The following is a 55250-nucleotide window of genomic DNA, read 5'->3' on the forward strand; positions in this document are numbered from 1 at the left end:
GGACGCGGTCTCGACGATGGCGGAGGTGCGGGACGTGTCGACCGTTTCCGCCGGCAGCGAGGGCGTAGGCACATCGGTGGCCACCGCAACGGGCGTCGCCTCGGGCGTCTCGGCGGCCGGCGCCGCCGTCGACGGCGCGCTCGGCGGCTCGGACGCTGCCGGGGGAGCATCGGCCACGACCGGCGGCGGCGTCACCGGCGGTGTCGGAATCGAATCCACCCGCAGCACCGCGAGCACCGGCGTGGGTTCGGCCGGCGGCAGGAACGTGGTGAAGCCGGAGGCCTGAGTCGTGCGCCAGGACGCGTTGCTGACGAACTGCTCGTGGGCCGCGCGCAACAGGGCCGCAGCGCCCATGCCGAAGATGGTGAGAGAGATGGAACAGACGATCGCGGCGACCAGAAAACGAAAGCCGGGAAGCATTGACGGTAACTCTCGCCACGGCAGCGTGACTGCCGAGACCTTAGAGCCAGTAGGGAACGCGGTGATCACAGGGAATGCCGCGTTCGCGACGAGGCCGGCTTCTGCCGTGCATCGCGAATCAGGCTCAGGTCAGAATACCGGAAGTGTTCCCGCCCGCTCGGCAAATCACGGCATCCATGGGGCCTGCGGGGGCTCCGCCGCACTTTTTCAGCGGCGTGAGACTTCCGTGCAACGACGGAGACATGATCACAAATTGCCGAAGTCGGGCCGCTCAGGCCGGAATTGTCTTGAATGCGCCGCTATCTTCGGCCATCTGGCACAGCAAAGGTCCCAATCGGCGGCTTGGGGATACTGCAAGGGCGATGATGATCAGACAAATCCTGACGGTTTGCGCGGTCGCGGCAGCGGGCGTGACGGCAACTTCGTTTGCCGAGGCACAGCAGGTCTATCAGACCGCGCCTGGAGCGTACTCACCGGCGCCGACGCCTTACCCGGCCGATGCGCGCGGGCAGGGGCAGGATTTTGACGCGCTCGACGATGAGAATGCGCCTGGCAATTCCGCGGCGTTGCCGCCGCCCGGCCCGGTGATCTCGCCGGACGATCCGCGGTACGGTCGTCCAGCCAATGCGCCGGTTTATGGTGCTGCGGCTCCGACCGGTCCCATCCTTTCTCCCGACGATCCTCGTTATGGACGTCCGGCCGGTGCGACGGTCTACGGAGCCGCTCCGACCGGCCCGGTGATGTCCCCGGATGATCCGCGCTATGGCCGCCCGGCTGGTCCGCCCCCGGTGATCTACGGTGATCGTCCCGCCTCCAGCCAGCAGGCCTATGGTGGCGCCAGCGCGCCCGGTGGCGACGCAGGCGCGCCGCGGCCGCCCGGCGCCGTCGGTGGTGCTCCGGCCGTCGCGGGCGCGGCACAGGCCCCGGCCGCCGGAGATCGGCCGATGACGGTGGCAGCTCTGCCGCCCGAGGAACAACCCGATGCGGCGCCGGCGCCGCTGCCGCCGAACCTGCGCCGCCAGGAGGTCGACTTCGTCACCAAGGAGCCGCCGGGAACGATCGTCGTCGATACGCCCAACACCTACCTCTATCTGGTGCTCGGCAACGGCCGGGCGATGCGCTACGGCGTCCGTGTCGGCCGCGAAGGCTTCACCTGGACCGGCGTGCAGAAGATCACCAAGAAGACCGAGTGGCCGGACTGGTATCCGCCGAGCGAGATGATCGAGCGGCAGCCCTATCTGCCGCGCTTCATGGCCGGCGGTCCCGGCAATCCGCTCGGTGCCCGCGCGATGTATCTCGGCTCGACCGTGTACCGCATCCACGGCACCAACCAGCCGTCGACGATTGGCAAGTTCGTGTCGTCGGGCTGCATCGGCATGCTGAACGACGACGTCGCCGACCTGTTCGACCGGGTCAAGGTCGGCACCCGTGTGGTCGTGATGCCGGGCGGTGCGCCTCCAGGTTCCAGCAAGAACATGGCTGCTGCCGCGGCCCCGGCCCAGGCGCCCGTCCAGGCCCAGGCGACCGTGCCGGCGGCTGGCCAGCCCGCCAACATGCAGCCGCTGCCGCCGCCGGTGACGATCCGCTGAGGCGGGCGCGTGCGAGCTGATCACGTTGAAAACACCCTCCTCGGAGGGTGTTTTGCTGTGAGGGCCGCTCTCGTCTGCTTTTAAGCCAGCCGGCGCGGCGGCTCGGCCCCTGCGAGCCAGGTGGCGATGCAATCGACCATCTGGCCGTAATGGGCGCGAAAACTCTCATCGGTGACGTAGCCGAGATGTGGTGTGAGCACGACGTTGCCGAGCCCGCGCAGCGGATGGGTGACCGGCAGCGGTTCCACCGAGAACACGTCGAGCCCGGCACCGGCGATGCGCTGATCGCGGAGCGCCTGCAGCAGCGCGGCCTCGTCGACGATCGGCGCGCGCGAGGTGTTGACGAGATAGGCGGTCGGCTTCATGCGCGCGATGTCGGCCGCGCCCACCAGCCCGCGTGAGCGATCGCTGAGCACGACGTGGACGGTGATGACATCGGCGGCGGTGAACAGCTTCTCCTTGGTCGCGTAGCCTACTCCCGCCGCCTCGCAGCGTTCGGGCGTCAAATTGGGACTCCAGGCGATCACGTTCATGCCGAACGCCTTGCCGAGCTCTGCGACCTTGGTGCCGAGCTTGCCCAGCCCGATTACGCCCAGCGTCTTGCCCTCGATCTCCACGCCGCCCAGCGCCTGCCAGGGCTCCCCGGCGTGCATGCGCGCGTTCTCCTGGCCGATCCTGCGCGTCAGCTCCAGGATCAGGCCCATGGTGAGCGGTGCGGTGGGGTCACGGCCATATTGCGTGCCGCAGACGACGACGCTGCGTGCCTTGGCGGCCTCCATGTCGATGGCGGCGTTGCGCATGCCCGAGGTGATCAGGAGCTTCAGCTTCGGCAATCGCTCGATCAGGGAGCGGGGCAATAGCGTCCGCTCGCGCATCGCGCAGATGATGTCGGCATCGGCGAGCGCGCTGGCGGCCGCTTCCTCGTTGCCGAACGGCTGTGTGAAAGCCGTCACATCCACCCTGTCGGCCAGCCGGGGCCAGTCGGCCAATGAGAGGGCTGTATCGTAATAGTCGTCGAGGATCGCACAGCGCAGCCGTGTCATCGGCAGGGTCCATTCATCGGGGGACGGCGGCAATGGTGAATGCCGTCAGGAATGGAGCCATGCTTGCGCGCAACGGGCTGGTTGCGCAAGGCATCGTGACGCTCTTACGCGGACCCAGGCGACGTCAATCGAGGCGGGACTTCAGCCGGAACGCGGCGTCATGGCCGTACTTGGCGCGCCAGGCGGGGCCGGGGCCGCGCATGTAGTGCAATTCTGGCCGGTACGGGTTGAAGGCGCGCGCGACGAATTCGCGCCAGAAGCCGCGGATGTCGTCCGCGATCCCGGATCGGTCTTTGCGGTGTGCCGCCGAAGCGGGCAGGGAGGCTGATGTGAAGGCTGCCATGACGGGCTCTCGCTGTTGTCGGTCGCGGCTTTTGCCGCTTGGGCACGCGGGTCTTGCGGGCCGAGACCGAGTGTCCCGCCGAATTAATTAAAAGATGGTTGCAATTGTCGTGATCGGCCGCACACAAGGTGCCGGACCCGTAATCGTCCGTGGACGGCAGGCCGGGCCGGCGCGAAGTTTGACCGGGATTCTCCCGGCATTTGTTCCGGCCGAGACCGGCTCGCCGGTTGCCCTTTGGGGACCGCGCGGTTACATCAGCGGCAACCATTTTCCGAAAATTCCGGCAGGCTTCAAGGGACACGCGATGGCGCGCCAGTTCGTCTACTTCATGCAGGGTCTGTCCAAGACCTACCCGACCCGCAAGGTGCTCGATAACATTCACCTGTCGTTCTATCCGGACGCCAAGATCGGTGTGCTCGGCGTCAACGGCTCGGGCAAATCGACCCTGCTCAAGATCATGGCCGGCATCGACAAGGACTATACCGGCGAGGCCTGGGTGGCCGAGGGTGCCCGCGTCGGCTATCTCGAGCAGGAGCCGCAGCTCGATCCGAAGCTCACGGTGCGCGAGAACGTCATGCTCGGCGTCGGCAAGCAGAAGGCGATCCTCGATCGGTACAACGAGCTGGCGATGAACTACTCGGAAGAGACCGCCGACGAGATGACCAAGCTGCAGGACGAGATCGAGGCGCAGGGCCTTTGGGATCTCGACAGCAAGGTCGACCAGGCGATGGATGCGCTGCGCTGTCCGCCCGACGATGCCGACGTCACCAAGCTGTCCGGCGGCGAGCGTCGCCGCGTCGCCTTGTGCAAGCTGCTGCTCGACCAGCCCGAGCTGCTGCTGCTGGACGAACCGACCAACCATCTCGACGCTGAATCGGTGTCCTGGCTCGAAGGTCACCTGCGCAATTATCCGGGCGCGATCCTGATCGTGACCCACGATCGCTACTTCCTCGACAACGTCACCAGCTGGATCCTGGAGCTCGATCGCGGCAGGGGCATCCCCTACGAGGGCAACTATTCGTCCTGGCTGCAGCAGAAGCAGAAGCGGCTGGAGCAGGAGGGCCGCGAGGATGCCGCGCATCAGCGCACTTTGGCGCGTGAGCAGGAGTGGATCGCGGCGTCGCCGAAGGCCCGCCAGGCGAAGTCCAAGGCGCGCTACCAGCGCTATGAGGAGCTGCTCAAGAAGGCCAGCGAGAAGCAGACCCAGACCGCGCAGATCATCATTCCCGTCGCCGAGCGGCTCGGACAGAATGTGGTCGATTTCGACGGGCTGTCCAAGAGCTTCGGCGATCGCGTGCTGATCGACAACCTCACCTTCAAACTGCCGCCGGGCGGCATCGTCGGCGTGATCGGTCCGAACGGCGCCGGCAAGACCACGTTGTTCCGCATGATCACGGGACAAGAGAAGCCGGATGCCGGCACCATCACCATCGGTGAGACCGTGCATCTCGGCTATGTCGACCAGTCGCGCGACGCTCTCGACGGCAACAAGACGGTATGGGAGGAGATCTCCGGCGGCAACGAGCTGATCCTGCTCGGCAAGAAGGAAGTCAACTCGCGCGGCTATTGCTCGGCGTTCAACTTCAAGGGCGCCGACCAGCAGAAGAAGGTCGGGGCGCTCTCGGGCGGTGAGCGCAATCGCGTGCATCTCGCCAAGATGCTGAAGTCGGGCGCCAACGTGCTGCTGCTCGACGAGCCGACCAACGATCTCGACGTCGACACCTTGCGCGCCCTCGAAGAGGCCTTGGAGGATTTCGCCGGCTGCGCCGTCATCATCAGCCACGACCGCTGGTTCCTCGACCGTATCGCGACCCACATGCTGGCCTTCGAGGGCGACAGCCACGTCGAATGGTTCGAAGGCAATTTCCAGGACTACGAGAAGGACAAGATGCGCCGTCTCGGCCAGGACAGCGTGATCCCGCACCGGGTCAAGTACAAGAAGCTGACGCGCTGATCTCAGGACATCGCGAGGCGCGACGCTGTCTTCGTTCCGGGACAAAGCGTCGCGCCCAGGCTGCGGCCAGTTGTCGCTTCCATGTGCGACGTGATTGCGTAGATAGTCGTTCCGCAATCCCATCCAGCCGCGAGAAAATCCCATCATGTCTTCCCCCGACGCGACCCTGTCCTCCAAGGGCGGAGCGCTGCGCCCCATACCCATGCTGATCTTCGGCTCGCGCTGGCTGCAGCTGCCGCTCTATGTCGGGCTGATCATCGCGCAGGGCGTCTATGTCGTGCTCTTCCTCAAAGAGCTCTGGCACCTGTTCGCCCACGCCTTCGATTTCTCAGAGCAGCAGATCATGCTCGCGGTGCTCGGCCTGATCGACGTGGTCATGATCTCGAACCTGCTCGTGATGGTGATCGTCGGCGGCTACGAGACCTTCGTGTCGCGGCTCAATCTGCAGGGCCATCCGGACGAGCCGGAATGGCTCAGCCACGTCAATGCCAGCGTGCTGAAGATCAAGCTCGCCATGGCGATCATCGGCATCTCGTCGATCCATCTGCTGCGCACCTTCATCGAAGCCGGCGCGCTGTCGTCAGGCAAGTCGAACTACACCGAGACCGGCGTGATGTGGCAGACCATCATTCACACGGTCTTCATTCTCTCCGCCATCGGAATCGCCGTCGTCGACAAATTGTCGAATGCCGCGATCGAGGAGGCGAAGCAGGCGGCGGGGCATTGAGCGGAAGAGTCGAGTTCCGGCGCATGGCCTGCTGACGTTCACAAGCGCCGCGAGCCATGCTAACCCTATTGCATGGCTCGGCAGTTGCTCTTCGGTTTGCGCAGGCTCGTCCTGATTGGTGTGGCGCTCTGCATCCTCGGCGATGGCCAGGCGAGCGCCGCCGACGGCGACTTCACGCAATTCGTGGCTTCGCTCTGGCCCGAGGCCAAGGAGCAGGGCGTTTCGCGCGCGACGTTCGATGCCGAGACGCGCGAGCTCGAGCCCGACTACAAGCTTCCCGACCTGCTGCTGCCAGGCCGTCCGGCAACAGGCGCTCCGGCGCAGGCCGAGTTCGTGCAGGTGCCGGCCGACTACATCAAGGAAGCCTCGATCGCGCGGCTCGCCGCGTATGGCCAGAAGCTGATCCAGCAATATCGTCCCGCGCTCGCCGAGATCGAGCGCCGCTTCGGCGTTCCGGGACCTGTCGTGCTCGCCATCTGGGGCCGCGAGACCGATTTCGGCCGCTACGCGCTGCCCTACGACGCGCTGCGCGTGCTGGCGACCCAGGCCTATGTCGGTCGCCGCAAGGACCAGTACCGCACCGAATTCATCATGGCGCTGAAGATGCTGAGCGACGGCGTGGTGTCGCGCCGCGATCTCAGGGCGTCATGGGGCGGGGCGGTCGGGCTCACACAGTTCCTGCCGTCGGAGTACTACAAGCACGGTGTCGATCTCGATGGCGACGGCAAGGTCGATCTCTGGCATTCGGTGCCGGACGCGCTGGGCTCGGCGGCGCTGCAGCTTGCGAACAAGGGCTGGCAGCGCGGCGTGCGCTGGGCCTACGAGGTCAAGCCGCCGGCAAATGTGGACTGCGCGATCGGCGTGCCGGAGGTGAAGAAGCCGATCGGCGAATGGCTGCGCGCGGGCTTCGTGCCGGTGCGCGGCCAGCGGTTGAGTGCTGCCGAGCAGCAGCAGCCGGCGTCGCTGCTGCAGCCCGAGGGCATCTATGGTCCGGCGTTCCTGACGACGGCGAACTACTTCGTCATCAAGGAATACAATTTCTCCGATCTCTACGTGCTGTTCGTCGGTCACCTCGCGGATCGCATGACGAGCCCGGCCCCGTTCGCGACACCATGGTCGGCGTCGAAGCAGCTTCGGAGCAAGGACGTCGAGGCGATGCAGAAGGGCCTGATGCGGCTCGGTCTCTACGGCGATAAGCTGGACGGCAAGGCCGGCATGCAGACCCGTGCCGCACTCGGCGTATTTCAGAAGAAGGCGGGCCTGAAGGTCGACTGCTGGCCGAGCGAATCAGTGCTGCAGGCGATCGACGCCGCGCGCTGATCGAGTGAAATCAGCCGAGCAGGCGGGCAGCAAAAAGCCCGGCCGCAGGGCCGGGCTTGTTGCGAGCTATGCGTCGTCGGGATCAGTAGCAGACGCGAACCGGGCGGGACACCCAGCCATAACCGTCCCAATAGCGCTCACGACGCCACACGCACGGCGGCGGGCCCGGCGGAGGGGCTTCGACGTAGACCGGACCGCCATAGGCCGGACGGCTGGACGCGATCGCGCCGCCGAGCAGGGCGCCGCCGATCAGGCCGGCAGCCACGCCGGCACCGACGTCGCCGGCCTTGGCGGCCGGTGCCGTCATGCTCAGCGAACCGGCGATGGTCGCAACCGCAAGCACTGCGGTCAGGATCTTCTTCATGTTCCGAGATCTCCTGGAAGGCGCCCTCGCGAGCGCCGGGTTGGTGATTCACGCACGATCAGGGCCGTCAGCGTCGCGAGAAAACACGACAATCCGTCAACCCTTCGTAAACTCTGTCCGACCTGATGCGACGGAAAAACGGTTTTTTCTGGCCGTGTCAGCCGCCGTTCTCGAAATTCCGGTGCAAGGTCATGGAATTAATGAAGGTGAACGATCACTCGCAAACCCGGACGCGGCGAATCCGCCAGCCGTAGCCGTCCCAGAAGCGCTGGCGCTGCCAATAGCAGGCGTAGCCAGGATCGGCGATGTAGGCAGGCCCGCCGTAATAGGAGTAGCCCGGCCCGTAAGAATATCCGGGCCCATAATAATAGGGATTGCTGCCCGCAGCGATGGCGCCACCGATGAGGGCGCCGCCGAGCAGGCCGGCAGCGACACCAGCGGCGACACGACCATTGCGCGCTTCAGCAGGAGCAGGGGCCAGCGCTGCGGTCGACAGCGTCGCGACGGCGGCCAGAGCCGCAAGAGTCTTCTTCATGACCTTAACCTCTCTCACTCCAGGTCGGCGGATCGCGCATCAGGCGATACGGCAGGTTCACACATCCCGCTTGAATGATCAATGAACGGGCGCGTCCCATTGGACGACCCATCTCCGGGATACGTTCAATGCTGCATTGCACAAAAATCGCCGCCGGTCAGGAGCAGGCATGACCCCCGTGATGACGATCGTCGTGGCCATCGGATTGACCTCGGCCGCCTGCTACGCGCTGCTGGTTCGCGCCGGCCGCCGGCCCCACCACCGCCGCTCGTCCGCGGACAGCACGAGCGTCGATTCCGATGGGGCGTCCAGCTCCAGTCAGGGGAGCGGTGTCGCAAGTTGGTTTTCCAATACCTCGTCGGACGTGATGGGAAACCCGATCGACGGCGGAGGTGACAGTGGCGACGGTGGTGGAGGGGACGGTGGTGGGGGCGACTGAGTTGCAGCGGCTTGATCGCCGCCCGCCCATATTCGGCGGCAACTTTGATCTGCGGCAAGCTCGTATAGTTGGAGGCATTCTAGATTGATCGGGAAATTGGAATAGCTTCAAAAGCGCCGTTTTCCCTTTGCGCGGGTAGCTGCGGATGACTATCGATACCTGACCAAGGACGATTGGCCGGTTTCTCATGATTGTTTGTTCCTGCAACGTCATCAGCGATCACGACATCCGCAACGCGGTAAAGTCCGCGGACGAACTGCCGCGGAACCCGAAGCAGGTCTACGGTTGCCTGGGGTGCAGCGCGGAATGCGGCCGCTGTGCGCGCACGATCAAGACGATCATCGACGAGGCGCTGGGTCCCTGTGCCCGCGCCTGCCAGGCCGGCTGTCAGCACGGCCACCATCATGGGACGACGCCGGCGAAGGCGATCGATGACGACCTTCAGAGCCGTTTCGCGCTTGCTGCCTGCTGACAGGCATTGCACTCGGTCGCGTCGTTCTCCGCCCGAAAAATGCACATGAACGGGGGTCGTCTCCGCACTTCGAACCTGTTATTGAGCGCCTGCGGCCTCTAACTTTTTCGGAGCTTATCCATGCAGGGCGACCCCAAGGTCATCGAATATCTCAACAAGGGATTGCGCAGCGAGCTGACTGCCATCAACCAATATTGGCTGCACTATCGCCTGTTGAACAATTGGGGCCTTCTCGACATGGCGAAGGTCTGGCGCAAGGAATCCATCGAGGAGATGGAGCACGCCGACAAGTTCACCGACCGCATTCTCTTCCTCGACGGCTTCCCCAACATGCAGGTGCTCGATCCGCTGCGCATCGGCCAGAACGTCAAGGAGATCATCGAATGCGATCTCGCCGCCGAGATCGGTGCGCGGACGCTGTATCAGGAGGCCGCCACCTATTGCCACGGCGTCAAGGACTACGTGTCGCGCGACCTTTTCGAGCAACTGATGAAGGACGAGGAGCATCACATCGATTTCCTCGAGACCCAGCTCGACCTCATCAACCGCATCGGGCTCGAGCTCTACACGCAGAAGCACGTCGGCGGCCTTGAGAGCGAGCACTGACGGCGGCGGCGAGGGGGCAGTCCGCTTCGGAACGGGGCGATTCAGGGCTGGTGTTTCAAGCCTTGAATCGACCGCCTTCGACCTCGGGCGTGCCTACTGGATGATGCCGAAGGCGGTGACGGGCACGACCCAATAGACGAGCTGCGTTCCCGCAAACGCGCTCCTGAGCCGCTCCAGTAGCCGCTCGAGATCCTCTTCCGGCAACACGATCCGCACGACGACCTCGTCGGCATGTCCTTTCACCCGCTCTGCGGCGCTCCGCAGCCGGACGCGCGCGCCGTGTCCGGCCGCTTCCGAGGCGGTGAAGCCCGTCACGAGATCGGTCTGCTCGCTCAGATGGTCGAGCACCTCGCTGTGAAGCGCATCCGGCACGATCAGGGTCAGGCAGACGGCTTGGCTGCTCATGTCGCTTCCTTCGCAGCGGCGCCGTAGCGGCGATACAGGATCGGCAACAGGATCAGCGTCAGCAGCGTGGACGACAGCAGGCCGCCGATCACGACGATCGCGAGCGGACGCTGGACCTCCGATCCGGGCCCCGATGCAAACAGCAGCGGGATCAATCCCAGCGCCGTGATGCTCGCCGTCATCAGCACAGGCCGCAGCCTGCGCTTGGCGCCTTCGACCACGATGCGCTGCTCGGGGACCCCGTGAGCGCGCAACTGGTTGAAGTGAGACACCAGCACGACACCGTTGAGCACGGCGATTCCGAGCAGGGCGATGAAGCCGACCGAGGCCGGGACGGACAGGTACTCGCCACTCAAGACCAGCGCGAACACGCCGCCGATCAGCGCAAAGGGAATGTTGACGAGGACGAGCAGGGCCTGGCGCACCGAGCCGAACGTGGTGAAGAGCAGCACGAAGATCAGGCCGATCGCGACCGGCACCACGACGGACAGACGCGCGGCCGCACGCTGCTGGTTCTCGAACTGCCCGCCCCATGTCAGCCGGTAGCCGGACGGCAGCGGCAGCTCGGTTGCGACCCTTTGCTGGGCCGCCTGGACGAAGCCGACCATGTCGCGGCCGCGGACATTGCTGCGAACCACGCTCATGCGGTTGCCGTCCTCCCGGTCGATCTTCACCGGGCCGTCGACGCGCTGGATGCGTGCGACCTGAGAGAGTGCGACATGCTGGCCGGACGCAAGCGTCAGCGGCAATGCCGCCAGCATCGTGGGCGCCTGCCGCGTGGCCTCGCTGCCGCGGACCAGGATCGGCGTCCGGCGTCCCTCCTCGAGCGCGGTGCCGATCGTCCGGCCTTCGATCTGCGTGCGCAGGGAGGCCGAGATCGAGTCCACCGTGAGCCCGAGGCGGCCCGCCTCCATGCGGTTGACGGCGATCGTGTAGTACTGCGCGCCTTCGTTGAGCGTCGTGTAGACGTCCTGGGCGCCGTCGATGTCGGACATGATCGCCGACAGCTTGGCTGCGATCTCGTTGAGCTTGGTGATGTCCGGGCCGAAGATCTTCACCGCGACGTCGCCGCGCACGCCGCTGATCATCTCCTGCACGCGCATGTCGATCGGCTGCGTGAAGCTGAGCGAGACGCCGGGAAAGCCGGTCAGGACCTCGCGAAGCTTCTCGAGCAGGGCATCCCGATCGCTGGTCTGCCTCTGGTCCGCCGGCTTGAGCACCAGGAACGTGTCGGTCTGATTGGGGCCCATCGGATCGAGCCCGAGCTCGTCGGAGCCGGTGCGCGCGATGATGCCGGCGACGTCGGGCGCCTTCATCAGGGCCGCCTGCAGCCGGGCATTGATGGCGAGGGACTCGTCGAGATTGACGGACGGCAGCGTCTCCACGCTGACGATGACGTCGCCTTCGTCCATCGTCGGCATGAAGGTCTTGCCCAGCTGGGTGTAGCCATATCCTGCGGCAACGAGGCCGACCAGCGCCGCTATGATCACCTTGCGCTCGTTCCCGAGCGCCCAGTCGAGCGCGGGTGCATAGACGCGCTGCGCTGCGCGGATCAGCAATGGATCGTCATGCGACGCGGATGTGAGCACGAAGGATGTTGCGACCGGAAGCACCGTCAGCGCCAGCAGCAGCGACGCGGCCAGGGCGAAGATGATCGCCAGCGCGACCGGAATGAAGAGCTTGCCCTCCAGCCCCTGCAAGGTCAGCAGCGGAACGAACACGATGATGATGATCAGGACGCCCGAGGCGACCGGCTGCAGGACCTCGCAGACGGAGCGGTAGACGATGTGGATCAGCGGCGTAGTGCTTGCGTGATCGTGCTTGGCGAGATTGCCGACGATGTTCTCGACCACCACGACCAGCGCGTCGATCAGCATGCCGATTGCGATCGCAAGGCCGCCGAGACTCATCAGGTTGGCGGACATGCCGACAGCCCGCATCACGATCAGCGCCATTACTATCGCGAGCGGCAGGCTGAGCGCAATCACCAGCGAGGCGCGCCAATTGCCGAGGAACAGCAGCAGCAGCACGACGACGAGCACCGTGGCTTCGCCCAGCGCCCGGACCACCGTGCCGACGGCGCGGTTGACCAGCCGGCTGCGGTCGTAGAACACGTTGATGGTGACGCTGCTCGGCAGCGACGGCTTCAGCTCATCCAGCCGGGCCCGAACGTCGCGCACCAATTGTCCGGCGTTGGCGCCGCGCAAGCCGAGCACGAGCCCCTCGACCGTCTCGCCCTTGCCGTCTTTCGTGACGGCGCCATAGCGGGTGAGGGCGCCGATCTTGACCCGCGCGACGTCGCTGACCCGGATCGGGATTCCGTCGCGGGTGTCGACGATGATCGCGCGGATGTCGTCGATGCCGCGGATGCTGCCCTCGATGCGGACCAGCGCGCTGTCCTCGCCCTGGTTGACCCGCCCGGCACCGTCGTTGCGGCTGTTCGCCTCGATGGCCTTGCGAAACAGCTCGGACGAGATGCCGCGCGCCGCCAGCGCATCGTTCCGCGGCACGATTTCGAAGGCGCGAACATAGCCGCCGAGCGCGTTGACGTCGGCAACCCCGGGCACCGTGCGCAGGGCCGGGCGGATGACCCAGTCGAGCAAGGTCCGGCGCTCGGCCAGCGACAGATCCGGACTGTCGATCGTGAACATGAACATCTCGCCCAGCGGACTGGTGATCGGCGCAAGGCCGCCGCTCACGCCCTCGGGGAAGTCGCGCGAAATGTTGGAGAGGCGCTCCGACACCTGATTGCGGGCCCAGTAGATGTCGGTGCCGTCCTCGAAGTCGACGGTGATGTCGGCCAGCGCATATTTGGTCGCCGAGCGCAGGATCTTCTTGTTCGGCAATCCGAGCAGCTCCAGCTCGATCGGAACCGTGATGCGCTGCTCGACCTCTTCCGGCGTCAGGCCGGGGGCCTTCATGATGATCTTCACCTGGACCGGCGAAACGTCCGGAAAGGCATCGATCGGCAGGCTCGGCAGGACGATCGCGCCTGCGCCGATCACCAGCAGCGTGCTCAGAATGACGAAGAGCCGCTGCGACAGCGCGAATGCGACAAGCCGCGGCAGCATCTACTGCCCCAGTCGCGAGAGGATGCCGCGCAGCGCCGAGATGCCGCCGATGGCGATTTCGTCCTTGTCCGTGAGGGGGCCGGCGATGACGACGTGATCCTGATCCTCCGCGAGCAGCGTCACGGGGACGAGCCGGAAACCGCCTTCCGTGGCGACGAACACCGAGGTCTGCTCGCCGCGACGGACGAGGCCGCTATAGGGAATCTCCCATGCGCTTTCGCCTGCCGAGATGAAGCCGATGCGAGCGGCCGCCATCTGTCCGGAATGCAGCTCGCCATTGTTGGGAATCTCGGCGCGGACGAGAATGGTCTGCGTGGCGGCATCCGTGGTCTCGGACACCAGGATGACCTGGCCCGGTGTCGCATAGCCTTCGATGTCGACCTTGGCGCCGGTCTTGATGGCGCCGATGTTGGTCGCGGGAATCGCGATCTCGGCCCAGAGCGGCGACAGCCGCGCGAGCTTCACCAGGGACGCGGCCTGCTCCAGGCGCTGGCCCGGCGATACCGCGATCTCGACCACCGACGCAGCACGCGGCGCGGTGACGGTAAGCGTGGCGCTGATCGCCGCATCGCTGCTAAGCCGGGAGATCGCCTCGTCGGACAGACCGCTGATGTGCAGCATCTGCCGGCGTTCGGCGACGACGATGCTGGCCTGGCGCGCTTCCGCCTGGCTCGACTCCAGCACGCGTTGCGGGATGGCCTTGCCTTCGAACAGGTCGGCGTTGCGCTTCAGCTGCTGAGCCGCGAGGCCCTCCTGGGCCAGCGCATGCAGGTAGTCGCGCTGCAGTGAGACGAAGCTCGGGCTTTCCAACGTAAGCAGCGGCTGTCCGACGGCCACGCGATCGCCGCGGGCGACGGCGAGGTTGGTGATCATCCCCGCGACCGGCGCGCTGACGACCCACAGCTGAGGCGTGGGAATGACGATCTGCGCGGGATAAGGCAGCGTCCTGTCCATCCGGCTGGAGATCGGATGCGTCACGCGCACGCCGAGGTTCTGCGCCTGGCTCGGCGTGAGCTTCAGCTCATCATCGCCTGACGCGGCGCAAGGCCCGACGACGAGAGCCAGCGCGAGAGCTGCGCGGCACAGACGGGCCGCAGACCGGTGAAGGAATCGCTTGGGCATCTCGACTAGGAATCTTCAGGTGCATGCATGACACATTCTGTACACTATTTCGGCCGATTTCCGCGACTGTTGACTTGGGTCAATCGGAGCTGGTCACGAACCCGGGAGGTTACTTCTCGTACCGCCAACGAGTCGCATTGGTGGCATCGCACGCGCCAGCGTCTCACACGGCATCGGCTGGAACGAAACAGCTGATGATGATGTCGCCGCGGTGATGGACGTACCACACCACGGCTTCGCCGATCGGGTTGCCGCGGTCGCGGATGATGGCGCGCTCCGGTACCGCCATCCATCGGCCCTCGATCGGTACCCAATAGGTGCCGTCGCGCACGTCATAGGTCGTGCGGTGGCCGTCGGAGATATCGCAGCACGGCACGCCGTTGGGCGCGATCACGCTCTTGAACCACGCGCGAATGTCGGGCGGGACATTGTCGAACTGCCCGTTGTCGAAAGCGGCCGCCACGGTCGCGCAGGCGAGCGAGCCGATCGTGAGAGCAGCCACCACCATCCTGCGCATGCGCTGCTCCCTTTCGTCGATCTACATGCCGCGCTGCGGCGCCGTCGCCAGCAAGTCGCGCAGCGGCTCGGCGTAGAACTTCGCATTCCCGGTGGTCAGGTGGCCGCGCGTCTCGGCCGAGGTCGGGATGAGGAAGAGCTTGCCGTTGGCGACGCGCTTCATCGCGTCCACGGTCACGCCGGTCTCCGGCGGGTTGCGCTCGTCGTCGGCCGAATTGATCAGCATCACGGTCGCCTTGATCTTGTCGAGATCGGCGGACGGATTGTAGTCGTGCGAGGAATCCCACTGATAGATGAAGTCGTTGGCGTCGGCGGGGATCGGCGTGGCGAGCCGCTCCTCGACGAGCTTGTCGGCCTTGGCGGCGGTCGGCGCCGCGAGCTGATAGGCGACGGTGCCGCCGGCCGAGGCGGTGGCGTAGGCCGTGACGGCGTATTTCATCATGCGCGGCTGTGCGGTGTAGTTGCCGCCGTTGTAGTCGGGATCGTTGCGGATCGTCTCCAGCATCAGCCGGCGCAGCATCCAGTTGCGGGCCGCCATTTCGGTCGGCTGCGAGGCCATCGGCACCGCGACGTCCATGAACTCCGGATAGCGCGTGGCCCACACCCAGCTATGCATGCCGCCCATCGAATTGCCGATCACGAGCCGCAGGTGCTTGATGCCGAGCCCCTCGGTCAGCAGGCGGTGCTGCGCGTCGACCATGTCGGCATAGTCATAGGCGGGAAATTTCGTCTTCAGCCCGTCGGAGGGTTTTGACGATTTGCCGTGGCCGATGCTGTCGGGAATGATGATGTAGTATTTGCTCGCGTCGAGCGGCTGGTCCTTGCCGAACAATACGCCGGCGAAGGTCGGCCCCAGCATGCTTGCACCGGAGCCGCCGGTGCCATGCAGCACCAGCACCGGCTGTCCGGTCGGCTCGCCGACCGTCGTATAGTGCAGCTTCAGCTCCGGCAGCGTTTCGCCGGTGTGAAACTTGAAATCCTTGACGACGAAGTCGCCCTGCTTCGGGGCGGGATAGTCGGCGGCGCGGGCCGGCGCGCAAAAAACGATGACGGCGGCAAAAACGGCGGCAAGCGGTCGAAACATGGACTCCCCCTGATCAAGCGCAGCTCTTCCGGCTGCGTCGGGGGCATGATAGCACGGTCCGCGACCTGGTTCAGTACCGGATTGATGGGACCCATCATGTGCCGCAACATCAAGACGCTGTTCAATTTCGAGCCGCCGGCGACCGAGGCTGAAATCCAGGCCTCGGCCCTGCAGTTCGTGCGCAAGCTGTCCGGCTTCAATGCGCCGTCGCAGGCGAACGAGGCCGCCTTCACCCGCGCCGTCGAGGAGGTGGCCGACGCCGCGCGGCGGCTCCTGACCTCGCTGCACACCCAGGCGCCGCCGCGCGACCGCGAGATCGAGGCGGCCAAGGCGCGGGAGCGCTCGGCGGCCAGGTTCGGCCAGCGCTGAGGCCCGCCGCACCCGGACGCAAGCCGAAGCTCAGAAGCCCTCGTCGTCGTGGTCGTCGCGGCTCTCGGCGTGCTTCTCGTGCTTCTTCTTTTTCTTGCCCTTCTTCTTTTTCTTCTTCTTCGGGAGGTCGATCTCGTGCGGATCGTCGTCCTCGAAGGCCTCGTCCAGCGCATCGTCATGCGTGGTGGCGGCGAAGATGTCACGCACCGCGACCAGCTCGGCCTCGCGCTCATGCGCCTCGCGATCCCGCGCGCGCTTGTAGTCGTCATAGGCGGCGAAGATCTGCTCCAGCCAGGGCATCAGCTGATCGATCGTCGGCAAGGTGCCCGGCGGCCCCGGCTCGCCCTGCGGACCTTGCGGTCCGGCAGGTCCCGGCTTGCCGGGCGGACCGGCCTCGCCGCGCGGCCCCTGCGGACCGGGCCTGCCTTGCGGACCCGCCTTGCCGTCGGGACCCGGCTTGCCGCGCTGACCATCCGGTCCGCGCCGCCCGGGCTGCCCTTGCGGGCCACGTGGACCCACCAGGCCCTGCAGGCCGCGTCCGGCCGGATTCTTTGCCACTACCGCAACTCCGCTACACGTCTTTGATTCGCAGCGAAGCCTAACAGAGCGGCGACGACGGCAGCAATTGCAGCAGGGCTGCGAGGCCGATTGATCAACATCAATCGGCGCCGCATCCTGATGAGTTCCACGCGATGGGATATCGCGTGGCCGCCGTCGGATCAGGCCGAGTAGGCCGGCACCGCGATGCCGTCGGCCGTGTAGCTGCGGATCTTGTTGCGCAAGGTGCGCACGGGCATGCCGAGCAGCCTTGCGGCGTGGGTACGGTTGCCGTTGCAGCGCGCCAGGGTCTGCACGATCAGCTCGCGCTCGATCTCTGACAGGGGCGTGCCGATCAACAGCGGCAGGATTTCCGCCGCGGAGCGCGACGGTGGCATGGCAAGCGGCACGAGTGACGGACTTGCGGCTTCGGATGACAACTCTTGCGACATAACACCTCCCGATCAACGCCCGCGCCGACAGAAACGACGCGCAAACATCGAGACCAACTAAACATCCAGCCCGTAAATCACCGTGGTCGGACAAGGTTAATGGGGCCTTAACGCCGGCGCCCGGCGGCCTTGCACGCGCCAAATACCCCGAAATCGCCTTGGTTCTGCGCGGGTCTCGACCCATTTCGCCAGCGCCCGCGGCACATCCCGGTCGGCTGGCCTTCGTCCCACACCATCCGGGCGGCTGACATTCGCACCGCCAAGTTCCTGCGCTGCTTTCTGCACTGCGAGCGCGTCATTTCGAACACACCGGCGGCGGCGCATGCGCGGTGCCGCGCAAAGGGCTAAATTCGGCCGGATCGATTCGCTTGATGGGGCGCGATCGTCACACGTGGCCATCGAATTACCTCAAGTTCACTTCGCTGGAGACTTCATCCATGAGAATTGCATCCTTCGTCCGTGGTCTGCTGGTGGCGCTGACGGCCGCAGCCTTCGCCGTCCTGCCGGCCACCGCGCGCGCGGACGGCGGCTTCATCACGCTGACCATCTACAAGGCAGGATGGATCATCGGCGGCTCCGGCGGCAGCGGCGTGTTGCATTTCCATGGCCGCGCCTATCCGCTGTCGACCGGCGGTCTCGACTGGGGCCTGGTGTTCGGCGGCTCGCGCACGGTGCTGCGCGGCCGCGTCAGCAACATCTGGCGTCCGTCCGACGTCGAGGGCGTCTACGGCGCCGCGGGTGCGGGCCTTGCCGTCGGCCGCGGCGTGCGCGGCATCGTTCTGACCAACCAGAAGGGCGCGGTGCTGGAGCTGTCGGGCGAGCAGATCGGGCTGCTGGCGAACGTCGATCTGTCGGGTCTGGCGATCACGATCAGGTAGTTGCGGTGGTGTTCGGCCAGTGCCGCGCGATGAGTTGCCATCGTTCGCCTGCACGGGCGATGACAGTTTTTCCTGAGGTGAGCGACTGCCAACATCGTCCATCTGCAGCGCGTGATTCCACGTTCTCGCCGCACCGCGTGCGCGAGGGATACATCGTGAGAGCCCCGGTCGAAAATCGAGAGGGGCAGGGAAGGCCGGGAGCTCGCCGCTCCCATGGTCCGCGTGCAACAAAAAGCACGCGGCAGAACCACAGGTTCGGCGGAGACATCCCGGCCTTCCCTGCGCGCATGGTCTGACGGCTTATACGTGGTCTCCCTGGCGCGCCGGCTTGTTGGCCGCCATTGCACGCGCCACGCTTCCGCATGAGCACGCGCGTGATACCAGCGTCGGGGTATCAGGACATCACGACTTCGCCGTACGTGACCGCCGGCGCTCGTCCGGCGCAGCGATCACGTCCACCGCGGCCCACCTCCACGTATCGTGACGACGCGTACGTCCCTCTGCATGAGGCGGGTTGAGCGAAAGCATCGTCCTGATTTGCCCGACATGACAAGCGCTGATGCCTGCGGCAAACTAACACGACGGGCAGTTTGCGCATGGCACGGATGCGCGGATTGCCCGTCGGGCAGAATAGCTTTGAGCTGCTTGCGACTGCGCCCTCTCCCCTTGTGGGAGAGGGCGCAGTCACCAAGCATTGCGGTGGGCTCGATTAGTTCGTGGCGCGTCGCCATGATGATGTTGTCATCACCTGTCATCATGTGGATCCGTGAGGATGGCAAAGACGCGCGCATGCTGCTGGTTGCGCGATACGGTGTGCGATGCGCGCCGTGCCCACCGCCTGCTTGCGCCCATGCGGATGGACGGTGGGCACGCGACCGCCCTGCGGGCGGCTGCTTTGCTCACCCTACCGATCCTCATCGAAAGCGGTGACAGGCGCTGCTTCAGACGCGATCCCCGGCGACATGCGCCGCCAGCTCCCGCCACGGTTCGAGCGTCCACGCGCCCGAGGCCGCGCCGGAGGGCGAGGCGAGCACGAACGTGGTCGGGAAATCATCCTGCTCCGGCTGCCGCCCGAGCGCGATCGCACTGGTCGGCCGGACGTAGAACAGGCTTGCGGCCTTCTTGCTGGTGAAGGCGACCGTCGCCGGCCGATGGCGCCGGATCTTCGCGGCAAAGCCGGCGACGTCGACGCCGGCCTTCAGCGCGACATGGTCCATGCCCGCGCCCTGCTTGCACAGATCGGTGAAGCCGATGCCGAGCGACAGCAGCGCCGGAAACTCCTGCGGTTGGTACAGCCGCGGCGTCAGGCCGATTGCCTGCAGCGTGCGCCAGAAGCGGTTGCCGGGATGAGCGTAGTAGTGTCCGGTCGCGGCTGACCGTTCGCTCGCGGCGGTGCCGACGAAGACGAGGCGCAGGCCGGGCTGGAGCTGATCGGGCAGGCGGTCCATGGCGTCGTTGTCGCATTGTTGCGGTCGCCGCAACAGCCTGTTGCCGGCGGGCTGCATTGTTGCCGCGATGCCCCTGGTCTATGTGACGGGAAGCCACGGGAGCACCTGATGTCACAACGTCGTCTGTATCATTTCGCCCTCTCCGGCCACGCGCATCGCGCGCGGCTGATGCTGAGCCTGCTCGGCCTGCCTTGCGAGCTCATCGAGGTCGACCTCAAGGGCGGCGCGCACAAGCGGCCGGACTTTCTTGCGCTCAATCCGTTCGGCCAGGTGCCGGTGCTGGTCGACGGCGATGCCGTGATCCCCGATTCCAACGCGATCCTGGTCTATCTCGCCGGCCGCTACGACGACGCTGGCAAATGGCTGCCGCGCGATCCGCTCGGTCAGGCCCAGGTGCAGCGCTGGCTGTCGGCCGCGGCCGGTCCGCTGGCGTTCGGTCCGGCGGCGGCGCGGGTTGCGACCCTGTTCGGCGCACCGCTGGACATGGCGAAGGCGCACCAGCTCGCCCACGGCCTGTTCACGGTGATGGAAGGCGAGCTCTCTGCGCGGCCATATCTCGCCGGCGCGGCACCGACCATCGCCGACGTCGCGCTGTTCAGCTACACCGCGCACGCGCCGGAAGGCGGCGTGTCGCTGACGCCGTTCCCGAACGTGCAGGCGTGGCTGACGCGGATCAGGGATCTGCCCGGCTTCGTGCCGATGCAGGCCAGCGCGGTCAGCGCAGCCTGACCGGCGCTAGATCATGATGCGATTCAACGGAATCGCATCATGATCTCATCTCCTTGTTTGAGCGTGATCTCCGCGCAAACGCCTTCGGCGTTTGTCGCGAGGGAAAACCGGTTTCCACTTTTCCGGATCATGCTCTCATGCACGACGGCGTGCGAACGCCGCTTACAGGAAGCAGCGGCGCTCGTCGCGCAGCTTGAGCTGGATGTTGGTCGCCTCGACGAAGGTCGGCACCGGCTTGGACACGATCTTGTAGGTCGATGGCCACTCCACAGGCTTCGACTGCAGCTCGGTGTTCCAGATCTGGCAGATGCCGGTGTTGTCCCAGCGGATCACGTAGTAGCCGGACTTGGGCGCAGGCGCGGCGAATGCGGTGGGCACGATGGAGGCGGCAGCAATGGCCGCGGCGGCGGCGAGCGTGGTCAGGCGACGCATCATCAATCTCCTCAAACGAACAGCGACAATCGCCCGCCCGCGCGGGCCACCGGCCGTGCGGCCGGACCAAGGCGAAAGTGGTGCGACAAAAGCGCGCGCAACGCAAGCTTGCGCGTGCCGTCATTCACAGCGATGTCCGGGATGTGAACGACGACATGCCGCCGTCACATGATGCCATCAGGCGGGCGCGGGCTCAGAGCGTGCAGCGGCCCTGCTGACGCAGCCTGATCTGCCGGGTCACGGCGTCGTTGAACGTCGGCACCGGCCGGCTGATGACCTGATAGCTCGACGGCCATGCGACCGGCTTGAATGCGAAGGCCTCGCTCCAGACCTGGCAGATGCCGGTATTGTCCCAGCGGATGATGTAGTAGCCGGCCTGCGCCGGCGCGGCGGCCAGCAGGGTGGCCGCGGCGAGGCCTGCGGCCAAACAGACTGTGGTGAAACGAGGCATCCTGAAAACTCCGGCAACAAACTGGCCCCAGCCCGCGGCCGGCCCTATGTCGGAGCGGTCTCGTTCATTTTGAAGGCAGCCGCGCAGGAATCATGCGGCAAAAGCGCGCGATCACGGCTGACGAGGCGGATGGCAGCGAACGGAGCCTCACCGGATGCGCGGCGCGCCGCATGGATTGCGGCCGCCGCCATCCGACGCCGTCACGTCGGCGACGTCGGCGCGAGCGTCAGGGGCGGACGGTCTCGGTGCCTTGGCGGGAGGAGAACCTGAGGTCCGCCGCGAAGCCCGCTGTCGGGACGAAAGCCGGGACCACGCCGATGGGGGGCGGCTGCGGGGCCACCGGCCGCGCGCGCCGGCGCAGGAAGTGGCGCTCGAGACAGGCGTAGGACAGCGTGGCCGCCAGGACCGACAGCGGCAGCCCGATCGCGAGCCGCAGCGGCCACCACACGCCGTAGCTGTCGAGGAAATTCAGGATCGGCAGGTGCCAGAGATAGATGCCGTAGAAGATCCGGCCGAGGAAGAGCGCGACCGGCCATTCGAAGATGCGGTGGAGAATCGTGCCGTGGCTGCGCGCCAGCATGGTCAGCGCGAGGATGCCGGGAAGCACGCCGCACACCATGCTGCCGAACAGATAGTAGTTCATGCTCGGTCCGTCCGCCGGCCAGAACAGGAAGGTGACCGTACCCCAATAGATCAGCAGCGGCCATGCGAGCTTCGGCCAGAGCCGGTCGAGCGCGGGTGAGGCGCCGTGCGGCACCAGCCTGAGCACGACGGCCATCGCGCAGCCCGCCATCAGGGCGTCGGCGCGGGTGTCGAACGCGGTGTAGAGCCGCCGCCACTCCGCGCCATCGAGCACCAGCGCGACGCGCCAGGCCCAGATCGCGGCTGCGATGGCACAGATGGCGCCGACCAGCCGCCAGGTGACGCCGAAGCGCTTCACCAGGAACACGAAGGTCAGCGGCCACAGCAGATAGAACTGCTCCTCGGTCGACAAGGTCCAGGTGTGGCCGATGTCCTCGATCGTCTTCGGATCGAACACGTACCAGTAGTTGGAAATATAGGAGAGCGCGATCGCGGCGCGCTCCACCGCCGGCAGGAATGGCGGCCGCAGCAGCCAGGTGAACAGCAGGTAGGCGGCGAGCATCAGCAGCAGCGGCGGCACGATCCGGGCGAAGCGCCGCGCATAGAACTGCCGGAACCTGATGTGGCCGTGCTTGTCGATGTCCCGCAGCAGCAGGCCGGTGATGTAATAGGCGCTGGCGACGAAGAACAGGTCGATATAGAGCACCGCGCCCGGCACGAGCGTATGCGAGACATGCGCCGTGACGACGCCCAGGGTCATCAGCCCGCGCATGCCGTCATGCGAGGGAACGTAGCCGAGCGGATAGACCTGGGCCTGGAAGGCCTCCCGGATCGCCTCCCGCAACGGCGCCGTGGCGGCGGCCGCGAGGCGGAACAGGGCATGAAACGGCCATGGATAAAACATTTATCGCTAGATTTTCGGAGATAATGTTTCGGACTATTAAATCCTATTTAAAAATTAAATAATCCGCAAGCAGCGAAATAGCAGGGCGGGTGTCATGACGACGCAGGGTTGCGATGAAATGAGGCAAGTCGCCGGATGCGGCGGCAGGTGACGGCGCCAGTGCAGGTGAAGGCGACGGGAACTCGTGATGCCGATGTGGAGGCGGCGACGGTGTGTGGCGCGATCGGCGTATTCCGCTCGTCTCGTCTTCGCCGCCTGCACGGTCGGCCGTGTCGCCCGATCGGCAGCACCATCGCCGGACGACCATCGTAGCCATTGACTGTCGCCTCATCGACAGAACCGCAGGGTGGGCAAAGCGACGTCTTGCTCACTGCGTCACCACGCGCCGGCGGGAGCGTGCCCAGCATGTCCACCGCGGTGGACACGCCTCCGCCGCCGCTCTGCGAGCGCCGTCGGATGCTTTGCCCACCCGCTGTCGCGACCGCGGCGACGCCCTCGATCAGCATCTTCCGGAGTGCGAGCGCCCACACGGCGAATGCGCGTCAACCACGTCGTTCGTGTGCAGCGCAGATTAACAATCATTGGTTGTGAGTTGCGAATTTGAAGTTTAAGATCGTCGATTGTTTGAGTGCAGCCAATTTTTGAGTGTCATTTCAACGGAGCTTGTCATGGAAGAAGCGCATATCAAGGCATTCGAGGCCCTGCCCCAATCCACCTCGTGCAGGATCATCACGTTCGACAGCGCGACCGTGGTGCCCGGCATCGTTCCGGACACCTACTTCCTGATCGTCACCGGCACCAAGCCCTGGGTGACGATGAAGGTCGAATTGCATCCGCTGATCTATATCCGGCAACCCGAATATTGGGGCATCGAGGTCGTCGGCTGCCAAAGCGGCATCGGCCTGCCGCAGCCGGCGCCGTATCACGTGGTTCTCGACATCACGCATGTGCGCGGCAAGAAGGGGATCGAAGTCATCGGCGCCACCAGCAGAAAGCAGATCAACGTGCCGTAGGAAGGTCGAGGGCCGGGGCCCACTGGTCCGCAGCCGCGCTTGGGCGTCACGCGGCCGAGCACTGTGCTGCCCGATACAGCGCCCTCGCCCCTTGTGGGAGAGGGCATGTACGGCCCATCCATCCATGCGGTCGGGTGAGGGGTGTCTCTCCGCAGGTGAACTCGTGGATGCATGCCCCTCACCCAACCGAGCCTGGCGCACTGTCCTACATGCCCTCTCCCACAAGGGGCGAGGGCGCATTCACGCGCACCGTTCTATTTGCTTGAGGCGCCTGAACAGCGTCCTCCACATCGCTACGCCGTCGCCAACGCCGCGACACCCTCAATCTCGATCAGCATCTTCGGATCGGGGAGCGCCACCACCACGCAGGTGGTGCGCGCCGGATACGGCGCCGGCCCGAACGCCGCGGCATAGAGCCGGTTCATCGCCGCCACGTCGGCCGCGCGGGTCAGCAGCACGTTGACTTTGACGAGATCGCGGATGCTCGCGCCGCCCTCGCTCAGCACGCGCGTGAAGTTGGTTACGACATTGGCGAACTGCGCGTCGAACTCATCGGGCAGGTTGCCGTCAGCGTCGAAACCGGGAATGCCGGAGATGAAGAGGAGATCGCCGACGCGGGTGCCGAAAGACAGCGGCGGGGCTTTGACGTGCGGCGGGGCGGGGATGTGGTGGATGGGCATGAAGATATTCTTCCCTCGTGTGCGGAGAGTAAGGCCAAAATTCTGCGGCTTATCTTTGAGTTCATCTAACAAAAAGCCGGGCTTGCGCCCGGCTTGATGGATGGCCGGGTCGAGCCCGGCCATGACGACGGAGAGAGCTGAGCGGGCGTCAGGACAACGCCTTGTTGCTCTCCTTCACCTTCTCCGCGTCCAGATATACGCTGCCGCCCATTTCCTTGAACTTGGCGCTCATCTGGGCCATGCCGTCCTCGATCGTGCCGCTGATGGTCATGCCGACTGTCGCCGGATCATTCAGCGTGGCGGCGTAGTCGCGGACGTCCTGGGTGATCTTCATCGAGCAGAATTTCGGGCCGCACATCGAGCAGAAATGCGCGACCTTGTGGGCTTCCTTCGGCAGGGTCTCGTCGTGGAAGCTTTTCGCCGTGTCCGGGTCGAGGCCGAGGTTGAACTGGTCGGTCCAGCGGAACTCGAAGCGGGCGCGCGACAGCGCGTCGTCGCGGAGTTGGGCTGCCGGATGACCCTTGGCGAGGTCGGCGGCGTGGGCGGCGATCTTGTAGGTGATGACACCGGTCTTGACGTCGTTGCGATCGGGCAGGCCGAGATGTTCCTTCGGCGTCACGTAGCACAGCATGGCGCAGCCGAACCAGCCGATCATGGCGGCGCCAATCCCTGAGGTGATGTGGTCGTAGCCCGGCGCGATGTCGGTGGTCAGCGGCCCGAGCGTATAGAACGGCGCCTCGCCGCACTCCTTGAGCTGCTTGTCCATGTTGATCTTGATCTTGTGCATCGGCACGTGGCCGGGGCCCTCGATCATGACCTGGCAGCCCTTGTCCCAGGCGATCTTGGTCAGCTCGCCCAAGGTCTCCAGCTCGGCGAACTGCGCGCGGTCGTTGGCGTCGGCGATCGAGCCGGGGCGCAGGCCGTCGCCCAATGAGAATGAAACATCATACTTGCGCATGATGTCGCAGATCTCCTCGAAATGGGTGTAGAGGAAGCTCTCCTTGTGATGCGCGAGGCACCACTTGGCCATGATCGAGCCGCCGCGCGAGACGATGCCGGTGACGCGCGACGCGGTGAGGTGGATGTAGGCGAGGCGCACGCCGGCATGGATGGTGAAGTAGTCGACGCCCTGCTCGCACTGCTCGATCAGGGTGTCCTTGTAGAGCTCCCAGGTCAGCGCCACCGGATCGCCGTTGCACTTCTCCAGCGCCTGGTAGATCGGCACGGTGCCGATCGGCACCGGCGAGTTGCGCAGGATCCATTCCCGCGTGGTGTGGATGTTGCGGCCCGTCGAGAGGTCCATCACGGTGTCCGCCCCCCAGCGGATCGCCCACACCATCTTGTCCACCTCCTCCTCGACCGAGGAGGTCACCGCCGAGTTGCCGATATTGGCGTTGATCTTGGTGAGGAAGTTGCGGCCGATGATCATCGGCTCGAGCTCGGCGTGGTTGATGTTGCAGGGGATGATGGCGCGGCCGCGCGCGATCTCGTCGCGGACGAATTCCGGGGTGATGAAGGCGGGGACGGCGGCGCCAAAGCTCTCGCCGTCGGCGAGCGCGGCCTCGGCGCGCGCGAGCTGGGTCTTGCGGCCGAGATTCTCGCGCTCGGCGACGTAGATCATCTCCTTGGTGACGATGCCGGCGCGGGCGAATTCGAGCTGGGTGATCTTGTGGCCGTCGAGCCCGCGCAGCGGCTTGTGATGCGCGGTGAACGCCTTCGCCGCCTTGTCGGCGCCGACATTGCCATTGTCCTCGGGCTTGATGTCGCGGCCGACATATTCCTCGACGCCGCCGCGCTCGCGCACCCAGGCGGAGCGGGCGCGCGCCAGGCCGGCATTGACGTCGATGGTGACGGAGGGGTCGGTGTAGGGACCGGAGGTGTCGTAGACCGGCAGGTTGGGCTCGGAGGCGGCTTCGGAGAGAATGATCTCGCGCAGCGGCACGCGCAAATCGGGCGCGGAGTCGGGCACGGCGTAGATCTTGCGCGAGGACGGCAGCGGGCCGGTGGTGACGGCGGGCAGGGTGGTGTCGGGATTGGAGCGGATGTTCATGGGGTCCTCCTTCTCAATTGTTGTTGTCGGAGTGAATGGGGGCCGTCATTGCGAGGAGCGGGAGCGACGAAGCAATCCAGGGCGGCACGCGCGGCCCTGGATTGCTTCGCTCCGCTCGCAATGACGGTGGAGAGAGTTGCGGTTCACATTGGCTCGCCGCTTATGCCGAGCGGAGATGATTTGGCGCTGTGAGGGGGGCACGCTGCTCAGGCTCCCTCCCCCCTTGTGGGGGAGGGTTGGGGAGGGGGGTAAGCCGCACCCACCGCCCCCGGGGCTACCCCCCTCCCTAGCCCTCCCCCACAAGGGGGGAGGGAACGACGGAGAGCGGGGCGACGTCAGGGCCCAATCACTGTCAGAGGCATTCGCAAATGCTGCGCGCATCAGGCCGGCTCCCTGGTCGCATCGAGCCAGGCGCGGACGCGGGCGTCGGGGTCGGGGTTCTGGGTGACGTCGCTGACGACGGCGATGGAGTCTGCGCCCGCCGCGAAGATCTCCGCGGCCTGCTCCAGCTTGATGCCGCCGATCGCGACCAGCGGGATGGTGCCGACGCGCTTCTTCCATTCGCCGATCTTCGCGACGCCCTGCGGCGCGAAGCGCATCGCCTTCAGCGTCGTCGGGAAGATCGGGCCCAGCGCGACATAGTCGGGCTCGGCGGCGAGCGCGGTCTCCAGCTCGGCATCGTCATGCGTGGAGAGGCCGAGCGTCAGGCCGGCCTGCTTGATGGCGACGACGTCGGCCTCCGCCAGATCCTCCTGGCCGAGATGGACGTGCTGCGCACCGGCGACAACGGCGGCGCGCCAGTAGTCGTTGACGATCAGCTTCGTCGCGGTGCCCCTGGTGATCACCAGCGCATCGGTGACGATCTGCAGCGCCTCGCCGTCGTTCAGGTCTTTCGCGCGCAACTGCACGGTGCCGACGCCGAGCTTGGTCAGGCGCTCGACCCAGGCGAGGCTGTCGACGACGGGATAGAAGCGATCAGGATACGGCATGCCAGAACGGGGTCCCAACGACAGGAGTGGAGGGCGAGGCGAAATCGCGGGCGTCCATCAGCCCGGCCTCGTAGGCGGTGCGGCCGGCCTCGACCCCGAGCCGGAAGGCGCGGGCCATCGCGACCGGGTCGGCGGCTTTTGCCACCGCGGTGTTGAGCAGCACGGCGTCGTAGCCGAGCTCGAGCGCCTCTGCCGCGTGGCTCGGCGCGCCCAGGCCGGCGTCGACGACCAGGGTGACGTCGGGCAGGCGGTCGCGCAGCAGCTTCAGCGCATCGCGATTGGTGATGCCCTTGGCCGAGCCGATCGGCGCCGCCCAGGGCATCACGACCTTGCAGCCGGCATCGACCAGCCGCATCGCGACCGTGAGATCCTCGGTGCAGTAGGGGAAGACCTCGAAACCGTCCTTGATCAGGATATCAGCGGCTTCGACGAGACCGACCACGTCGGGCTGCAGGGTGTCGTTGTCGCCGATGACTTCGAGCTTGATCCAGCTCGTGCCGAACAATTCGCGCGCGAGCTTCGCCGTCGTCACCGCCTCGCGCACGCTGCGGCAGCCGGCGGTGTTCGGCAGCACGGTGACGTCGAGCGCGTTGATCAGCTTCCAGAACGCGTCGCCGGTCTTGCCGCCCGCGGCCTCGCGCCGCAGCGACACGGTGACGATCTGGGCGCCCGAGGCGCGGATCGCATCCTGCATGATGGCAGGCGAGGGATAGAGCGCGGTGCCGATGAGGAGGCGGGAGGCGAAGGTCTTGTCGTAGAAGGTGGGCATTAGTTGTCTCCGTCGTTGCGGACGGTGGTTGCCGCGGCGCTATCACCGCGGCCGGGGGCTATGGGTCGCTGCTTTCGCAGGGACGACAGCTGCAAGTGGCGGGCGAGCGCGGGTCTCACGGCCATCGCTCACCCTCCCTGCCGGGGGGTGATGATCTCGATCTCGTCGCCGGCCTTGAGCGCGGTCTCCGCCCAGCGGCTCTTCGGCACGACGTCGTAGTTCAGCGCGATGGCGAAATGGGTGCCCTCGTAGTCCAGCTCGGACAACAGCGCAGTCACGCTGGTCGCGTTGATGTCGCGGGCCTCGCCATTGACGGTCACGCGCATCGCATCACCTCGTTGTCGATCTGGCCGTGCGCGAGGTAGTTCAAGGTCGCCTGAGCCAAGGCGGGCGCGATCAGGAAGCCGTGGCGATAGAGGCCGTTGACGCGGATCTCGCGCTCGCCCTTGATGGTGATGCGCGGCAGATTGTCGGGATAGGCCGGCCGCAGCCCCGAGCCGAATTCGAGGATGCGCGCCTCGCCGAACGCCGGATGCACCGAGTAGGCGGCGCCGAGCAATTCCAGCGCCGAGCGCAGGCTGACGCCGGTGTCCTCGGCCTCGAGCGAGGTCGCCCCCAGCATGAACAGGTTGTCCTCGCGCGGGATCAGATAGAGCGGGAAGCGCGGATGCATCAGCCGCACCGGCCGCGCGAGCTGCACCTCGGCGGTCTCGATCAGGATCATCTCGCCCTTGACGCCGCGCAGCTCGGGCTCGGCGTCGCGCGCCTCCAGCCCGCGGCAGTCGATCACGAGGCCGTCGAGATCATCGGCCGTGACGTCGCTGTTGAACAGCACCCGGCCGCCGGCCTCGACGATGCGCTGATGCAGCTTCGGCAGCACGCGGCGCGGCTCGACATGGCCCTCGGTCGGATAGAACAGGCCCTCGCGGAAGCGCCCCTCCAGCGACGGCTCCAGCGCGGCAAGCTGCTGCGCGTCGAGCCGCTGATAGCCGGAGGTGCGGCGGGCGAAGCGGTCGTAATCGGCGCGGTCGCGGGCATGCGCGATCACCAGCGAGCCGTTGAACGGCGTATCCGGCAGCTCGCGCCGCCAGATGTCGAGCGAGGCGAGCCCGAGCCGGCTGATGATGGGCTCGGCGACCTCGCTCTCGCAATAGGGCGCCAGCATGCCGCCGGCCCAATGGCTGGTGGAGAGCATCAGGTCGGAATCGCTGCGCTCGTGCAGGGTGACCTCGCGGCCCGCGCGCGCGAGCAGAAGCGCCTGCCAGGCACCTGCGATGCCTGCACCGATGATGGATACGGGAACATCCCCGCGCGTGGTTGTCTGCTGCATCCCTGTCCCTTCGCCGGCATGACCCGGATCAGGTTCAAAGGGTCACCGCATCACGCTGCGGTATCTCAGCTCCCCCTCGGAGCTCCCCTCGGAACGCGCTTAAAATAGACCGATACGGCCCCGTGTCAACGGAGTGTCACGGAAAGACAGTTTGGGGCGGTAAGGAACCAAGCGCCGTCAGTGCGCCCGCGCGTGGCGGCCGGTCGCGATTTTCGGGGTGATGTCGAGCGGGCCGCTCATCCGCTCGGAGCGGCCGGCGGGCCGCGCGTCGGCGAGGCGCTGCCGCTTGGCCTCCTCGTAGTAGCCCCTGGCGAAGTAGAGCACGGCGCGGTCGTGGTCGCCGTGGGCGGCACGGTAGGCGCCGGCGAGATAGCGCACGCCATAGGTGAGATTGGTGTTCGGATCGTGCAGGCCCTGCGCGTCGCCGGTGTAGCCGAGGCCGCGCGCGGTGCCGAGCTTGATCTGCATCAGGCCGATGCAGCCGCAGCGGCCGACCAGGTCCTTCTGGTATTTGCTCTCGCGCACGATGACGCGGTGGATCAGCGATTCCGGAATGTTGTTGGCGGCGGCGTGCACCGCCACCAGCGCGTCGATGTGCGGATGGCCGGTGTCGATGTGGCGCGGCTTGGTCTCGGCCGCCCTGCGCTCGGCGTCGCGGGGCTCGGCCGCAGCGGCCGGGATGGCGTCGGTGTCGGCGGGCGCTGAGGCATTGGCGTCCATCGGCGGCGAGGTGTCGGCGCTGCTGACGGCCTCGATCGCCTCGACCTCGCGCGCGGCCTTGGTCACCGCGCTGCGTGCGGCCAGCTCCCTGGTGCCGTCGGAGCGGACATGGGCGAGCTTGACCTTGCCGGCCTTCGGCTTGGCTGCACTGTCCGATGCGGTGCTCGCATCGTCGGCAGCCATTGCGAACGGCACGGGACCAGCCATCGCGAAGCCTGCAATGCAGGCCGTCAGCACAAGACGTCTCATGTGTCAGGATCCCCCGGGAACCACACGCATGCCGAGCAGCCCCCCAGCACGCGCTTAACACTTTGCACACCGTAATTGGCGCGAACGCCGGGCGATAATGTGGCAATAATGGGGCGGAGACGCCGGGCGAGTGCGGATGCGCCGGCGGTTTACCGCGAATTATGCCGTGCATGCTTGGCTGGCGGAGCAATTCCGCCAACGGGGCCCTGCCGCGATGACGCTGTCCGTCACCCACACCGAAGCGACCGCCGGGCGCACGCAGGCGCTGCTGCCACTATGGGTCGGCGCCGGCGTCTATGCGCTGCTGCTGATCTCCGGCAACCGGCTGCTCAACGATCCCGACACGCTGTGGCAGATCACGGTGGGGCAGTGGATCATCGACCACCGCGCGGTGCCCGAGGTCGACGTCTATTCCTTCACCATGCGCGGCGCGCCCTGGATCTCCACGCAGTGGCTGGCGCAGGTCGCCTATGCCGCCGCTTACAGGTTCGCCGGCTGGACCGGGCCGGTGGTGCTGGCGGCCTCGGCGACCGCGCTGTCCTTCGCGCTGTTCGCGCGCGCTCTCGGCCGGCATCTGCGCGATGCCACGACATTGGTGTTCGTGGTCGCGGCGTTCCTGCTCTGCCTGCCGCATCTGCTGGCGCGGCCGCATGTGCTGGCGTTTCCGATCCTGGTGGCCTGGATCGCCGGACTTGTCGATGCCGCCGATCGCAAGGCCGCGCCGCCATGGCCGCTGGTGCTGCTGATCGCGCTGTGGGCCAATCTGCATGGCGGATTCGTGTTCGGCCTGTTCTTCATCGCGCCCGCCGCGCTCGACGCGCTGGTCAATGCCGATGCCTCGGCCCGCCGTAGCCTCGCGCTGCGCTGGGCCGGGTTTGCAGCGCTCGCGCTGGTGGCGAGCTGCTGCACGCCCTATGGCTGGAATGCGCTGCTGGCGTCGCAGAAGATCCTCTCGCTGGGTCAGGCGCTGCCGCTGATCGTGGAATGGAAGGCGACCGATTTCCAGGGGCTAGGTCCGTTCGAGATCTGCCTGCTGATCGCCATCGGGTTCGCGCTGTTCCATGGCCTCAGGCTGCCGCCCGTGCGCATCATGATGCTGCTCGGCCTGCTGCACATGGCGCTGGCGCAAGCGCGCGCGGCGGAGATCCTGGCGCTGGTGGGCCCGCTGGTGCTCGCCGCGCCTCTGGCGCGGCAGGCGGGCGCGTCGCCCGTGCTGCCGCAGGCGCGCGTGCCGGGCGCGGCGCTGACGGCGGCAGTGATGCTCGCGCTCGGCGCCGGCACCATCGCGTCGGCCGCGATCCTGAACTACGCGCCGAACATGCGCGGCACCCCCGTAGCGGCCGTGACCGAGCTGAAGAAGCTCAACCTCACGCGGGTGCTCAACGACTATGATTTCGGCGGCTACCTGATCTCGGCCGGTGTCGCGCCGTTCATCGACGGCCGCACCGAGCTCTATGGCGAGAAGTTCTTCGTCGACCACAATGCCGCCTCCGGCCTGATGGAGCCGGACAATCTGTTCCGCCTGCTCAAGGACTACGACATCGAGGCGACCCTGCTGCGCACGCAAAGTGCTGCGACCAAGCTGCTCGATCACGTCGACGGCTGGCAGAAGGTCTATGCCGACGACATCGCCACCATCCATCTGCGCAAGGCGGGCGCCCGCCATGTCGCGGAACCGGCGGTCACCTCCGGCGGCAATTGAATCAAAGACGTCGATCCCATCCGCGTGAGGTCGGATGTCGCGCGGCATCCCGGCGCGTGCAAATCCGCCGCCGCGTGGGTAAGATCGCGGCCGTCAGTTCGACAGCATGCCTGACTCATTCAACCTGACTCATTCAAGAAGACTGAACAGAGAGGGAGCGCGTCATGGCCGTGAAGGCAGCCGACGATCATTCACCCAGCATTGACCGTTCATTCGACATCGACGCGACGCCATCCACGGTTCGCGTCGTGGATCTGCCGCGAAACAATCCCTGCGCCCAATGTGGCGAGGCGATCGCATTGCCGTCCTGGGTCGAAAAGGACGGCCGCCGCACCGCCTATCTCTGGCACTGCCGCCTCTGCGACTATCGCTACGAAACCATCGCCTTCTATGCCGAGTCCGTCGACGAGGACGGTGCGATGGCGGCGTAGTCGGCAGGCGTCCCCAGCCGAGCAATTCAATGGGCCTGGACGGAATGCTGAACAGATGGTCTATCGGTTGATGCCGAAGTGAGCACAGCAATAGCGGCTTGCTCCGCTCGAGCTCGCCGGCTTGCGGGGAGAGGTCGGATTGCATCGAAGATGCAATCCGGGGGGGTACGGTCCAACTATGCCCGACCACCCTCGCGGCTGCCCCTCACCCCAACGCTCTCCCCGTAAGAACGGGGAGAGGGAGCCGACCGTCACCGCGGCGAGCAGCTAACAAGCTCCACGCAGCTGCGTCATACCGTACTAACGACGTCCGCCAGCTCCCCGAACCGTCACAAAGTGACACTGCCGCGGCGCACTGAGACGGCTTGTCGCGCAGCGTGACGAAATCGTGGTTCCCTGGGAACGCCGACTGTCCATTGCCGTTCTCTCGTCACCATTCACTGAGAGGAGACACCACATGGTGATGAAGACTGTTGCGGCCGGCCTCGCCGGTTCCCTGCTGCTCGCGACCGCCGCCTTCGCTGCGGAGAGCACCACCACCACGACCAGCACCACGATCAAGAGCAACACCACCGCTGCGTCCTATCAGGGCGACTGGCGCAGCTCGAAGCTCGTCGGCGTCAAGGTCTACAACAACAACAACGAGAACGTCGGCTCGATCGACGACCTGCTGGTCGACAAGAGCGGCGCGGTCAAGGGCGTCGTGATCGGCGTCGGCGGCTTCCTCGGCATGGGCGAGCACCTCGTCGCGGTCTCTTTCGACCAGGTGAAGTTCTCGGATCAGCCGGTGCAGTCGACCACGGCTTCCAACGCTCCGGCTTCTGGCACGACCTCGTCGACCAACCCGCCGGCTTCGACCACGACGACCGGTGCCGCCACCGGCACGTCGTCCTCGTCGATGAGCTCGAAGAACCGCTGGTATCCCGACCATGCGATGATCAACGCGACCAAGGACCAGCTCAAGGCGATGCCCGAGTTCAAGTACTCGGAGTAACGGCGTCACAGACGATTAGTCGATCGTCTCGATCGCGGCGCGCCCGGATCCGTCCGGGCGCGTTCGCGCGTCATGCTGCGGGGCGCAAGGTGGTCTGGCCGAGCGGCAGCTCGATGCGGGCGATCAGCCCGCGCGGCTTGCGATCGTGCAATGACAGCTCGCCGCCGTGCGCCTGGACGATCGCCTTCGCAATCGAGAGGCCCAAGCCGAACCCGGTGGCCTCGTCCATGTTGCGGGCATCGTCGCCGCGCACGAACGGCTCCAGCATGTCGGGCTTGCGCGCATCGGCGATCCCCGGTCCGTCATCCTCCACGTCGATCGTCAGGCACTTCCCCGACGCCGATAGTCTGATCACGGTTTCCTTGCCGTACTTCACGGCGTTCTCGACCAGGTTGGTGACCGAGCGCATGAGATCGTCGGGCCGCACCGTCGCCATCGCGTGCGCCGGGCCGATGTAAGTGACATTGTGGCCGACATCGGCGAACTGGTCAGCCACGAGCTGCAGGATGCTCGCGATATCGACCAGCGTCATCGGCTCGAGCTTGCGGCCGTTGCGCAGGAATGACAGCACCGAGCCCAGCATCGCATGCATCTGATCGAGATCGGCGAGCATGCGATTGCGCTGCAGCTCGTCCTCGACGAACTCACAGCGCAACCGCATGCGGGTCAGCGGTGTCCGCAGATCGTGGCTGATGGCCGCCAGCATCTTGGTCCGGTCGTTCATCAGCGCCGTGATGCGTTGGCGCATCCGGTTCAGGGCGCGCGCCAGCGACCGGATCTCTTCCGGTCCGCGCTCGGGCAGCGCAGTGGCATCGCCATCGAGGCTGAAGCTTTCGGCAGCCTTGGCGAAGCTCGACAGCGGTGAGGTCAGCGCGCGGGCCGCCCACAAGCCGAGCAGTGTCGTGCTGATCAGCGCGAACATGATCGTCGTCAGCCACGGGGCGCCCCAGAACGGTGGCCGGTGCGGCCGGTCGGCCATTCGGGCGGAGACCATGTTGCCATCAGGAAGGGCGAAGATGACGGTATGCGTCTGGGAGCCGGGCGGCGGCATGAAGATGCGATAGCCTGGGCCAAGGCCACGAAAGCCGCCCGGACCGTGAGGCCGTCCGTCGGTGAGCTCAGGAGGGACCGGGTGGCGCTCGTCGCCACCGGTCCCGGCCTCGACGTCGGGGCCGGCCGGCTCGCGCCGGCGGCCATCCGGCAGAGGTCCCGCGTGAGGCTTGAGCTCGAACTCGGGATAGGCGCGGGCAATGTCGGAGATCAGTCGCGGCCGTTCGGCAGCGGGCGCGCGTCCAAGAATGCGGATGGCGGTCGCGAGCTGAAACGGCCCGACTTCGTTTTCGGGGTCGGGCTGCTCGGCGCGATAGATCAGGAACGTCGCCGTGATGATGGCATGGAGCGCCACGATCGAAATGGCCACCAGCGCCGTGATCTGGCCGCGGATTCCCTTGAGGTTGAGAAAGCCGAACGACATCATGACATCGCCATTCGATCCGGCCGGTCAATGGCTTTGCGGGCCGGTCACCACCTCGACGACGGGCGTGAACATGTAGCCGCCGGAGCGCACGGTCTTGATCATGGTGGCCTCCTGCGGGTCCGGCTCGATCTTGCGGCGGATGCGGCTGACCAGCACATCGATCGAGCGCTCGAACGAGCCGGCGTTGCGGCCCTGCGTCAGGTCGAGCAGGCTGTCGCGCGACAGCACGCGGCCCGGCCGCTCGCAGAAGGTGCGGAGCAGATCGAATTCCGCGCTCGTCATCGCGACGCGCGCGCCTTCGGGATTGCGTAGTTCGCGGAGCCGGAAGTCGATCGTCCAGCCGAGGAAGCTCAGCGCGGTCGCGCCTTCGGTTGCGCTCGCCGTCATCGCGGCCGCCTGTCGGCGCAGCACCGCGTTGATGCGGGCGAGCAGCTCGCGCGGATTGAACGGTTTTGGCAGATAGTCGTCGGCGCCCATCTCCAATCCGAGGATGCGGTCGACGTCCTCGCCGCGCGCGGTGAGCATGATGATCGGCACTTGCGATTCCGCGCGCAGCTTGCGGCACAAGGTCAGGCCGTCCTCGCCGGGCAGCATGACGTCGAGGATCAGGAGATCGACACGGTGGTCGCCCATGATGCGGGTCATCTCGCGGCCGTCGGTCGCGGTGGTCACGTTACAGGCATTGTTGCGCAGATATTTCGCGATCAGCGTCCGCGTCTCGCGGTCGTCCTCGACGACAAGAATGTGTGGTTGTGTCTGGGCCATACCGACAAGTGACCTAGAATCGCGGCGTTTTGCGAAGAATTTTGTTACGGAATGTTTCCTGCGACGGGCGCGCGGACAAGGCCCGACAATCTCTCCCTGCGCCGTGTTGCGGCTTCCGTGAGGGCGCGTCAAGCCTCGCGAAACGTATGGCCTCGGGGCCGCAGCACGCTCGCGCGATGCGGCTGCATCGGGTTACCGGAAACGGTGCGGACATTCGTGAGTGGCCGCAGACCAGGTCAGGCCCGATTGAATCGTTGCCGGTCGTTGCACGATCCGAACGCCCGCAGCGACGGGATGCGACATTCCGAAACGGCCCGTCACAGTCCCGGCAACGTATTGACTCGAACCGACATCGTGCCCTCCGCCGAGGCGATCACGCGCAGCACGGTGGCGTCGAAGGCGATGTCGGTCAAAGCGAGGTTGTTGATGTCGGTATCGACGCGGATGCCGTTCTCGTTCTTCTGCAGCTCGGCGACCGCGGTCGCGATCTTGTCGCGGACGTTGTCGGCGAAAGGCTTGAGATCGACCACCGAACGTTCCAGCAGCGCGCGCTGCAGATGCGGCACCACGGCGCGCGCGGCGGCGCCGAGCAGGCCGAACGCCGCGTCGGATTCGACGGCGAGCTGCAGGTCCGACAGCCGCAGGATCTGCTGCGCCTGATCGACCATGGGGCGTCCCCAGATGTGCACGGTCGCGTCGGCGCCGAGGCCGAAGAAGCTCTCCTTCTCCTTGCCCTTCACCTGCAGCGAGATCAGCAGCCGGTTGCCCGAGGGCACGACGGTCGCGTGCTTCACCGTGACCGCGACCGGGCCGGAGCCGTCCTCGGGGAACGTCCGCCCGGCGAGCTGCGAGTCGACGAGCTTGCTGAGCTCGGTGAACGGGACGTCGATCGGAACCGCGACGTTGATGGCGCCGGCGGTGGGTGGAATGATCGTGATCTTGTCCGGGAACGGACACTCCGGCTTGGTCTCGGCCGCCGTGACCCGGGTCTCCGCTTCGATTCCCATGGTGACGCTGACGGCGTTGGCATCGATCGCGGGCTGCGCGGCCAGCGCCCGTGTCGGCTTGATCTCGAGCCAGACCGCGGGCAGTCCCGGCGTGGTGCCCTGAAGCGGCACCGAGCGGCAGGCGCGGGCCCACTGCGCCTGCGCCACGCGCCGCACGGTCGGGTCCTTGCGCAGCCTGTCGCTGAGCGCGCTGAGCTGGTCGTTGACGGTCTTGTCGATGACCGGCTTCATCTGCGCGGGCACGTTGACGCGGGCGCCGGCGACGGTCAGCGCGGTGTCGCCGAGATTGACCTGGGCGGTGAAGTTCGGCTCGACATACCAGGCGGCGGCCAGCCGCGGCCGCATCGCGATCAGCACGTTGCCCTTGATGTCGGCGGTGGCGTTCAGATTCTTGATGTTGATGCCGCCGATCTGCTTGGCCGCATCCGAGCCGAGCAGGCCGCCGATGGCGTCGCCGAGCGCGCCGGTTGCTTTGGCGGACAGCGATCCGGTGACGTTCAGCCGGCCCGAGAGCGGCGTCGCCAGCGACAGAGTGTCCTGGGTGCCGGTGGCGGCGATGGCGCCGCGGGTGACGGTCCAGCCGATGTCGGCATTCTGCAGGATCTGGTTGACGGGATTGTCGGCCTTGCCGGCGAAATTGCGCGGCGTGGCCTTTTCGGCGGCGTCGCGAATCGCGCCGAGCGAGATCGAGACCGGCGTCATGATGATCGAATTGCGCGTGGCCGGCGGCAGCGGCGGCAGTTGGGTCAGCTGCGGCGCCGGCGTGCTGCCCGAGAACAGAAACACCTCCACGATGATGATGCCGACCAGCACGATGGCGGCAAGGCCGGCGGCGCCGATCAGGATCAGCCGCAGCCGGGGCGGCGAGCGCCGCGGCGGAGGCTGCGTTCTCGGGGCGAGCGGATGCGGCCTGCTTTGCCAATCCGGTCGCGGTGTCGGAAGGTTCATGTCGGATCCACGGACTCCAGCTGCCACGCCGGCCCATGCCGGAAGCGGCGAGATCGCGGTTAATACAAGATTGCCGAGCTTACAGGGCCGGACGGAGGCGCGCCAGGGCAGCCCGTGACGCGGATCATCATCAATCGGCCGTGATGGTGAACGCCGACATGCGCGCAAAGAAATGACCGCCGCGGCTTTTGGGCCTCGGCGGTCCAGTCAGGGAGGATCCGGAAGAAGGAACGAGCGGCGCGGGCTAGCGTGTCATGCGGCCGAGATCGGCGCGGCGCTCCATCGGCAGCACGATCACCTTGGCGCCGACGCTGACGCGGGAATAGAGGTCGATCACGTCCTGGTTGGTCAGGCGGATGCAGCCCGACGACACATGGGTGCCGATCGTCTCCGGCGCGTTGGTGCCGTGGATGCGGTAGACGGTGCCGCCGAGATACATCGCGCGGGCGCCGAGCGGATTGCCGGGACCGCCGGCCATGTGACGCGGCAGATATGGCTGGCGTGCGATCATCTCCGGCGGCGGCGTCCAGTCCGGCCATTCCGCCTTCCTGGTCACCGACTGCACGCCCGACCAGGTGAAGCCGTCGCGGCCGACGCCGATGCCGTAGCGCATTGCCTGGCCGCTGCCGAGCACGTAGTAGAGGTACTTGTTAGGCGTATCGATCACGACCGTGCCCGGCGCCTCGCGAGTCGAATAGCTCACGACCTGGCGGCGCAGCCGCGCCGGCAACTCATAGGCGGTCGCCTCGTCCTCGCGCGGTGTGATCAGTTGCGGCGCCGTCGCCGGCGGCTCATAGGCCGCAATCGGCGGCGGCAGCAGGAACGGGAAGGGGAGTGGCGCGGGAGGTGCCGCCTGCGTCGGCGTCGCCGCCACGATTGCGGATGCGACGAGTACACCAAAGAGAATGCGGGATGACGAATACACTGTGCCGGGCGTGACCATGGACGTCCCCTCGTTTGATCGCTTGTTGCGCGCCGCGCTTGTCTCGGCCGGCGTCGTCAAAATCAGTTGCCTGTCATCATTCTTTGCGGCGCATTGACCAACGCCCGATGCTGCAACTCATAGGGGAGAAAAGTTTCGTTGCGTTTGCGCGCTGCACGCAAAACGGTTTCGTCGGCTTAACCGTTTGTTTCATGACGGTTTCACGACAGCGCCCGCGCGGGACGGCCACGGATCGCGGGGAAAACAGCGGCGGGCGGCCAAAAAGACCCTTCGACAGTTCGATGACGTCACACGCCTGAAATAACAATGTCGGATTTTGCGGCTGTTCAGAATCGCTGCAACTTTCCGGATCGCCTTATGCGGATCTTAATCGCAACCGACGCCTGGCACCCTCAGGTCAACGGCGTCGTGCGCACGCTCACCTCGCTGGCGCGCGCGGCCACAGGCCTCGGCGCCGACATCACATTCCTCACGCCGGAGGGGTTTCCGTCGTTTGGCGTGCCGACCTATCCGGGCCTGCGCCTCGCCGTGACCAACGGCCGCGAGATCGCCCGCCGCATCGAGGCCGCAGCACCCGATGCGATCCATATCGCCACCGAAGGCACGATCGGCTGGGCGGTGCGCCGCTACTGCCTGCGCCACGGCCTGCCGTTCACGACGTCCTACACGACGCGCTTCCCTGAGTATGTCTCGGTGCGCACCGGCATTCCCGATGCCGTCGGCTACTGGGTGATGCGCCGCTTCCACGATGCGGCCGCGATGACCATGGTGGCGACCAATTCGCTGAAGCAGGACCTCGCGTCGCGCGGCTTCAAGAAGCTGGGTTTCTGGACCCGCGGCGTCGATACGAAACTGTTCAATCCGGATGAGCCGGTCACGCTCGATTTGCCGCGCCCGGTGTTCATGACCGTCGGCCGTGTCGCGGTCGAGAAGAACCTCGAGGCGTTCCTGTCGCTAGACCTGCCGGGCTCGAAGGTCGTGATCGGCAACGGTCCGCAGAAGGCGGAGCTCGAGCGTCGCTTCCCCACCGCGCATTTCCTCGGCGAGAAGACCGGCAAGGACCTGACCGCGCACATGGCGGCCGCCGACGTCTTCGTGTTTCCCAGCCTGACCGATACGTTCGGCGTGGTGCAGCTGGAGTCGCTGGCGTGCGGCACGCCGGTCGCGGCCTTCCCCGTGACCGGTCCGCTCGACGTCATCGCCGACCATCCGATCGGGGCGATCGACTGGGATCTGCGCGCGGCGTGCCTGAAGGCGCTGACGATGTCGCGCGAGACCTGCCGGGCGTTCGCGCTCGACCGCTCCTGGGAGAACAGCGCGCGCCAGTTCATCGGCAATCTCGCCGTGCTGCAGCCGTCCCGCGTCGTGCGACCGACCCCGGTGCTGGCCGGCCAGAGCGCGGTGCGCGGCTGACGGCGGATCTTGCGTCACTCGATCAATTCCAAACCAAGTGAGATGTAACGATGGCAGAAACCATGAAGCTCGACGGCGCGCGGGAGCTCGACTTCGATCGCGAGCAGGTCGAGCAGGCCTATGACCGCTGGGCGCCGATCTACGACCTCGTGTTCGGCGGCGTGTTCGAGAAGGGCCGCCAGGCCGCGATATCGGCCACCAACAAGCTCGGCGGCCGCGTGCTCGAGGTCGGTGTCGGCACCGGCATTTCGCTGCCGCTCTATGCGCCGCATGTGCGCGTGTTCGGCACCGACATCTCCGAGGCGATGCTCGGCAAGGCGATGCGCCGCGTCGCCGACCAGCGGCTGAAGAACGTCGAGGGGCTTGCGGTGATGGACGCGGAGCAGCTCGATTTCCCCGACGATTCGTTCGACGTCGTGATGGCGCAATATGTCGTCACCGCGGTGCCGAACCCGGAGGTCGCGCTCGATGAGTTCGCCCGCGTCCTGCGCCCGGGCGGCGAATTGATCATCCTGACCCGCGTCAGCGCCGATGCCGGCATGCGCCGCGTGGTCGAGCAGGCGTTGCAGCCGGTCGTGCGCCGCCTCGGCTTCCGCACCGCCGAATTCGGCTGGTCGCGCTACATGCGCTGGCTCGCCGGAGCGCAGCGCATGGAGCTGGTCGAGCGCCGGCTGATCCCGCCGCTCGGCCATTTCTCGCTGGTCCGTTTCCGCAAGCTGGAGCGTGCTGCCGCGGCTTGAAGCCGCGGCCACCGTCTACCGCCGCTGCGGCGTTCTCCGTAGTCCAAAACGTTTCACTGCGTCCGATCGTGTGACATCTTGATGATGTCACACCATCTACACCGAATCCCTGTACACGACCTGCAACTCATTCTTCGGAGCAACCATGATCAAGCATTTCCTGGAGCAGCTGCGGATCCAGCGCTGGGACGACCATCGCTACTATCATCACAGCCGTATCAATCAGAGCCTGCACTTTGTCAGCGCGCTCAGCTTCATGATCGCCTACGTGATGATGGTGTTCGATCCGCTGGTCTCGGCGCTGATCGGCTGGCTGGTGTCGATGACCTCGCGCCAGGCGGGCCACTTCTTCTTCGAGCCGAAGGGCTACGACCACGTCAACCAGGCGACCCACGAGCACAAGGAAGAGATCAAGGTCGGCTACAATCTGCAGCGCAAGGTCGTGCTGATGTCGATCTGGGCCGCGGCCCCCGTGGTGCTGTATCTGCAGCCGACCCTGTTCGGCCTGCTGCCGCCCTGGACCTCGGCGATGGAGTTCGTCCGCGAGACCGCCAAGCTCTGGCTGGTGATCGGCATCGGCGGACTGCTGTTCCGCACCATCCATTTGTTCTTCATCCGCGACGTCGAGACCGGCCTCGTCTGGATGACCAAGATCATCACCGACCCGTTCAACGACTTCATGCAGTACCGCTCGGCGCCGCTGGCGCTGCTGCGCGGCGAGTTGATCGATCCGGGCCTGCATCTCATGGGCGAGACCCTCGAGGAGCAGCACGCCTGATCGGACCGATGCGTCGGAGTTGCGCGATGCCCGGGCCGGTCCCGGGCATCGGTGTTTGTGGGGGCTGTCGATGTTGAACGCAGGCTGTTGCGGCAAGGGCAGTGCGCCCCCTCTCCCGCTTGCGGGGGAGGGGCGGGGAGGGGGCAGGCTTGCTCCGCTGATCGTGAGAGCGCGTCGTGCCGCGGCCCCCACCCGTCGGGCTCTGCGAGCCCGCCGACCTCCCTCGCAAGCGGGGGAGGCGCTGGCCTCAGCGCCCGAACGCGGCGCCAAGCATTTCCTTCAGGATCTGGCGCTTGATCGCCTTGTTGGTGAGTGTGCCGTCGTTCCACCACCAGCCGTCCTGCTTCATCTTCTCGGTCGCCGAGACGAAGCGCCTGGTCACCTCGGCGAAATCGGCGTCGGTGTAATTCAGGCTGAAGATGAAGCGGCCGGTGCCGACCCAGCTCAGCGCCAGGCCCTCGGCGCGCAGATAGTATTGCAGCATCCAATTGTAGCGCGACGGCACGGTGTACTCGACCAGCCAGATCGACTGCAGATTGGAGACGCGCACCGGCAGCTCCTTGGCGGTGAGCTCCGCGTTGAGCTGCGCGGCACGGCCGTTCCAGGTCTCGTCCAGCCCGTCATAGATGGCGCGGAAGTTCGGGCTGTCGAGCCGGCTCAGGAACTCGTCCATTGCCGCCATCACGTAAGGATGCGAGTTGAAGGTGCCGCGCGCGAAGCAGATGTCGGCCGGGCGGTCGTCGCGGAAGCGGCGCATCAATTCGCGCTTGCCGCAGATGACGCCGATCGGCAGTCCGCCGCCGAGGCTCTTGCCGTAGGTGACCATGTCGGCTGTGATGCCGAAATACTCCTGTGCGCCGCCCGGAGCGAGCCGGAAGCCGAGGAAGACCTCGTCGAACAGCAGCACGATGCCTCGTTCCGTGCAGACATCGCGCAGCTGCTTCAGCCAGGCGGTGTAGGCCTCGCGGTCGTACTTCCCCTTGCGCGAGGAATCGACCAGCGCGGAATCGCCAGGCGCGTTGCCGTTCGGATGCAGCGCCTGCAGCGGATTGACCAGCACGCAGGCGATGTCGCGGCGGGTACGCAGGACATGCAGGGTTCGCTCGGACATTTCGGCGAGCGTGTAGGTCTCGTGCGGCGCAATCGGATTGCCGACGCCGGGCTGCACGTCGCCCCACCAGCCATGATAGGCGCCGGCGAAACGCACCAGATGGCTGCGACCGGTGTGGTAGCGCGCGAGCCGCACCGCCTGCATCACCGCCTCGGTGCCGGACATGTGGAACGAGACCTCGTCCATGCCGGACAGCTCGGTCAGGCGCTTCACATTGTCGGCCACGACCGGGTGATAGAGCCCGAGCACCGGACCGAGCGCGCTCGCGCGTCGCTCGGCGGCTGCGATGCACTCCTTGTAGAAATCGTAGCCGAAGATGTTGACGCCGTAGGAGCCGGTGAGGTCGTAGAACTGATTGCCGTCGAGATCGGTCAGGGTGACGCCCGAGGAGGCCTGCATGAACGAGCCGGCGCCGAGCTGCTCCTTGACCAGACGGCTGTACTGGAAGGGGACCCGGTAGCTCTGGGTGAACTGCAGGTCGGAGATGCGGCTCGCGGCCTCCGCCGTCAGCGCGCGGCTCTTGGCGAACCTCTCCTGGAACAACGCGCCGAGTCGGAAGAAGCCGTCCTGGCGCTTCGTGGCGATCGCCTGCGGCGCGCCGTCGGAGCGGAAGAAGTCGTCGATCTCGAACTCATAGCGCGGGATCAGCCTGGAGATCCGGCGCGACATCTTGGAATGGCCGGCCAGCGAGCGGTGCTTGGCGCGCGACAGCTCGATGCGGGCCTTGACCTTCGGGGCCATGGCGGCCGTCACGGCAGCGCCAACGGCGAGCGATACATAAGGAATCGAGTTTTCCATCATGTCCAAAAGCGCTAACCACTCCTGCTGACAGATTCATGACAGTCAAAAGCCTGATCGCCTCCGTCACCCAACAGGAAGACCTCAACTTCCTGCTCACCAACCGCGTGCCGCGCGCCGCGCTGACCCGCTTCATGGGCTGGTTCTCAAAGATCGAGAACCCGCTGGTCCGCGACGCCTCGATCGCGCTGTGGAAGCTGTTCTCCGACCTCGATCTCTCCGAGGCCAAGGAGAACCGCTTCAAAAGCCTGCACGCCTGCTTCACGCGCGAGCTGAAGCCCGGCCTGCGGCCGTTCGATCCCGATCCTGCCATCGTCACCAGCCCGTCGGACGGCATCATCGGCGCGCACGGTCTGATCCGCGACGGCGAGCTCTATCAGATCAAGGGCGCACCCTATTCATTGCGTGAGCTCGTCGCAGATCCCGCCGTGGTCGACACCCACCGCAACGGCTGCTTCGTCACCTTGCGTCTCACGTCGAGCATGTATCACCGCTTCCATGCGCCGTACGACATGACGCTCGAGCATGTCAGCCTGATCCATGGCGACGTCTGGAACGTCAATCCGATCGCGCTGAAGCGGGTCGAGCGGCTGTTCTGCAAGAACGAGCGCGCCGTGATCCGCACGCATCTCGCCTCGGGCGAGCCGTTCACGATCGTGCCGGTGGCGGCGATCCTGGTCGCGAGCATCCGCCTGCATGCGCTCGACCGCGTATTGAACGCGCAGACCGAGCGGCCGCTCGCCTACCCCTGTCACAACAATGTGCGCAAGGGCGACGAGCTCGGCTGGTTCGAGCACGGCTCGACCATCATCCTGCTCGCGCCGGGCGACTTCACGTTCTGTCCCAATGTCACGGAGGGCGCCCGCATTCGCGCCGGCCAGCCACTGTGGCGCAGGCGCGTCGCCGCCGGATGAATGTCGGGTCCCTGCCTGCGCAATCTCGATTTCGTCGTTGCGCAGTCCTATATCGGAGCGTTCAACTGACGAATCAGACCGCGGGAGTTGCGGTCGTTGCGGCTCGGGAGAGGCGATGGCGAGAGCGCCGATCATGGCGGCAGGTGGCATCGTGCTGCGGCGGGAACAGCCGCCGCGCATCGCGGTCGTGCGCCTGCGCAAGCGTGACGAATGGGTGCTGCCGAAAGGCAAGCTCGACGACGGCGAGACGCCCCGCGACGCCGCCAAGCGCGAGGTGCTGGAGGAGACCGGCCACAAGGTCACCGTGCATGAATTTCTCGGCACCCTGGTCTACGACACGGGCACGCGTTCCAAGGTCGTGCACTACTGGCGCATGGAAGCGGCCGGCGAGCCGTCGCAGCCGCTGATGGACGATGTCCGCGCCGTCGACTGGCTGCCGCTCGATGCGGCAGTGGGGCGGCTGTCGCGCGACCATGAGAAGACCTTCCTGGAGACCGTCGGGCCCTACGCGCTGGCAGGCCTGATCCGCAAGACCAAAGCGAAGTCCGCGCCCGAGGTGGCGGCGAAGACCGCCGCTGACAAGAAGCCGGTCGAGAAGCCCGCGGTGGAGACGGCGGCGCTCGCGGCAAAGCCTGCAACGGCCAGGAAGCGCCGCAGCCGGATCGTAGAGCAGCCCGCCCCGGCGCCGGAGATCGCCGACCTCGCGATCGACGTGCAGGGCGAGCAGCCAGCCGAAGCCGTGCTTGCGGCTGCGGCGCCCGGCCTCGATCAATCCGAACCGATCGTCTTGGAGACGACGGCTATGCCGGTGGAGGCGGACCTAGCCCCGCTGCCGGCCGAACCCGCAGCGATGGAACGCGAGCCCGCCGACCTCGAGCGCATCGAAGCGGTCGCCGCCGCGATCAAGTCGCTGCTGCCCACCCCGGTCGCGCCGGATGCCGATGTGAGCCGCCAAAGTGAGGACGGGCTTGATCCCGGCGCTGAGGCCATGCCGCCTGAGGATGCGGCCGCCGTCGATGACGAGGCGCAGGACGGACCGCGCCGCCGCAGCCTGGCGGAGAAAATGCGGGCGTGGCTCGGCCGCGCCGCTTGAGCCGGACGGCGACGCGACCGACCAGGCGGTTGCACCGTCCGCCCTTTGCACGTGCTGGCCTGGGCAAGTCCCGCTGGCCGCTGCTGAAAAATTGTTGCGAACCATTGGCGCCATCGCGGGTTGATGCGGGTCCGTCAATGGAGATCCCGCATGAGCGCGTCGCGCGAGAATGCCTTACCCCTTTCCAGGCCTGCGCCTCTGTCCGTCACGCTTCAGATCAACGGCGAATTGCGTACCCTGCCGCTGGCGCCCTGGACCACGCTGCTCGATCTCCTGCGCAACCATCTCGATCTCACCGGCACCAAGAAGGGCTGCGATCACGGCCAGTGCGGCGCCTGCACCGTGCTGATCGACGGCCGCCGCGTGCTCTCCTGCCTGACGCTCGCGGTCATGAAGGACGGCGCCGAAATCACGACCATCGAGGGACTCGCCAAGGGTGATGAGCTGCACCCGCTGCAGCAGGCCTTCATCGATCACGACGCCTTCCAATGCGGCTATTGCACGCCGGGCCAGATCTGCTCGGCGGCCGGCCTGATCGCCGAGGGCAGGGCGAAGACGAAGGACGAGATCCGCGAGCTGATGAGCGGCAACATCTGCCGTTGCGGCGCCTATCCGAACATCGTCGGCGCCATCGAACAGGCGATGGGAGGAGGACGATGAACAATTTCGACTATGCCCGCGCGAGCGATGTCGCCGAGGCCGTCAAGCTCAAGGCGGCGGTGCCGGAAGCCAGGTTCATCGCCGGCGGCACCAACCTGATCGACCTGATGAAGTATCACGTCGAGCAGCCGCGTCAGCTGATCGACATCAGCCGCCTGCCGCTGACGAAGGTGGAGGAGACGAGCGCCGGCGGCGTCAGGATCGGCGCGCTGGTGCCGAACAGCACGCTGGCCTATCACCCGGTCATCGAGAGCCGCTATCCGCTGCTGGCGAGCGCGATCCTCGCCGGCGCCTCGGCACAGCTCCGCAACATGGCCTCGACCGGCGGCAACCTGCTGCAGCGGACACGTTGCGCCTATTTCTACGACGTCGCCACGCCCTGCAACAAGCGCACACCCGGCGCCGGCTGCTCGGCCATCGATGGCCTCAACCGAGGCCACGCCATCCTCGGCACCAGCGCCGACTGCATCGCGACCCATCCCTCCGACATGTGCGTCGCGCTGGCCGCGCTCGGCGCCACGGTGCATGTTACCGGGGCCTCGGGTGAGCGCCTCATCGCCTTCGCCGATTTCCACCGGCTGCCTGGCGACCGGCCGGATCTCGACAACACGCTTCGTGCCGACGAGATCATCACCGCGATCGAGCTGCCGCCGCAAGGCTTCGCGTCGCACCACAGCTATCTGAAGATCCGCGACCGGCTGTCCTATGCCTTCGCACTGGTCTCGGTCGCCGCTGCGCTCGATCTCGACGGCAGCCAGATCCGCGAAGCACGATTGGCGCTCGGTGGCGTCGCCCACAAGCCGTGGCGCAACCAGGCTGCCGAGGACACGCTGCGCGGGCAGGCGCCGGATCCCCAGGCGTTCGGCCGTGCCGCGGACATCCTGCTCAAGGAAGCCAAAAGCTCCGGGCACAATGCGTTCAAGATCCCGCTCGCGCGTCGCGCGATCGTCCGCACGCTGACCCAGGCCGCGAACGCAACCCCGCAGATCCAAGCCATCAAGACCATCCGGTGACGTCATGACAGCTCACATCGGCACTGCCACCTCCCGCGTCGACGGCCGCGCCAAGGTCACCGGTGCCGCCAAATATGCCGCCGAGTTCACCGCGCCGGGCCTCGCCTTCGGCGTCGTGGTCAGTTCCACCATTCCGAGAGGGCGGATCATCAGCATCGATCCCAGCCGCGCGCTCGCCGTCGACGGCGTGATCGACGTGCTGACCCACACCAACCGGGTCAGGATGGCAGACAAGGACGACGATTATCGCGACGAAGTCGCGCCGGAGGACGGCTCGCCCTATCGCCCGCTCTACGACGACCAAGTGCATTTCAACTTTCAGCCGGTCGCGCTGGTCGTGGCCGAGGACGAGGACACGGCGCGCTTCGCGGCGACGCTGGTCGTGGTGGAGTATGAGGCCAAGAGCTTTGCGACCGGTCTGCATGCGCGACGTGAGCAGGCCTTCAAGGTCGACAAGCCGATGAAGCCACGCGGCGACGCGACAAGGGCGCTCGCCGGCGCAGCCGTGCGTCACGACGCGGACTATGGCGTGCCGATCGAATATCACAACCCGATGGAGCTCTACGCGTCGACGGTGCTCTGGCGTGAGGGCGGCAAGCTCGTGGTCTACGACAAGACCCAGGGCGTCCAGAACGTGCAGCGCTATGTCTGCAGCGTTTTCCGATTGAAGGAGGACGACGTCCAGGTGATGTCGCCGTTCGTCGGCGGCGCGTTCGGCTCCGGCCTGCGGCCGCAATATCAGGTGGTGCTCGCCGCCATGGCGGCGCTGAAGCTGAAGCGCGCGGTGCGCGTCGTGCTCAGCCGTGCGCAGATGTATGGCTTGTGCTATCGCCCGGCGACGATCGAGCGGCTGGCGCTCGGCGCCCGTGAGGACGGCACGCTGGCGGCGCTGACGCATGAAGCCATCGCAATGACCTCGCAGCACGAGGCGTTCTCGCGCAACGACATCGGCTGGGGTGACGTGCTCTACACCTCCGCCACTTCGCGCGCGACGCATCGGCTCGCCAGGCTCGACGTGCCGACGCCCGGCGACATGCGCGCGCCCGGCGCCGCCAGCGGCGTCTACGGTCTCGAATGCGCGATGGACGAGCTCGCCGTCGCGCTCAAAATGGATCCGCTCGAATTGCGCCTGCGCTGCTATTCCGATCGGGATCAGGACAAGGATCTGCCGTTCTCCAGCAAGCGGCTGAAGGAGTGCTATCAGCAGGGCTCCGGGGCCTTCGGCTGGTCGAAGCGCAATCCGGAGCCGAGGTCGATGCGTGACGGCCGAGAACTCGTCGGCTGGGGGATGGCGAGCGGGGCCTGGGAGGCCTTGCAGATGCCGTTCGCGGCGCGGATTGTGATGACGGCCAACGGACATGTCGAGGTGTCGAGCGCGACCTCCGATATCGGAACCGGCACCTACACGATCATGGCACAGGTCACCGCCGACATGCTCGGCGTGCCGCTCGACAGCATCAATGTGAAGCTCGGCGACTCCACGCTGCCGAAGTCGCCGGTGGAGGGCGGCTCATGGACCGCAGCCTCGATCTCGCATGCGATCGTCAACGCCGCTGATGATATCCGGGCGGAGCTGTTGAAGATCGCGCACACCATCCCGGGCTCGCCTTTGCAGGGGCTTGGGGCCGACGAGGTGACGCTCGCGGGTGGCGCGATCGTTGCCATCGCGGATCGCAATCGTTCGGTGCCCATGGCCGACGTCATGCGCCATGGCGGCATGGACCGGATCGAAAAGGAGCGCGGCTCGGAGTTCGAGGACGACGACAAGCACGCGCATAACACGCATTCGGCCGTTTTCGCCGAGGTGAAGATCGACGAGGAGCTCGGCGTCGTCAGGGTGACGCGCATCGTCAATGCCGTCGCCGCCGGGCGCATCCTCAACACCAAGACGGCTTCGAGCCAGATCATGGGCGGGGTCGTCATGGGCATCGGCATGGCGTTGCACGAGGAAGCCCAGATCGACCAGCGGTTTGGGCGCATCATGAACGCCAACATCGCCGAGTATCACATGCCGGTGAATGCCGACGTTCACGATATCAAGGTGATCTTCGTCGACGAGGAGGATCGCACCATCAACAAGATGGGCATCAAGGGCGTCGGCGAGATCGGCATCGTCGGCGTCGCCGCGGCGATCGCCAACGCGGTCTATCACGCCACCGGCAAGCGTATTCGGGATTTGCCGATCACATTGGACAAGGTCGTGGGGTGAGCCGGTCTCGCCCCCGACAGCCGACGGCTGTGAGGGGTCTCGGGGAAGATCCCAGAACGGCTCCAACTGTGAGACCCATGTTATGTGAATGTGCGTCACGACCATTGTCGTGTCCCGCGCTGGCGGGCATCCGGCTCGGCGGCACTGTCGTGACCAATGCCGTGGGGTACTGGCTTCCCGCGGGACGATGGCGTGTGCCGTCGGCGATGTGATTGCTTGACCGCGGCCGTTGCCAGGGCCAGATTGCTGGACGATCAGAACAGATCGCTCTGCAGTGTGGCCGTTCATCATGCTCTCCGATCTGGCTGCACTGGCGGCTGCTTTCAGCATCGCCGTCAGCAACCTCATTGCGCCGTCGGCCGTTCGCCAACTCGGTCCCGTCAGGTTCAACGCGATCCGTCTCGCAGCGGCGCTCCTCACCATGCTAGCCCTGGTGACGCTGCAAGGCCGCTGGGCCGCGCCGCCGGGGGATCAGCTGCTGATACTGGCTGCATCGAGCCTGCTCGGGGTCGTCGTCGCCGACTCCTGCTTCTATGCTGCACTGGCGCGACTGGGGCCACGCCTGACGGCCGTCGTCTATGCCAGCTGGGCTGCATTTGCGGCCGTGCTCGGCTATTTTTGGCTTGGTGAAGCACTGTCGGCGATCAAGATCATGGGAGTAGGGTGTATCGTCGGCGGCGTGTCCGTCGCAATCATCTTCAGGCAGCCTGGCACCATCGCCCAGGAGACACACGGCTCGCTGCGCGTGGGGCTCGTGTTCGGTCTCGCGGCGGCGCTGTTCGCAGCGGCGGCTGTCCTGATCGCGCGTCCCGTGATGGCTGCCGGCCTCGACCCGGCGTTGGCCACGTCCATTCGTGCCGCGATCGGATTGGCAGCCTTGCTCACTTTGTCCGCCGTTCCGGGTTTCCGCAACTCGGCCGCGGTGGATAGATCAATCGTCATCCGATCGGCGCTCAGCGGTGTGCTCGGGATGGGCATCGGCATGACGCTCGTCTTGTTTGCTCTGACGAGCCGGCCCGTTGGAATCGTTTCTAGCCTGTCGTCGACGACGCCCGTCATGATCCTGCCGCTGCTGTGGTGGAGCACCGGGCGAAGGCCCGCGCCGGCGGCCTGGCTGGGCGCCGTGCTGGCCGTAGCAGGCGTCATCGCCATCACCAGCGGCGTGTGAGGCCGCGGCAGCGGCGTGTGCCACGCACACGCTCGCCGCACTCTCTCCTTGGTTGGTGCCGTTTCGAAACATCTCTCCATGCTTCCGCCCCACGCCGTCCGAAATCTCGGAGAAGGATGCGCCGCCCGCGAGAGGGCGATCATTGTGGGCGTGAGGCGGGAGAAGCATGGTCGAGATCGACGTCGCGGCTTTCGTGAGATCCTGTGCCCCCGCCACCATCTGCCTGACGATGCTGTGCGCGGCGCTCGGCCTGTCGGGTTGCGCCACGGCGCAGATGACGCAGAGCGGCGCGCTCGCATCCTATCAGGCGCTGGCGGAATCGAACGGCCTGCTCGCCAAGTCGCAGCTCAACGTCGACAAGGACAATGTGCTCGCGGCCCAGACCGTGCGTATCATGCCGACGTCCTTTTCGGGGCAGGCCGGCGCGGTGCTGACGGACCAGCAGCGGCAGCTCGTCGCCAATGCGGTCGACCGCGCGCTGTGTCTCAATTTGAGCGAACGCTTCACGGTCGTTGCGCCCAATCAGAGAGCCGATCTGACGACGCGCACCTTCATCACCCAGGCGACGCCGACCGATCCGGTCGCGGCAGGCGCGTCCAAGGTCGTGTCGGCCGTGCCTGGCGCGCTGGGCGTCCCCGTCCCAGTGCCGCGGCTGCCGATCGGGCTCGGCAGTCTTACGATCGAGGCGGAAGCGCTCGACCGCAAGGGCCGGCAGCAGGCCGCGATGGTGTGGGCGCGCGGCGCCAACTCGTTCACCAACTCGCCGGTGCTGTCGCAGGCCGGCGATGCCTACGATCTGGCAAGTTCGTTCAGCGCCGATTTCGGCCAGATGCTCGTGACCGGAGAGACCCCGTTCGGCAAGCCACCGAAGCTGCCGTCGATCGAACGCATCGGCGCGGCGCTCGGCGGCAAGCCGAAGAACGCGGCGTGCGAGGCGTTCGGCAGGGACCCCGGGCTCATCGGCATGGTCGCCAACCGTCTGGGCGCCCCGCCGGAATGGGTCGACAAGGGGGCTGTGCCGAGTGACGCCCAGGCGAGCACGCAGATGGCGAAGCAGTAGCGGTCATCTGCATCCGCATGCCACGGCAAAGCGAGACGCGGCGCGATGCGGCTGCATCGGAAAAAGCGTTGATGCGGCGTGATGCTGGCACGCCTCGGGGCGCGGCCGGCGCGCGCTACTCCGCCGCCTCGCTCTTGCCCTCGATCAACAGCACGTCGAGGCTCTCGATCTCCTGCATCGCGCGGCCGGCGATGCCCTGCAGATCTCCATACAGGCCCGCCGTCGAATCCAGCACGCCGCGCAGTTGCTCCTCGCGCTTGGCCCACAGACGCATCATGGTTTTGCGCTCGCGGTCGAGATCCGACTGCATCTCGGTGAAGCGCTCGACGATGGCGTCGATGCGGTGGCGGAAGCGGGGGCCGGTGAGATAGGCGTAGACCATCTCCATCTTGGTCTGCTGGCCCTCCTGCGCGAGCTTGCTGCAGGCGACGTCGATCAGCGACTGGCGCAGCGCCTGCGACAGCGGCAGCGCGAAGCGCGGCTCGGCGACCCAGACGCCGTCGATCAGGTCGAAGCCGTCGACCCCCTTGGGCAGCGCGCTCGAGACGATCAGCGCGATGTCGGCCTTGGCGGCGCGCAGGTCGTCGCGCAGCTTCACGAGCCAACCATCGCTCCAGTTCTTGGTGCGCTTGGATTCCCACAGGATCGCGCCGCAGGCCTGGCCGCCCGGGCCGACCACGCGATGGATCACGTCGCCGCCGAACTCGCCCTTCGGCACCGGCTCGACCAGGTCGCGGGGAAAGCGCGCGCGCAATTGCGATTCCAGCTCGATCTCCAGCGCCTCGCCCTGAAGCTGCTGCGAGCCTTGCTCGGCCTTGCGGCGAAGCTCCTCGATCTGCCGCTGCATGCCGGCGATCTGGGTCTCCTTCTCGGCGACCTTGGCCTTCAGCGAATCCTCAGCCTCGAGCCGGGCCTTGTCGCGGACGGCGGCGAGATTCTCCTGCACCTTGGTCTCGATGGTGAGATCGAGCTCGCGGCGAGCCTCGTCGAGCTCGCGCTGCTTGCGCAGCATCTCGGCCTGGGCCTTCTGTGCGTCGGCGAGCTTGGCGTCCTTGCTGACGATGGCCTCGTGCAGCTCGGCGAGCTGGCGATCGCGGTTGCCCATCTCATCGGCCACCGCCTGCCGCGCCTTCTCGGCTTCGGCCTGCGCGATCGCGGCGCGTTCGGCCTTCAGCTTGGCGGCGACCTGCTGGTCGATCGCGGCCTTGGCCTGCGCGATCTGCTCCTGCGCCGCCTTGAGCTGCGCCTCGCGGCGGCCGAAATCGGCTTCCTTGGCCTGGAGCTGCCTCTCGAACTGCCGGCGCGTCTCCGCGATCAGGGGCGCTGCGAGCTGCTCGGTCAGCTTGATCTCGGTGCGGCAGGAGGGGCAGACGATCTGGGGATCGGTCATGATTCGCATCCTTCCATGAGGACCGAATCTACCCGGCCGCCGCGCGGGCTTTAACCCACGCGGGCGGCTTATCCCACGCAATTATCCGCGATTCACGCCCCGTGCGGGGCGGTCTCGGCCGCCGCGGTGGCGTCCGGCGTCTTGATCCGGAACCAGGCGACGTAGAGCGCCGGCAGGAACAGCAGGGTCAGCACGGTGCCGACGATGATGCCGCCCATCATCGCATAGGCCATCGGACCCCAGAATACTTCGCGCGCGATCGGGATCAGCGCCAGCGAGGCCGCGGCTGCTGTCAGCATGATCGGCCGCATGCGGTGCTCGGTCGCCTCCATGACGGCCTCCCATGGCGGGCGGCCTTCGTCGCGCAGATGCTCGATCTGCACGATCAGGATCACCGAGTTGCGGATCAGGATGCCGATCAGCGCGAGCACGCCGAGGATGGCGACGAAGCCGAGCGGCGCACCGCTCGGCAGCAGCGCCGCGACGACGCCGATCAAGGCCAGCGGCGCGACCGCGAACACCAGGAACAGGCGCTGGAAGCTCTGCAACTGCAGCATCAGGATCGTGGCCATGGTGAACAGCATGATCGGAACGACCGCGATGATCGGCGCCTGGCTCTTGGCGCTCTCCTCGACGCTGCCGCCGGTGACGACCTGATAGCCGGCCGGAAGCCTGGCGTTGAACGCCGCAAGGGCGGGCTTGAGCTGATCGACCACCGTGTTCGGCTGCACCTGATCGATGACGCTGGCCTTCAGGGTCAGCGTCGGCTGCCGCGAGCGGCGCCAGATCTCGGGCTGCTCGATCTGGTAGCGCAAGGTCGCCAGCGCCGCGAGCGGGATCGACTGGCCGTTCGAGCCCGACAGCTGCAGGTCGCGCAGGGTCTCCAGCGATTGCCGCTCCTTGGCCTGGGCGCGGCCGCGCACGTCGATCAGATAGATGTCGTCGCGCACCTGGGTGATCGAGGTGCCGTCGAGCACGCCGTTCAACGCGTTGGCGATGTCGGAGGACGTGACGCCGAGCTGGCGGGCCTTGTCCTGCAGGACGTCGACCTTCACGACGCGCGCCGGCTCCATCCAGTCGAAGATGACGGCGCCGAGATGGCTGTTGCCGCGCATGACGCCGGCGAATTCCTGCGCTGTCTCGCGCACCTTTGCGACATCAGGCCCGCTGACACGGTACTGCACGGGGCGGCCGACCGGCGGGCCGATGTCGAGCAGGTGCACATAGGCGTCGGTGCCGGGGAACGTCTTGGTGAGATAGGCCTGCAGCTTGGCGCGGGCGCGGTCACGCGCCTCGAGGCTCTTGGTGACGATGATGATCTGGCCGAACGAGACGTCGGCGGGCTGCACGTCGAACGACAGCACGAAGCGCTGCGCGCCGGAGCCGACATAGGTCGACCAGTGGTCGATGTCGGGATCGCCCTTCAGCGCCTCCTGTTCGAACTTCGCCATCTGCGCGTTGGTCTCGGCGATCGAGGAATTCTGCGGCAGGTTGAAGTCGATCACCAGCTCGGTGCGGTCGGAGGAGGGGAAGAACTGCTGCTGCACGAAGCGCATGCCGAACACCGACAGGCCGAAGATCAGGACCGTGGCGACGATCGTGGTCCAGCGGTTGCGCATGCAGGCATTGAGCATGGCGCGAAAGATCCGCGTCAGCCGGCCGCCTTCGGCATGGTGACTCGGCAAGGTCGCGGGCAGGATGGTGACGCCGAGCAGCGGCGCAAACAGCACGGCCACGATCCAGGACACGACGAGCGACACGGCGATCACCACGAACAGCGTGAAGGTGAACTCGCCGGCGGCGCTGCTGTTGAGGCCGATCGGAATGAAGCCGGCGACCGTCACCAGCGTGCCCGTCAGCATCGGGAACGCCGTCGAGGTGTAGACGTAGGTCGCGGCCTTGCGCAAGGAGTCGCCCACCTCGAGCCGCGCCACCATCATCTCGACCGCGATCATGGCGTCGTCGACCAGCAGGCCGAGCGCGATGATCAGCGCGCCCAGCGAGATGCGCTGCAGCGAGATGCCGGTGTAGGCCATGAACAGGA

General features: G+C 66.4%; 54 protein-coding genes and 1 riboswitch (2 of these 55 running past the window's edge). Of the genes, 24 read left to right on the forward strand and 30 right to left on the reverse strand.

The genetic code is table 11. From position 1 onward, the window contains the following. On the reverse strand, window positions 1-489 hold the beginning of the coding sequence (locus ACQR2C_RS20995; RefSeq protein ID WP_315804513.1) for a hypothetical protein. The gene continues 585 nt to the left of window position 1, outside the view; 489 of the gene's 1074 nt are visible here — the first part of the coding sequence; it begins with the start codon at window positions 487-489; its stop codon lies off the left edge, out of view. Window positions 490-782: 293 nt separating this feature from the next. Between ACQR2C_RS20995 and ACQR2C_RS21000 the strand changes: the two genes are divergently transcribed. Beyond that, window positions 783-2009: a L,D-transpeptidase family protein gene (locus tag ACQR2C_RS21000; protein WP_316177822.1), complete on the forward strand. Its 1227-nt coding sequence runs from the start codon at window positions 783-785 to the stop codon at window positions 2007-2009. A gap of 80 nt (window positions 2010-2089) precedes the next feature. Here the strand turns inward: ACQR2C_RS21000 and ACQR2C_RS21005 are convergent, their stop codons facing one another. Then, complete coding sequence (locus ACQR2C_RS21005) at window positions 2090-3052, reverse strand: D-2-hydroxyacid dehydrogenase family protein (RefSeq protein WP_434882019.1); 963 nt, start codon at window positions 3050-3052, stop codon at window positions 2090-2092. Between the two features lie 124 nt (window positions 3053-3176). Continuing rightward, on the reverse strand, window positions 3177-3395 hold the full coding sequence (locus ACQR2C_RS21010) for a hypothetical protein (RefSeq protein ID WP_315804516.1): 219 nt from the start codon (window positions 3393-3395) through the stop codon (window positions 3177-3179). 304 nt (window positions 3396-3699) lie between these two features. Here ACQR2C_RS21010 and ettA point away from each other — a divergent pair, with 304 nt between their 5' ends. The 3 genes from ettA to ACQR2C_RS21025 all read left to right on the forward strand — a co-directional run bounded on the left by ettA (window position 3700) and on the right by ACQR2C_RS21025 (window position 7396). Continuing rightward, complete coding sequence (gene ettA / locus ACQR2C_RS21015) at window positions 3700-5349, forward strand: energy-dependent translational throttle protein EttA (protein WP_315804535.1); 1650 nt, start codon at window positions 3700-3702, stop codon at window positions 5347-5349. A 145-nt stretch (window positions 5350-5494) separates the two neighbouring features. Continuing rightward, entirely contained in the window at window positions 5495-6076 is a 582-nt protein-coding gene (locus ACQR2C_RS21020; protein ID WP_315804517.1) for a TIGR00645 family protein, read from the forward strand. A 72-nt stretch (window positions 6077-6148) separates the two neighbouring features. Continuing rightward, complete coding sequence (locus ACQR2C_RS21025) at window positions 6149-7396, forward strand: lytic murein transglycosylase (RefSeq protein ID WP_315804518.1); 1248 nt, start codon at window positions 6149-6151, stop codon at window positions 7394-7396. Between the two features lie 82 nt (window positions 7397-7478). Here ACQR2C_RS21025 and ACQR2C_RS21030 read toward each other — a convergent pair whose 3' ends face one another. Continuing rightward, window positions 7479-7760, reverse strand: a complete 282-nt coding sequence (locus ACQR2C_RS21030) for a hypothetical protein (protein ID WP_315804519.1) — start codon at window positions 7758-7760, stop codon at window positions 7479-7481. A 214-nt stretch (window positions 7761-7974) separates the two neighbouring features. Beyond that, window positions 7975-8295 carry a hypothetical protein gene (locus ACQR2C_RS21035; protein ID WP_315804520.1) on the reverse strand — a complete coding sequence of 107 codons (321 nt, stop codon included), beginning with the start codon at window positions 8293-8295 and terminating at the stop codon, window positions 7975-7977. Window positions 8296-8464: 169 nt separating this feature from the next. Between ACQR2C_RS21035 and ACQR2C_RS21040 the strand changes: the two genes are divergently transcribed. The 3 genes from ACQR2C_RS21040 to bfr all read left to right on the forward strand — a co-directional run bounded on the left by ACQR2C_RS21040 (window position 8465) and on the right by bfr (window position 9812). After that, window positions 8465-8734: a hypothetical protein gene (locus tag ACQR2C_RS21040; RefSeq protein ID WP_315804521.1), complete on the forward strand. Its 270-nt coding sequence runs from the start codon at window positions 8465-8467 to the stop codon at window positions 8732-8734. A gap of 187 nt (window positions 8735-8921) precedes the next feature. Then, the gene (locus ACQR2C_RS21045; protein WP_315804522.1) at window positions 8922-9206 is read left to right on the forward strand and encodes a (2Fe-2S)-binding protein; all 285 of its coding nucleotides are present in this window, start codon (window positions 8922-8924) and stop codon (window positions 9204-9206) included. 120 nt (window positions 9207-9326) lie between these two features. Then, window positions 9327-9812: a bacterioferritin gene (gene bfr, locus ACQR2C_RS21050; RefSeq protein WP_315717837.1), complete on the forward strand. Its 486-nt coding sequence runs from the start codon at window positions 9327-9329 to the stop codon at window positions 9810-9812. 93 nt (window positions 9813-9905) lie between these two features. Here the strand turns inward: bfr and ACQR2C_RS21055 are convergent, their stop codons facing one another. The 5 genes from ACQR2C_RS21055 to ACQR2C_RS21075 form a co-directional block, all read right to left on the reverse strand. Further along, a complete protein-coding gene (locus tag ACQR2C_RS21055; protein WP_315804523.1) occupies window positions 9906-10217 on the reverse strand; it encodes a DUF3240 family protein in 312 nt (103 codons plus the stop codon). Next, window positions 10214-13288 (reverse strand): efflux RND transporter permease subunit, encoded by a 3075-nt coding sequence (locus ACQR2C_RS21060; RefSeq protein WP_434882020.1) that lies wholly within the window; start codon window positions 13286-13288, stop codon window positions 10214-10216. Before ACQR2C_RS21060 ends, ACQR2C_RS21055 begins: the two co-directional genes overlap by 4 nt. Beyond that, window positions 13289-14410: an efflux RND transporter periplasmic adaptor subunit gene (locus ACQR2C_RS21065; RefSeq protein ID WP_315804357.1), complete on the reverse strand. Its 1122-nt coding sequence runs from the start codon at window positions 14408-14410 to the stop codon at window positions 13289-13291. Between the two features lie 163 nt (window positions 14411-14573). After that, a complete protein-coding gene (locus ACQR2C_RS21070; protein ID WP_315804358.1) occupies window positions 14574-14927 on the reverse strand; it encodes a hypothetical protein in 354 nt (117 codons plus the stop codon). Between the two features lie 21 nt (window positions 14928-14948). Further along, complete coding sequence (locus ACQR2C_RS21075) at window positions 14949-16010, reverse strand: alpha/beta fold hydrolase (RefSeq protein WP_434882021.1); 1062 nt, start codon at window positions 16008-16010, stop codon at window positions 14949-14951. Window positions 16011-16106: 96 nt separating this feature from the next. Between ACQR2C_RS21075 and ACQR2C_RS21080 the strand changes: the two genes are divergently transcribed. Further along, entirely contained in the window at window positions 16107-16379 is a 273-nt protein-coding gene (locus ACQR2C_RS21080; protein WP_315804360.1) for a DUF2277 domain-containing protein, read from the forward strand. 30 nt (window positions 16380-16409) lie between these two features. Here the strand turns inward: ACQR2C_RS21080 and ACQR2C_RS21085 are convergent, their stop codons facing one another. Further along, a complete protein-coding gene (locus tag ACQR2C_RS21085; protein ID WP_434845481.1) occupies window positions 16410-16937 on the reverse strand; it encodes a collagen-like protein in 528 nt (175 codons plus the stop codon). Between the two features lie 161 nt (window positions 16938-17098). Further along, a complete protein-coding gene (locus ACQR2C_RS21090; protein WP_316217617.1) occupies window positions 17099-17368 on the reverse strand; it encodes a helix-turn-helix domain-containing protein in 270 nt (89 codons plus the stop codon). 437 nt (window positions 17369-17805) lie between these two features. Here ACQR2C_RS21090 and ACQR2C_RS21095 point away from each other — a divergent pair, with 437 nt between their 5' ends. Continuing rightward, entirely contained in the window at window positions 17806-18246 is a 441-nt protein-coding gene (locus ACQR2C_RS21095; RefSeq protein WP_315804362.1) for a hypothetical protein, read from the forward strand. 941 nt (window positions 18247-19187) lie between these two features. Here ACQR2C_RS21095 and ACQR2C_RS21100 read toward each other — a convergent pair. After that, window positions 19188-19694, reverse strand: a complete 507-nt coding sequence (locus ACQR2C_RS21100) for a mismatch-specific DNA-glycosylase (RefSeq protein WP_434882022.1) — start codon at window positions 19692-19694, stop codon at window positions 19188-19190. Between the two features lie 108 nt (window positions 19695-19802). Here ACQR2C_RS21100 and ACQR2C_RS21105 point away from each other — a divergent pair, with 108 nt between their 5' ends. Further along, on the forward strand, window positions 19803-20423 hold the full coding sequence (locus tag ACQR2C_RS21105; RefSeq protein ID WP_316177835.1) for a glutathione S-transferase family protein: 621 nt from the start codon (window positions 19803-19805) through the stop codon (window positions 20421-20423). A gap of 162 nt (window positions 20424-20585) precedes the next feature. On the opposite strand, the gene ACQR2C_RS21110 is transcribed toward ACQR2C_RS21105, so the two are convergent. The 3 genes from ACQR2C_RS21110 to ACQR2C_RS21120 all read right to left on the reverse strand — a co-directional run bounded on the left by ACQR2C_RS21110 (window position 20586) and on the right by ACQR2C_RS21120 (window position 22792). After that, the gene (locus ACQR2C_RS21110; protein WP_315827115.1) at window positions 20586-20855 is read right to left on the reverse strand and encodes a hypothetical protein; all 270 of its coding nucleotides are present in this window, start codon (window positions 20853-20855) and stop codon (window positions 20586-20588) included. A gap of 193 nt (window positions 20856-21048) precedes the next feature. Continuing rightward, complete coding sequence (locus ACQR2C_RS21115; protein ID WP_315804366.1) at window positions 21049-21306, reverse strand: hypothetical protein; 258 nt, start codon at window positions 21304-21306, stop codon at window positions 21049-21051. A 226-nt stretch (window positions 21307-21532) separates the two neighbouring features. Beyond that, complete coding sequence (locus tag ACQR2C_RS21120) at window positions 21533-22792, reverse strand: acyltransferase family protein (protein WP_434882023.1); 1260 nt, start codon at window positions 22790-22792, stop codon at window positions 21533-21535. A gap of 668 nt (window positions 22793-23460) precedes the next feature. On the opposite strand from ACQR2C_RS21120, the gene ACQR2C_RS21125 reads away from it, so the two are divergent. After that, window positions 23461-23805, forward strand: a complete 345-nt coding sequence (locus ACQR2C_RS21125) for a hypothetical protein (RefSeq protein WP_316217612.1) — start codon at window positions 23461-23463, stop codon at window positions 23803-23805. Window positions 23806-24098: 293 nt separating this feature from the next. Here the strand turns inward: ACQR2C_RS21125 and ACQR2C_RS21130 are convergent, their stop codons facing one another. From ACQR2C_RS21130 to ACQR2C_RS21160, 7 genes are all read right to left on the reverse strand, one after another. After that, complete coding sequence (locus tag ACQR2C_RS21130; protein WP_316178443.1) at window positions 24099-24485, reverse strand: RidA family protein; 387 nt, start codon at window positions 24483-24485, stop codon at window positions 24099-24101. Window positions 24486-24633: 148 nt separating this feature from the next. Then, window positions 24634-26535 (reverse strand): phosphomethylpyrimidine synthase ThiC, encoded by a 1902-nt coding sequence (gene thiC, locus ACQR2C_RS21135; RefSeq protein ID WP_434882024.1) that lies wholly within the window; start codon window positions 26533-26535, stop codon window positions 24634-24636. Between the two features lie 380 nt (window positions 26536-26915). Beyond that, window positions 26916-27524 carry a thiamine phosphate synthase gene (locus ACQR2C_RS21140; protein WP_315804371.1) on the reverse strand — a complete coding sequence of 203 codons (609 nt, stop codon included), beginning with the start codon at window positions 27522-27524 and terminating at the stop codon, window positions 26916-26918. Then, entirely contained in the window at window positions 27511-28293 is a 783-nt protein-coding gene (locus ACQR2C_RS21145; protein ID WP_315804372.1) for a thiazole synthase, read from the reverse strand. Before ACQR2C_RS21145 ends, ACQR2C_RS21140 begins: the two co-directional genes overlap by 14 nt. 128 nt (window positions 28294-28421) lie before the next feature. Next, entirely contained in the window at window positions 28422-28619 is a 198-nt protein-coding gene (gene thiS / locus ACQR2C_RS21150) for a sulfur carrier protein ThiS (protein ID WP_315804373.1), read from the reverse strand. Next, window positions 28610-29623 carry an FAD-dependent oxidoreductase gene (locus tag ACQR2C_RS21155; protein WP_315804374.1) on the reverse strand — a complete coding sequence of 338 codons (1014 nt, stop codon included), beginning with the start codon at window positions 29621-29623 and terminating at the stop codon, window positions 28610-28612. Before ACQR2C_RS21155 ends, thiS begins: the two co-directional genes overlap by 10 nt. Beyond that, window positions 29611-29722: riboswitch (TPP riboswitch) on the reverse strand. Its footprint overlaps the gene before it by 13 nt. A gap of 78 nt (window positions 29723-29800) precedes the next feature. After that, complete coding sequence (locus ACQR2C_RS21160; RefSeq protein WP_315804375.1) at window positions 29801-30592, reverse strand: lytic transglycosylase domain-containing protein; 792 nt, start codon at window positions 30590-30592, stop codon at window positions 29801-29803. Window positions 30593-30806: 214 nt separating this feature from the next. Between ACQR2C_RS21160 and ACQR2C_RS21165 the strand changes: the two genes are divergently transcribed. From ACQR2C_RS21165 to ACQR2C_RS21175, 3 genes are all read left to right on the forward strand, one after another. After that, window positions 30807-32294, forward strand: a complete 1488-nt coding sequence (locus ACQR2C_RS21165) for a hypothetical protein (protein ID WP_434882025.1) — start codon at window positions 30807-30809, stop codon at window positions 32292-32294. A gap of 164 nt (window positions 32295-32458) precedes the next feature. Beyond that, window positions 32459-32725 carry a hypothetical protein gene (locus ACQR2C_RS21170; protein ID WP_434882026.1) on the forward strand — a complete coding sequence of 89 codons (267 nt, stop codon included), beginning with the start codon at window positions 32459-32461 and terminating at the stop codon, window positions 32723-32725. Between the two features lie 457 nt (window positions 32726-33182). Next, window positions 33183-33719, forward strand: coding sequence for a PRC-barrel domain-containing protein (locus ACQR2C_RS21175; RefSeq protein WP_316238377.1), 537 nt, complete (start codon window positions 33183-33185; stop codon window positions 33717-33719). A gap of 70 nt (window positions 33720-33789) precedes the next feature. Here the strand turns inward: ACQR2C_RS21175 and ACQR2C_RS21180 are convergent, their stop codons facing one another. From ACQR2C_RS21180 to ACQR2C_RS21195, 4 genes are all read right to left on the reverse strand, one after another. Then, complete coding sequence (locus tag ACQR2C_RS21180) at window positions 33790-35196, reverse strand: ATP-binding protein (protein ID WP_434882027.1); 1407 nt, start codon at window positions 35194-35196, stop codon at window positions 33790-33792. Between the two features lie 24 nt (window positions 35197-35220). Further along, entirely contained in the window at window positions 35221-35961 is a 741-nt protein-coding gene (locus tag ACQR2C_RS21185; protein ID WP_316177862.1) for a response regulator, read from the reverse strand. Window positions 35962-36278: 317 nt separating this feature from the next. Next, a complete protein-coding gene (locus ACQR2C_RS21190) occupies window positions 36279-37916 on the reverse strand; it encodes a DUF4403 family protein (protein ID WP_315804380.1) in 1638 nt (545 codons plus the stop codon). Window positions 37917-38160: 244 nt separating this feature from the next. Next, window positions 38161-38859 (reverse strand): L,D-transpeptidase, encoded by a 699-nt coding sequence (locus ACQR2C_RS21195; RefSeq protein WP_434839188.1) that lies wholly within the window; start codon window positions 38857-38859, stop codon window positions 38161-38163. A gap of 357 nt (window positions 38860-39216) precedes the next feature. Between ACQR2C_RS21195 and ACQR2C_RS21200 the strand changes: the two genes are divergently transcribed. The 3 genes from ACQR2C_RS21200 to ACQR2C_RS21210 all read left to right on the forward strand — a co-directional run bounded on the left by ACQR2C_RS21200 (window position 39217) and on the right by ACQR2C_RS21210 (window position 41790). Then, window positions 39217-40272 carry a glycosyltransferase family 4 protein gene (locus ACQR2C_RS21200; protein WP_316217598.1) on the forward strand — a complete coding sequence of 352 codons (1056 nt, stop codon included), beginning with the start codon at window positions 39217-39219 and terminating at the stop codon, window positions 40270-40272. Window positions 40273-40322: 50 nt separating this feature from the next. Beyond that, window positions 40323-41012: a class I SAM-dependent methyltransferase gene (locus ACQR2C_RS21205; protein WP_434882028.1), complete on the forward strand. Its 690-nt coding sequence runs from the start codon at window positions 40323-40325 to the stop codon at window positions 41010-41012. 145 nt (window positions 41013-41157) lie between these two features. Further along, the gene (locus ACQR2C_RS21210) at window positions 41158-41790 is read left to right on the forward strand and encodes a hypothetical protein (protein ID WP_316177869.1); all 633 of its coding nucleotides are present in this window, start codon (window positions 41158-41160) and stop codon (window positions 41788-41790) included. A 247-nt stretch (window positions 41791-42037) separates the two neighbouring features. Here ACQR2C_RS21210 and ACQR2C_RS21215 read toward each other — a convergent pair whose 3' ends face one another. After that, entirely contained in the window at window positions 42038-43702 is a 1665-nt protein-coding gene (locus ACQR2C_RS21215; protein WP_434882029.1) for an aminotransferase class III-fold pyridoxal phosphate-dependent enzyme, read from the reverse strand. A gap of 35 nt (window positions 43703-43737) precedes the next feature. Between ACQR2C_RS21215 and asd the strand changes: the two genes are divergently transcribed. The 7 genes from asd (at window position 43738) to ACQR2C_RS21250 (ending at window position 51816) form a co-directional block, all read left to right on the forward strand. Beyond that, window positions 43738-44613 (forward strand): archaetidylserine decarboxylase, encoded by an 876-nt coding sequence (asd, locus tag ACQR2C_RS21220; RefSeq protein ID WP_315804385.1) that lies wholly within the window; start codon window positions 43738-43740, stop codon window positions 44611-44613. A 115-nt stretch (window positions 44614-44728) separates the two neighbouring features. Beyond that, window positions 44729-45706 carry an NUDIX hydrolase gene (locus ACQR2C_RS21225; RefSeq protein WP_434839185.1) on the forward strand — a complete coding sequence of 326 codons (978 nt, stop codon included), beginning with the start codon at window positions 44729-44731 and terminating at the stop codon, window positions 45704-45706. Between the two features lie 150 nt (window positions 45707-45856). After that, entirely contained in the window at window positions 45857-46366 is a 510-nt protein-coding gene (locus ACQR2C_RS21230; RefSeq protein WP_434882030.1) for a (2Fe-2S)-binding protein, read from the forward strand. Then, window positions 46363-47379 (forward strand): FAD binding domain-containing protein, encoded by a 1017-nt coding sequence (locus ACQR2C_RS21235; RefSeq protein ID WP_434863838.1) that lies wholly within the window; start codon window positions 46363-46365, stop codon window positions 47377-47379. The genes ACQR2C_RS21230 and ACQR2C_RS21235 overlap by 4 nt, the downstream gene beginning before the upstream one ends. A gap of 4 nt (window positions 47380-47383) precedes the next feature. Next, a complete protein-coding gene (locus ACQR2C_RS21240; protein ID WP_434882031.1) occupies window positions 47384-49588 on the forward strand; it encodes a xanthine dehydrogenase family protein molybdopterin-binding subunit in 2205 nt (734 codons plus the stop codon). Window positions 49589-49877: 289 nt separating this feature from the next. Beyond that, a complete protein-coding gene (locus ACQR2C_RS21245) occupies window positions 49878-50756 on the forward strand; it encodes an EamA family transporter (RefSeq protein WP_434882032.1) in 879 nt (292 codons plus the stop codon). 166 nt (window positions 50757-50922) lie between these two features. Next, complete coding sequence (locus ACQR2C_RS21250; RefSeq protein WP_434882033.1) at window positions 50923-51816, forward strand: DUF3313 domain-containing protein; 894 nt, start codon at window positions 50923-50925, stop codon at window positions 51814-51816. A 115-nt stretch (window positions 51817-51931) separates the two neighbouring features. Here the strand turns inward: ACQR2C_RS21250 and ACQR2C_RS21255 are convergent, their stop codons facing one another. Both ACQR2C_RS21255 and ACQR2C_RS21260 read right to left on the reverse strand, forming a co-directional pair. Continuing rightward, entirely contained in the window at window positions 51932-53206 is a 1275-nt protein-coding gene (locus tag ACQR2C_RS21255) for a DUF2130 domain-containing protein (RefSeq protein ID WP_434882034.1), read from the reverse strand. Window positions 53207-53298: 92 nt separating this feature from the next. Beyond that, window positions 53299-55250: the 3' portion of an efflux RND transporter permease subunit gene (locus ACQR2C_RS21260; protein ID WP_316177881.1), read on the reverse strand. 1126 nt of this gene lie beyond the right edge of the window; only the last 1952 of its 3078 coding nucleotides appear in the window; its start codon lies beyond the right edge, outside the window; the stop codon is at window positions 53299-53301.

This window comes from Bradyrhizobium sp. HKCCYLRH3061 (genome assembly GCF_051168015.1).
GTDB lineage: Bacteria > Pseudomonadota > Alphaproteobacteria > Rhizobiales > Xanthobacteraceae > Bradyrhizobium.

Coding starts and splice junctions, on each gene's coding strand:
- ACQR2C_RS21215 (WP_434882029.1), bottom strand. CDS start 43,702: ATGATGGAAAACTCGATTCCTTATGTATCGCTCGCCGTTGGCGCTGCC.
- ACQR2C_RS21110 (WP_315827115.1), bottom strand. CDS start 20,855: ATGCGTCGCCTGACCACGCTCGCCGCCGCCGCGGCCATTGCTGCCGCC.
- ACQR2C_RS21065 (WP_315804357.1), bottom strand. CDS start 14,410: ATGCCCAAGCGATTCCTTCACCGGTCTGCGGCCCGTCTGTGCCGCGCA.
- ACQR2C_RS21175 (WP_316238377.1), top strand. CDS start 33,183: ATGGTGATGAAGACTGTTGCGGCCGGCCTCGCCGGTTCCCTGCTGCTC.
- ACQR2C_RS21255 (WP_434882034.1), bottom strand. CDS start 53,206: ATGACCGATCCCCAGATCGTCTGCCCCTCCTGCCGCACCGAGATCAAG.
- ACQR2C_RS21145 (WP_315804372.1), bottom strand. CDS start 28,293: ATGCCCACCTTCTACGACAAGACCTTCGCCTCCCGCCTCCTCATCGGC.
- ACQR2C_RS21190 (WP_315804380.1), bottom strand. CDS start 37,916: ATGAACCTTCCGACACCGCGACCGGATTGGCAAAGCAGGCCGCATCCG.
- ACQR2C_RS21040 (WP_315804521.1), top strand. CDS start 8,465: ATGACCCCCGTGATGACGATCGTCGTGGCCATCGGATTGACCTCGGCC.
- ACQR2C_RS21205 (WP_434882028.1), top strand. CDS start 40,323: ATGGCAGAAACCATGAAGCTCGACGGCGCGCGGGAGCTCGACTTCGAT.
- ACQR2C_RS21240 (WP_434882031.1), top strand. CDS start 47,384: ATGACAGCTCACATCGGCACTGCCACCTCCCGCGTCGACGGCCGCGCC.
- ACQR2C_RS21115 (WP_315804366.1), bottom strand. CDS start 21,306: ATGCCTCGTTTCACCACAGTCTGTTTGGCCGCAGGCCTCGCCGCGGCC.
- ACQR2C_RS21000 (WP_316177822.1), top strand. CDS start 783: ATGATGATCAGACAAATCCTGACGGTTTGCGCGGTCGCGGCAGCGGGC.
- ACQR2C_RS21155 (WP_315804374.1), bottom strand. CDS start 29,623: ATGCAGCAGACAACCACGCGCGGGGATGTTCCCGTATCCATCATCGGT.
- ACQR2C_RS21225 (WP_434839185.1), top strand. CDS start 44,729: ATGGCGAGAGCGCCGATCATGGCGGCAGGTGGCATCGTGCTGCGGCGG.
- ACQR2C_RS21095 (WP_315804362.1), top strand. CDS start 17,806: ATGAGAATTGCATCCTTCGTCCGTGGTCTGCTGGTGGCGCTGACGGCC.
- ACQR2C_RS21080 (WP_315804360.1), top strand. CDS start 16,107: ATGTGCCGCAACATCAAGACGCTGTTCAATTTCGAGCCGCCGGCGACC.
- ACQR2C_RS21170 (WP_434882026.1), top strand. CDS start 32,459: ATGGCCGTGAAGGCAGCCGACGATCATTCACCCAGCATTGACCGTTCA.
- bfr (WP_315717837.1), top strand. CDS start 9,327: ATGCAGGGCGACCCCAAGGTCATCGAATATCTCAACAAGGGATTGCGC.
- ACQR2C_RS21035 (WP_315804520.1), bottom strand. CDS start 8,295: ATGAAGAAGACTCTTGCGGCTCTGGCCGCCGTCGCGACGCTGTCGACC.
- ACQR2C_RS21210 (WP_316177869.1), top strand. CDS start 41,158: ATGATCAAGCATTTCCTGGAGCAGCTGCGGATCCAGCGCTGGGACGAC.
- ACQR2C_RS21250 (WP_434882033.1), top strand. CDS start 50,923: ATGGTCGAGATCGACGTCGCGGCTTTCGTGAGATCCTGTGCCCCCGCC.
- ettA (WP_315804535.1), top strand. CDS start 3,700: ATGGCGCGCCAGTTCGTCTACTTCATGCAGGGTCTGTCCAAGACCTAC.
- ACQR2C_RS21245 (WP_434882032.1), top strand. CDS start 49,878: ATGCTCTCCGATCTGGCTGCACTGGCGGCTGCTTTCAGCATCGCCGTC.
- ACQR2C_RS21100 (WP_434882022.1), bottom strand. CDS start 19,694: ATGGACCGCCTGCCCGATCAGCTCCAGCCCGGCCTGCGCCTCGTCTTC.
- ACQR2C_RS21120 (WP_434882023.1), bottom strand. CDS start 22,792: ATGTTTTATCCATGGCCGTTTCATGCCCTGTTCCGCCTCGCGGCCGCC.
- ACQR2C_RS21010 (WP_315804516.1), bottom strand. CDS start 3,395: ATGGCAGCCTTCACATCAGCCTCCCTGCCCGCTTCGGCGGCACACCGC.
- thiC (WP_434882024.1), bottom strand. CDS start 26,535: ATGAACATCCGCTCCAATCCCGACACCACCCTGCCCGCCGTCACCACC.
- asd (WP_315804385.1), top strand. CDS start 43,738: ATGACAGTCAAAAGCCTGATCGCCTCCGTCACCCAACAGGAAGACCTC.
- ACQR2C_RS21005 (WP_434882019.1), bottom strand. CDS start 3,052: ATGACACGGCTGCGCTGTGCGATCCTCGACGACTATTACGATACAGCC.
- ACQR2C_RS21125 (WP_316217612.1), top strand. CDS start 23,461: ATGGAAGAAGCGCATATCAAGGCATTCGAGGCCCTGCCCCAATCCACC.
- ACQR2C_RS21185 (WP_316177862.1), bottom strand. CDS start 35,961: ATGGCCCAGACACAACCACACATTCTTGTCGTCGAGGACGACCGCGAG.
- ACQR2C_RS21160 (WP_315804375.1), bottom strand. CDS start 30,592: ATGAGACGTCTTGTGCTGACGGCCTGCATTGCAGGCTTCGCGATGGCT.
- ACQR2C_RS21030 (WP_315804519.1), bottom strand. CDS start 7,760: ATGAAGAAGATCCTGACCGCAGTGCTTGCGGTTGCGACCATCGCCGGT.
- ACQR2C_RS21230 (WP_434882030.1), top strand. CDS start 45,857: ATGAGCGCGTCGCGCGAGAATGCCTTACCCCTTTCCAGGCCTGCGCCT.
- ACQR2C_RS21075 (WP_434882021.1), bottom strand. CDS start 16,010: ATGTTTCGACCGCTTGCCGCCGTTTTTGCCGCCGTCATCGTTTTTTGC.
- ACQR2C_RS21025 (WP_315804518.1), top strand. CDS start 6,149: ATGGCTCGGCAGTTGCTCTTCGGTTTGCGCAGGCTCGTCCTGATTGGT.
- ACQR2C_RS21060 (WP_434882020.1), bottom strand. CDS start 13,288: ATGCTGCCGCGGCTTGTCGCATTCGCGCTGTCGCAGCGGCTCTTCGTC.
- ACQR2C_RS21165 (WP_434882025.1), top strand. CDS start 30,807: ATGACGCTGTCCGTCACCCACACCGAAGCGACCGCCGGGCGCACGCAG.
- ACQR2C_RS21055 (WP_315804523.1), bottom strand. CDS start 10,217: ATGAGCAGCCAAGCCGTCTGCCTGACCCTGATCGTGCCGGATGCGCTT.
- ACQR2C_RS21200 (WP_316217598.1), top strand. CDS start 39,217: ATGCGGATCTTAATCGCAACCGACGCCTGGCACCCTCAGGTCAACGGC.
- ACQR2C_RS21045 (WP_315804522.1), top strand. CDS start 8,922: ATGATTGTTTGTTCCTGCAACGTCATCAGCGATCACGACATCCGCAAC.
- ACQR2C_RS21090 (WP_316217617.1), bottom strand. CDS start 17,368: ATGTCGCAAGAGTTGTCATCCGAAGCCGCAAGTCCGTCACTCGTGCCG.
- ACQR2C_RS21105 (WP_316177835.1), top strand. CDS start 19,803: ATGTCACAACGTCGTCTGTATCATTTCGCCCTCTCCGGCCACGCGCAT.
- thiS (WP_315804373.1), bottom strand. CDS start 28,619: ATGCGCGTGACCGTCAATGGCGAGGCCCGCGACATCAACGCGACCAGC.
- ACQR2C_RS21130 (WP_316178443.1), bottom strand. CDS start 24,485: ATGCCCATCCACCACATCCCCGCCCCGCCGCACGTCAAAGCCCCGCCG.
- ACQR2C_RS21235 (WP_434863838.1), top strand. CDS start 46,363: ATGAACAATTTCGACTATGCCCGCGCGAGCGATGTCGCCGAGGCCGTC.
- ACQR2C_RS21140 (WP_315804371.1), bottom strand. CDS start 27,524: ATGCCGTATCCTGATCGCTTCTATCCCGTCGTCGACAGCCTCGCCTGG.
- ACQR2C_RS21180 (WP_434882027.1), bottom strand. CDS start 35,196: ATGATGTCGTTCGGCTTTCTCAACCTCAAGGGAATCCGCGGCCAGATC.
- ACQR2C_RS21020 (WP_315804517.1), top strand. CDS start 5,495: ATGTCTTCCCCCGACGCGACCCTGTCCTCCAAGGGCGGAGCGCTGCGC.
- ACQR2C_RS21195 (WP_434839188.1), bottom strand. CDS start 38,859: ATGGTCACGCCCGGCACAGTGTATTCGTCATCCCGCATTCTCTTTGGT.
- ACQR2C_RS21070 (WP_315804358.1), bottom strand. CDS start 14,927: ATGCGCAGGATGGTGGTGGCTGCTCTCACGATCGGCTCGCTCGCCTGC.